Annotated in this window: 49 protein-coding genes (1 of these 49 only partly in view); 25 read left to right on the top strand and 24 right to left on the bottom strand. The window is 66.4% G+C overall.

The annotated features are described in order from the left end of the window. The 3 genes in view from LNV23_RS13205 to LNV23_RS13195 are tightly spaced (at most 12 nt apart) and all read right to left on the bottom strand, a layout consistent with a single transcriptional unit that may run on beyond the window. Nucleotides 1-477: the 5' portion of a (2Fe-2S)-binding protein gene (locus tag LNV23_RS13205; protein WP_263563396.1), read on the bottom strand. Its footprint begins 24 nt before the window's first position; 477 of the gene's 501 nt are visible here — the first part of the coding sequence; its start codon is at nucleotides 475-477; its stop codon lies off the left edge, out of view. Next, nucleotides 474-1,775: a cytochrome c gene (locus LNV23_RS13200; protein WP_263517226.1), complete on the bottom strand. Its 1,302-nt coding sequence runs from the start codon at nucleotides 1,773-1,775 to the stop codon at nucleotides 474-476. The genes LNV23_RS13205 and LNV23_RS13200 overlap by 4 nt, the downstream gene beginning before the upstream one ends. Before the next feature lie 12 nt (nucleotides 1,776-1,787). After that, nucleotides 1,788-3,371: an oleate hydratase gene (locus LNV23_RS13195; RefSeq protein WP_263563395.1), complete on the bottom strand. Its 1,584-nt coding sequence runs from the start codon at nucleotides 3,369-3,371 to the stop codon at nucleotides 1,788-1,790. A gap of 344 nt (nucleotides 3,372-3,715) precedes the next feature. Here LNV23_RS13195 and LNV23_RS13190 point away from each other — a divergent pair, with 344 nt between their 5' ends. The 6 genes from LNV23_RS13190 (at nucleotide 3,716) to LNV23_RS13165 (ending at nucleotide 8,791) form a co-directional block, all read left to right on the top strand. Continuing rightward, entirely contained in the window at nucleotides 3,716-5,098 is a 1,383-nt protein-coding gene (locus LNV23_RS13190) for an NAD-dependent succinate-semialdehyde dehydrogenase (protein WP_263563394.1), read from the top strand. A gap of 56 nt (nucleotides 5,099-5,154) precedes the next feature. Continuing rightward, a complete protein-coding gene (locus tag LNV23_RS13185; protein WP_263563393.1) occupies nucleotides 5,155-6,189 on the top strand; it encodes a zinc-dependent alcohol dehydrogenase in 1,035 nt (344 codons plus the stop codon). A gap of 335 nt (nucleotides 6,190-6,524) precedes the next feature. Continuing rightward, nucleotides 6,525-7,097 carry an SOUL family heme-binding protein gene (locus LNV23_RS13180; RefSeq protein WP_263563392.1) on the top strand — a complete coding sequence of 191 codons (573 nt, stop codon included), beginning with the start codon at nucleotides 6,525-6,527 and terminating at the stop codon, nucleotides 7,095-7,097. Between the two features lie 365 nt (nucleotides 7,098-7,462). Beyond that, nucleotides 7,463-7,813 carry a hypothetical protein gene (locus LNV23_RS13175; protein WP_263563391.1) on the top strand — a complete coding sequence of 117 codons (351 nt, stop codon included), beginning with the start codon at nucleotides 7,463-7,465 and terminating at the stop codon, nucleotides 7,811-7,813. A 6-nt stretch (nucleotides 7,814-7,819) separates the two neighbouring features. Continuing rightward, the gene (locus tag LNV23_RS13170; RefSeq protein WP_263517220.1) at nucleotides 7,820-8,020 is read left to right on the top strand and encodes a heavy-metal-associated domain-containing protein; all 201 of its coding nucleotides are present in this window, start codon (nucleotides 7,820-7,822) and stop codon (nucleotides 8,018-8,020) included. 135 nt (nucleotides 8,021-8,155) lie between these two features. Further along, the gene (locus tag LNV23_RS13165; RefSeq protein ID WP_263563390.1) at nucleotides 8,156-8,791 is read left to right on the top strand and encodes a VIT1/CCC1 transporter family protein; all 636 of its coding nucleotides are present in this window, start codon (nucleotides 8,156-8,158) and stop codon (nucleotides 8,789-8,791) included. 283 nt (nucleotides 8,792-9,074) lie between these two features. Here LNV23_RS13165 and LNV23_RS13160 read toward each other — a convergent pair whose 3' ends face one another. The 7 genes from LNV23_RS13160 to mltG all read right to left on the bottom strand — a co-directional run bounded on the left by LNV23_RS13160 (nucleotide 9,075) and on the right by mltG (nucleotide 14,210). After that, entirely contained in the window at nucleotides 9,075-9,320 is a 246-nt protein-coding gene (locus LNV23_RS13160; RefSeq protein ID WP_263517218.1) for a hypothetical protein, read from the bottom strand. A gap of 177 nt (nucleotides 9,321-9,497) precedes the next feature. After that, entirely contained in the window at nucleotides 9,498-10,151 is a 654-nt protein-coding gene (locus tag LNV23_RS13155; RefSeq protein WP_263563389.1) for an ankyrin repeat domain-containing protein, read from the bottom strand. A gap of 5 nt (nucleotides 10,152-10,156) precedes the next feature. After that, nucleotides 10,157-10,939: a TatD family hydrolase gene (locus tag LNV23_RS13150; RefSeq protein ID WP_263563388.1), complete on the bottom strand. Its 783-nt coding sequence runs from the start codon at nucleotides 10,937-10,939 to the stop codon at nucleotides 10,157-10,159. Nucleotides 10,940-11,005: 66 nt separating this feature from the next. Next, nucleotides 11,006-11,443, bottom strand: a complete 438-nt coding sequence (locus LNV23_RS13145) for a PilZ domain-containing protein (RefSeq protein ID WP_263517215.1) — start codon at nucleotides 11,441-11,443, stop codon at nucleotides 11,006-11,008. A gap of 42 nt (nucleotides 11,444-11,485) precedes the next feature. Further along, nucleotides 11,486-12,553, bottom strand: coding sequence for a DNA polymerase III subunit delta' (gene holB / locus LNV23_RS13140; protein ID WP_263563387.1), 1,068 nt, complete (start codon nucleotides 12,551-12,553; stop codon nucleotides 11,486-11,488). Next, a complete protein-coding gene (gene tmk, locus LNV23_RS13135) occupies nucleotides 12,547-13,176 on the bottom strand; it encodes a dTMP kinase (protein WP_263563386.1) in 630 nt (209 codons plus the stop codon). The genes holB and tmk overlap by 7 nt, the downstream gene beginning before the upstream one ends. Before the next feature lie 50 nt (nucleotides 13,177-13,226). Then, entirely contained in the window at nucleotides 13,227-14,210 is a 984-nt protein-coding gene (gene mltG / locus LNV23_RS13130) for an endolytic transglycosylase MltG (RefSeq protein ID WP_263563385.1), read from the bottom strand. A gap of 132 nt (nucleotides 14,211-14,342) precedes the next feature. On the opposite strand from mltG, the gene ygfZ reads away from it, so the two are divergent. Continuing rightward, a complete protein-coding gene (gene ygfZ / locus LNV23_RS13125; protein ID WP_263563384.1) occupies nucleotides 14,343-15,254 on the top strand; it encodes a CAF17-like 4Fe-4S cluster assembly/insertion protein YgfZ in 912 nt (303 codons plus the stop codon). A gap of 8 nt (nucleotides 15,255-15,262) precedes the next feature. After that, the gene (locus LNV23_RS13120) at nucleotides 15,263-15,544 is read left to right on the top strand and encodes a DUF4936 family protein (protein WP_263563383.1); all 282 of its coding nucleotides are present in this window, start codon (nucleotides 15,263-15,265) and stop codon (nucleotides 15,542-15,544) included. Here the strand turns inward: LNV23_RS13120 and LNV23_RS13115 are convergent. From LNV23_RS13115 to LNV23_RS13100, 4 genes are all read right to left on the bottom strand, one after another. After that, entirely contained in the window at nucleotides 15,531-16,388 is an 858-nt protein-coding gene (locus tag LNV23_RS13115) for a YbgC/FadM family acyl-CoA thioesterase (protein ID WP_263563382.1), read from the bottom strand. The two genes, LNV23_RS13120 and LNV23_RS13115, sit on opposite strands and share 14 nt — an antisense overlap. Before the next feature lie 56 nt (nucleotides 16,389-16,444). Beyond that, nucleotides 16,445-17,362, bottom strand: coding sequence for an alpha/beta hydrolase (locus LNV23_RS13110; RefSeq protein ID WP_263563543.1), 918 nt, complete (start codon nucleotides 17,360-17,362; stop codon nucleotides 16,445-16,447). Nucleotides 17,363-17,444: 82 nt separating this feature from the next. Continuing rightward, nucleotides 17,445-18,221: a PA4824 family protein gene (locus LNV23_RS13105; RefSeq protein WP_263563381.1), complete on the bottom strand. Its 777-nt coding sequence runs from the start codon at nucleotides 18,219-18,221 to the stop codon at nucleotides 17,445-17,447. Between the two features lie 20 nt (nucleotides 18,222-18,241). Further along, complete coding sequence (locus LNV23_RS13100) at nucleotides 18,242-19,792, bottom strand: methyl-accepting chemotaxis protein (protein ID WP_263563380.1); 1,551 nt, start codon at nucleotides 19,790-19,792, stop codon at nucleotides 18,242-18,244. Nucleotides 19,793-20,022: 230 nt separating this feature from the next. Between LNV23_RS13100 and gbd the strand changes: the two genes are divergently transcribed. Next, entirely contained in the window at nucleotides 20,023-21,171 is a 1,149-nt protein-coding gene (gene gbd, locus LNV23_RS13095; RefSeq protein WP_263563379.1) for a 4-hydroxybutyrate dehydrogenase, read from the top strand. A gap of 269 nt (nucleotides 21,172-21,440) precedes the next feature. On the opposite strand, the gene aceA is transcribed toward gbd, so the two are convergent. From aceA to LNV23_RS13080, 3 genes are all read right to left on the bottom strand, one after another. Then, complete coding sequence (gene aceA, locus LNV23_RS13090) at nucleotides 21,441-22,739, bottom strand: isocitrate lyase (protein WP_263517204.1); 1,299 nt, start codon at nucleotides 22,737-22,739, stop codon at nucleotides 21,441-21,443. Nucleotides 22,740-23,150: 411 nt separating this feature from the next. Beyond that, nucleotides 23,151-25,868: a TonB-dependent receptor plug domain-containing protein gene (locus LNV23_RS13085; protein ID WP_263563378.1), complete on the bottom strand. Its 2,718-nt coding sequence runs from the start codon at nucleotides 25,866-25,868 to the stop codon at nucleotides 23,151-23,153. A gap of 222 nt (nucleotides 25,869-26,090) precedes the next feature. Continuing rightward, a complete protein-coding gene (locus LNV23_RS13080) occupies nucleotides 26,091-26,693 on the bottom strand; it encodes a MarC family protein (RefSeq protein WP_263517201.1) in 603 nt (200 codons plus the stop codon). Between the two features lie 82 nt (nucleotides 26,694-26,775). On the opposite strand from LNV23_RS13080, the gene LNV23_RS13075 reads away from it, so the two are divergent. Then, a complete protein-coding gene (locus tag LNV23_RS13075; protein ID WP_263563377.1) occupies nucleotides 26,776-27,279 on the top strand; it encodes an Lrp/AsnC family transcriptional regulator in 504 nt (167 codons plus the stop codon). 18 nt (nucleotides 27,280-27,297) lie between these two features. On the opposite strand, the gene xerD is transcribed toward LNV23_RS13075, so the two are convergent. From xerD to LNV23_RS13060, 3 genes are all read right to left on the bottom strand, one after another. Further along, a complete protein-coding gene (gene xerD, locus LNV23_RS13070; RefSeq protein ID WP_263563376.1) occupies nucleotides 27,298-28,287 on the bottom strand; it encodes a site-specific tyrosine recombinase XerD in 990 nt (329 codons plus the stop codon). After that, nucleotides 28,241-29,230: a tripartite tricarboxylate transporter substrate binding protein BugE gene (locus tag LNV23_RS13065; protein ID WP_411910577.1), complete on the bottom strand. Its 990-nt coding sequence runs from the start codon at nucleotides 29,228-29,230 to the stop codon at nucleotides 28,241-28,243. The genes xerD and LNV23_RS13065 overlap by 47 nt, the downstream gene beginning before the upstream one ends. Nucleotides 29,231-29,304: 74 nt before the next feature. Beyond that, on the bottom strand, nucleotides 29,305-29,943 hold the full coding sequence (locus tag LNV23_RS13060) for a chalcone isomerase family protein (protein WP_263563375.1): 639 nt from the start codon (nucleotides 29,941-29,943) through the stop codon (nucleotides 29,305-29,307). A 154-nt stretch (nucleotides 29,944-30,097) separates the two neighbouring features. On the opposite strand from LNV23_RS13060, the gene LNV23_RS13055 reads away from it, so the two are divergent. After that, on the top strand, nucleotides 30,098-31,000 hold the full coding sequence (locus LNV23_RS13055) for an AEC family transporter (protein ID WP_263563374.1): 903 nt from the start codon (nucleotides 30,098-30,100) through the stop codon (nucleotides 30,998-31,000). Here the strand turns inward: LNV23_RS13055 and queG are convergent. Continuing rightward, nucleotides 30,960-32,054, bottom strand: coding sequence for a tRNA epoxyqueuosine(34) reductase QueG (gene queG / locus LNV23_RS13050; protein WP_263563541.1), 1,095 nt, complete (start codon nucleotides 32,052-32,054; stop codon nucleotides 30,960-30,962). The two genes, LNV23_RS13055 and queG, sit on opposite strands and share 41 nt — an antisense overlap. 66 nt (nucleotides 32,055-32,120) lie before the next feature. On the opposite strand from queG, the gene tsaE reads away from it, so the two are divergent. The 5 genes from tsaE to LNV23_RS13025 all read left to right on the top strand — a co-directional run bounded on the left by tsaE (nucleotide 32,121) and on the right by LNV23_RS13025 (nucleotide 37,613). Beyond that, nucleotides 32,121-32,615, top strand: a complete 495-nt coding sequence (gene tsaE, locus LNV23_RS13045; protein ID WP_263563373.1) for a tRNA (adenosine(37)-N6)-threonylcarbamoyltransferase complex ATPase subunit type 1 TsaE — start codon at nucleotides 32,121-32,123, stop codon at nucleotides 32,613-32,615. Nucleotides 32,616-32,653: 38 nt separating this feature from the next. Further along, the gene (locus LNV23_RS13040) at nucleotides 32,654-34,012 is read left to right on the top strand and encodes an N-acetylmuramoyl-L-alanine amidase (RefSeq protein WP_263563540.1); all 1,359 of its coding nucleotides are present in this window, start codon (nucleotides 32,654-32,656) and stop codon (nucleotides 34,010-34,012) included. Between the two features lie 179 nt (nucleotides 34,013-34,191). Continuing rightward, nucleotides 34,192-35,142, top strand: coding sequence for a PEP-CTERM sorting domain-containing protein (locus LNV23_RS13035; RefSeq protein WP_263563372.1), 951 nt, complete (start codon nucleotides 34,192-34,194; stop codon nucleotides 35,140-35,142). Nucleotides 35,143-35,283: 141 nt separating this feature from the next. Then, nucleotides 35,284-36,519 (top strand): glycosyltransferase, encoded by a 1,236-nt coding sequence (locus LNV23_RS13030; protein ID WP_263563371.1) that lies wholly within the window; start codon nucleotides 35,284-35,286, stop codon nucleotides 36,517-36,519. Beyond that, entirely contained in the window at nucleotides 36,516-37,613 is a 1,098-nt protein-coding gene (locus LNV23_RS13025) for a glycosyltransferase family 4 protein (RefSeq protein ID WP_263563370.1), read from the top strand. Before LNV23_RS13030 ends, LNV23_RS13025 begins: the two co-directional genes overlap by 4 nt. Before the next feature lie 13 nt (nucleotides 37,614-37,626). Here the strand turns inward: LNV23_RS13025 and LNV23_RS13020 are convergent, their stop codons facing one another. Together LNV23_RS13020 and LNV23_RS13015 are read right to left on the bottom strand one after the other, a co-directional pair. Beyond that, nucleotides 37,627-41,010, bottom strand: coding sequence for a S41 family peptidase (locus LNV23_RS13020; protein WP_263563369.1), 3,384 nt, complete (start codon nucleotides 41,008-41,010; stop codon nucleotides 37,627-37,629). Between the two features lie 45 nt (nucleotides 41,011-41,055). Next, nucleotides 41,056-41,703, bottom strand: coding sequence for a DedA family protein (locus LNV23_RS13015; protein ID WP_263563368.1), 648 nt, complete (start codon nucleotides 41,701-41,703; stop codon nucleotides 41,056-41,058). A 102-nt stretch (nucleotides 41,704-41,805) separates the two neighbouring features. Between LNV23_RS13015 and LNV23_RS13010 the strand changes: the two genes are divergently transcribed. From LNV23_RS13010 to LNV23_RS12980, 7 genes are all read left to right on the top strand, one after another. Beyond that, nucleotides 41,806-42,633, top strand: a complete 828-nt coding sequence (locus LNV23_RS13010; RefSeq protein WP_263563367.1) for an alpha/beta fold hydrolase — start codon at nucleotides 41,806-41,808, stop codon at nucleotides 42,631-42,633. A 27-nt stretch (nucleotides 42,634-42,660) separates the two neighbouring features. Beyond that, nucleotides 42,661-44,589, top strand: a complete 1,929-nt coding sequence (gene mutL / locus LNV23_RS13005) for a DNA mismatch repair endonuclease MutL (RefSeq protein WP_263563366.1) — start codon at nucleotides 42,661-42,663, stop codon at nucleotides 44,587-44,589. 61 nt (nucleotides 44,590-44,650) lie between these two features. Further along, entirely contained in the window at nucleotides 44,651-46,444 is a 1,794-nt protein-coding gene (locus tag LNV23_RS13000) for a pseudouridine synthase (RefSeq protein WP_263563365.1), read from the top strand. Beyond that, the gene (gene miaA, locus LNV23_RS12995) at nucleotides 46,444-47,421 is read left to right on the top strand and encodes a tRNA (adenosine(37)-N6)-dimethylallyltransferase MiaA (RefSeq protein ID WP_263563364.1); all 978 of its coding nucleotides are present in this window, start codon (nucleotides 46,444-46,446) and stop codon (nucleotides 47,419-47,421) included. The genes LNV23_RS13000 and miaA overlap by 1 nt, the downstream gene beginning before the upstream one ends. Beyond that, nucleotides 47,418-48,086, top strand: coding sequence for an ABC transporter ATP-binding protein (locus LNV23_RS12990; RefSeq protein WP_263563363.1), 669 nt, complete (start codon nucleotides 47,418-47,420; stop codon nucleotides 48,084-48,086). Before miaA ends, LNV23_RS12990 begins: the two co-directional genes overlap by 4 nt. Continuing rightward, the gene (locus tag LNV23_RS12985; RefSeq protein WP_263563362.1) at nucleotides 48,083-50,665 is read left to right on the top strand and encodes an ABC transporter permease; all 2,583 of its coding nucleotides are present in this window, start codon (nucleotides 48,083-48,085) and stop codon (nucleotides 50,663-50,665) included. The genes LNV23_RS12990 and LNV23_RS12985 overlap by 4 nt, the downstream gene beginning before the upstream one ends. Then, nucleotides 50,665-51,819 carry a lipocalin-like domain-containing protein gene (locus LNV23_RS12980; RefSeq protein ID WP_263563361.1) on the top strand — a complete coding sequence of 385 codons (1,155 nt, stop codon included), beginning with the start codon at nucleotides 50,665-50,667 and terminating at the stop codon, nucleotides 51,817-51,819. Before LNV23_RS12985 ends, LNV23_RS12980 begins: the two co-directional genes overlap by 1 nt. Nucleotides 51,820-51,849: 30 nt before the next feature. Here LNV23_RS12980 and LNV23_RS12975 read toward each other — a convergent pair whose 3' ends face one another. Continuing rightward, complete coding sequence (locus LNV23_RS12975; protein ID WP_263563360.1) at nucleotides 51,850-52,656, bottom strand: GGDEF domain-containing protein; 807 nt, start codon at nucleotides 52,654-52,656, stop codon at nucleotides 51,850-51,852. 280 nt (nucleotides 52,657-52,936) lie between these two features. Between LNV23_RS12975 and LNV23_RS12970 the strand changes: the two genes are divergently transcribed. Continuing rightward, nucleotides 52,937-55,126 carry an acetyl-CoA hydrolase/transferase C-terminal domain-containing protein gene (locus LNV23_RS12970; RefSeq protein ID WP_263563359.1) on the top strand — a complete coding sequence of 730 codons (2,190 nt, stop codon included), beginning with the start codon at nucleotides 52,937-52,939 and terminating at the stop codon, nucleotides 55,124-55,126. 340 nt (nucleotides 55,127-55,466) lie between these two features. Beyond that, on the top strand, nucleotides 55,467-55,814 hold the full coding sequence (locus LNV23_RS12965) for a hypothetical protein (RefSeq protein WP_263563358.1): 348 nt from the start codon (nucleotides 55,467-55,469) through the stop codon (nucleotides 55,812-55,814). The last annotated feature ends 82 nt before the right edge of the window (nucleotides 55,815-55,896 follow it).

Here is a 55,896-nt window from a genome sequence, read left to right as displayed (position 1 = left end):
AATTTCTGCCGCTGCGATCTTGATGGCCTGGCGGATGCGCACATAGGCCATGCAGCGGCAGAGGTTGCCGTTCATCACCGAATCGATGTCCTCGTCGCTGGGCTTGGGGAAGCGACGGATCAGGGCCGCCGCCTGCATGATCTGGCCCGACTGGCAGTAGCCGCATTGCGGCGCCTGCGTCTGGACCCATGCCTTTTGCAGCGGGTGCTGGCCGTCGGCCGACAAGCCTTCGATGGTGGTGATCTGCGCCCCGGCAACGGCGCTGAGCGGCGTGATGCAAGAGCGCACCGCCCGCCGACCCAGGTGCACGGTGCAGGCGCCGCACAGGCCGATGCCACAGCCGAACTTGGTGCCGGTCAGGCCCGCCACGTCGCGGATGATCCACAGCAACGGCGTGTCCGGGCTGGCCGTCACGCTGATGCTCTGGCCATTGAGCTGAAAGGTGCTGGTGGTGGAGGGGGGCGTGGCTGTGCTCATGGTGTGGCGGCGGTTGGGGGACGGCGCGCCGCAATGGCGGCGGGCAAATTCAGCCAGGCCGGCTGGTCGCTGCGCGTGCGCCGCAAGTAGGCGGCCAGCAGGGCGATGTCGGTGTCGGTCAGTGCAAGTGCAAAGCCAGGCATATAGGGGCCCGTGGTCCTGCCTTGAGCGGCGCCGCCGACGCCGTGCATCACGGTCTGTATGAAGTTGGCCGGGTCGTCGGACGTGAGGGCGCTGCTCAAACTCAGGCTGCCGCGCACCGCCGGCGCTGGGGCTGCGGCGCTGTAGTGGCAAGACGCGCAAGCGGCCAGGTAGAGGTTTGCGCCGGGTTCGCTCTCGCGGCCGGCATCGACCAGCCTGCGCGAAGCGGCCAGGGCCAAGGCGGCTGCGGCCGTGGGCGCCCGAGCTGCCGACCCGTTGATGTCGGCAAAGTAGGTCGCCAGCGCCCTCAGGTCGGCATCGGGCAACTTCGCCAGTCCATCGTGGACAACGCTGGCCATGGCGCCGGCCGCGACGCCGTGCGCTTCTGACTCACCGCTGCGCAGGTAGTCGTACAGGTCCTGCTGGATCCAGGGCAGGGGGGCTGGGTTGGAAGCATTCAGTGCCGGCGCCAGCCAGCCTTCAAAGGGCGCGCCGGCATAGGCCAATTGGCTTTGTTCGGCGCCGAAGCGGTTGCGCGGTGTGTGGCAGGCCGCACAGTGGGTGAGGCCTTCGGCAAGATAGGCGCCGCGGTTCCACACCTCGCTCTTGCCGCTGACGTTCTGATAAACGCCGCGATCGAAGAAGAGCAGCTTCCAGCCGGCCAGCAAGGCGCGCACATTGAAGGGGAACTTGATCGTGTTCTCGCGTTCCTCGGCGACCACGGCAGGGCGCGTCATGAAGAAGGCGTAGAGCGCCTTCACATCCGCGTCGCTCAGCTTGGTGAAGTGTGTGTAGGGGAAGGCTGGCAGCAGGTGCGAGCCCTCGCGGTCCACGCCCTCGCGCATCGCCCGGGCGAAGGCGGCCTCCGACCAGCCGCCGATGCCGGTCTGCGGGTCCGGTGTGATATTGCTGCTGTAGGCCAGGCCGAAGCCGGTTTCCAGACCCAGGCCGCCGGCGAAGGCGGCTCCACCCGGAGCCGTGTGGCAGGCTGCGCAATTGCCGGCGGCGGCGAGTTGCGCGCCGAATGCCACCTGCGTCGGTGTGAAGCTGGTGGCCGCAGGCGGCGCGACCGGCGCCATGCTTGGCCGCCAGCTGATGCCGACGCAGCCCACGAGGAGCAGCACCATCACCGAGCCCATCAAGATACGTTGGATCACGCGCTGCTCCGTTTACTTCAGCGCCTTGACCAGCGCTTCGAACTGCGCGTGCAAGGACTTGTCATGCGCGCTCACCGCGGGAATCGGCTTCGTGATGCCGAGCAGCTGGTAGACCGCCATCTGCGCCGCGCGCACCGAGAACTCCACGGTGAAGACGGTGTCCAGGGGGATCTCGACAAACTGGCTGATGAAGGCGAAATTCGCTGTGTCCTCCGGCACGGGCAAGGGGCGGTCGCCTGCTGCGCGTGGCATGAACATGCTGGTGATGTAGGGCATGCGACAGGGAATGCAGTTGGCACTGGCCACTGTCTCGGGGTCGAAGCGCAGGTGGCCGCAGAGCTCCTGCAGCAGTTCCGCGCCAGTGCAGTCGGCCATGGCCTTGGCCACAAAGTTACCGATGCGATCGGGAAAGAGCCCGTAGCCCCAGAACACCTGCACGTCCGCTGGTTGATTGGCGAAATGCGGCTGGTGCGCCAGCACGATGGACATCAGCCAGTTCGAGTCCTTGAAGGTCACCAGGCCGCCGGTGCCGGCCTCGTTGCCCGTGAAGCGCTGCATTTGGTCAAAGAAGGCCGGGTCCTTCAGCGTGACGGTGAAGGAGGCCCAGTCCGACTGGGCGACGCAGCTGTTGAAAGCCTCGGGTCGGCCCAGGGCGGGCCGGCCCTTGGCAAGCTTTTCCCACAAGGTCCAGCTGCTCTTATGGGACTTCTTCAATTTCGCCGGCGCTGTGCTCATGGAGCCCAGGCTGGAGGCATCGGTCATCGAGCCGTTCTGCAGGAACACGAGCTCGTCTTTGACCGAGAGCATGGTCATCACCTGATCACGGCCGACGTTTTTGTCTTCACAGCTGAGGCTGAAGATTTCGAGGCGGCCAGACTCCTCCCGGGCGTCGATGTCGGTCACCGTGCAGTCATTGACCAGATGAACGCCTTGCGCCTCCAGCCAGCGCAGCAGGGGCACGACCAGCGAGTCGTACTGGTTCAGCACCGTGCGCTTGACGCCAGCCAGCGTTTCGATGCGTGAGAACTCCAGCATGAAGCGGTGCAGATAGCGCCTGAATTCGACGGCACTGTGCCAGGGTTGGAAGGCAAAGGTGGTGACCCACATGAACCAGAACTCGGTCTGGAAGAAGGCGGGTGACAGATGGTCGGTGATGCAGCTCGCGCCCAAGGTCGATTCATCGGCATTGGCCAGCTTGAGCAGCTCCAGCCGGTCGTGCATCGAGAACCCCATCGAGGCCACGGGCACCTTGGCCCGCCTGCCGTCCACCAGCCGCGCCATCGCCTTGGAGACGTGAGCCTCATTGAACTCCATGGTCTCGTCAAAAACGCTGAGGCCGGGGCGGGTGATGGACGGAATGGACTTGAAGAGCTCCCAAGTGCACTCGTAGTTGTCGGTGGTCAGCATCCGACCCCCGCGCATCGAATAGCCGCGCTCGGCGTCGCCCGTACCGTCGAGGCTGCCGCCCATGAGCCGGCCGGCCTCCAGGATGCGGATGTTGGCGCCCGGCATGCCGCCGTCGCGGATCAGGAATGCCGCACCGGCCAAGGAGCCGATGCCCCCGCCGATGAAGTAGGCCTTGCGTGTTGAATTCATGGCGTCGGAGTCCTTGTGTGAGCCTGGAACGTCAGTTGCGGTCCTTGGCTCACTTGGGCTGCGGCGCCCTTGGCTGTCTCGACTGCAGTGTCCACCCTAGGGATGCCGGCCACTAGCGTCAGTGCGCTAGCTCACACAAGAGCCTCGCAAGCGGCTTGTACAAGCGGCACTCTAGGCAGGGTGCGCCGTCGAACAGACCCGAAGCCGGGCGGCGCGCAGGCTGCTCACTCCACCGCACCCAAGTCGGACGCATGGATGGCGATCTTCTACTCGAGCGGCGCCACGAGCGACACCGACGCTTCCGCCATGGCGGCCTGACCCACTTGTACCCAAGGATCCATCACATGGCCTACCAAAGCATCAATCCCACGAACGGAAAGCTGCTGCAGAGCTTCGAGCACATGAGCCCTGCGCAGCTTGAACAGGCCCTGACGCAAGCGCAGAGCGGCTTCGAGACCTGGAAGCAAAAGAGCTACGCCGAACGCGCCGCCATCCTGAAGCAGGCCGCGAGCCTGCTGCATGCCCATGTCGATGACTTCGCCACGCTGGCGACGCTAGAGATGGGCAAGCGCATCGATGAGGCGCGCGCCGAGGTCAAGTTCAGTGCTGACATCCTGGCCTACTACGCCGAGCATGCCCACGTGCTCCTGTCGCCCCAGAAGCTGCACCCCAAGCATGGGCAGGCCCACGTCGAAAGCTCTCCGCTCGGCGTGTTGTTCTGTGTTGAGCCCTGGAACTTTCCGTATTACCAGCTCGCTCGCGTGGCCGGCCCGCAGCTCATGGCCGGCAATGTGCTGGTGGTGAAGCATGCAGGCAGCGTGCCGCAATGTGCCATCGCCTTCGAGAAGCTGCTGCTCGACGCGGGCGCCCCCGTCGGGGTCTACACCAATCTGCGGATCTCCTACGAGCAGTCCGACCTCGTGATTGACGACCCGCGCATCAAGGGCGTGGCGCTCACCGGCAGCGCGGCGGCCGGGCGCAAGGTGGCGGCCCGCGCCGGCCAGAACCTGAAAAAGTCGACGATGGAGTTGGGCGGCAGCGATGCCTTCATCGTGCTGGATGACGCCGACCTCGACAAGACGCTTCGCTGGGCCGTCTGGGGCCGCATGTACAACGCCGGTCAGACCTGCTGCGCGGCCAAGCGCTTCATCGTGATGGAGTCGGTTGCCGACGAGTTTCTTGAGAAGTTCAAGCGCGCACTGCAAGCCCTGAGTCCGGGCGATCCTCTGGACGAGCACACCACGCAGGGCCCGCTGTCCAGCGAGGCGGCATTGCTGACTCTGCTGGCTCAGGTGGACGCCGCGGTGCGGGGCGGCGCCAAGCTCCAGCTGGGAGGCGGGCGTGTGGCCCGGCCCGGCTTCTTCATGCAGCCCACGATCCTCACCGACATCGCCCCCAACAACCCGGCCTTCCGCGACGAGTTCTTCGGCCCGGTGGTCTCGTTCTTCCGGGTGCAGACCGAGGAGCAAGCCATCGCCCTGGCCAACGACTCGGACTTCGGTCTGGGCGGCTCGGTATGGACCCAAGACGAGGCGCGCGGCAAACGCGTCGCCAGCCGTGTCGACACCGGGATGATGTTCGTCAACAACATCGATTGGGCCGATGCCGAACTGCCTTTCGGCGGTATCAAGAGTTCCGGCTACGGCCGTGAACTGGGCAGCTTGGGCATCCATGAGTTCGTCAACAAAAAGCTGGTGCGCTCCGGCGACGCCCCAGCGCCGGCTTGAGCTCCGATCTCGGCCTCCGATCGCTGCCCGACCACCGTAAAGCCAAGGACACAGCCATGACACACAAGATGCAAGCCGCGCAGGTCGAACAGTTCGGCCAGCCGCTGGTCTTCAAGGAGCTCGAGGTGCCCACGCCCGGCCCCGGGCAGATTCTGGTCAAGACAGAGGCCTGCGGCGTTTGCCACACCGACCTGCATGCGCGCAACGGCGATTGGCCGTTGAAGCCGCCGCTGCCCTTCACACCGGGACACGAAGGCATCGGCATCGTCACCGCGCTCGGCGCCGGTGTGCGGGCGGTGAAGGAGGGCGACCGCGTCGGGGTGCCCTGGCTCTACTCGGCTTGCGGGCACTGCGAGTTTTGCCTGGCCGCCCAGGAGCCGGTCTGCGCCGATGCGCAGTTTGGCGGCTACACGCGCAACGGCGGCTTTGCCGAATACATCCTCGCCGACCCGAACTATGTCGCCCACATCCCGGCCGGTCTGTCTGCGGTCGAGGCCGCGCCGCTGATCTGCGCCGGCATCACCTCGTACAAAGGCTTGAAGGAAACCCAGGCAAGGCCCGGGCAGTGGGTGGTGATCTCAGGCATCGGCGGGCTGGGCCATCTGGGGGTGCAATACGCCAAGGCCATGGGCCTGCATGTGTGCGCGGTGGACATCGACGATGCCAAGCTGGCGCATGCCACGCGCCTGGGTGCCGATGCGGTCGTGAACGCCAAGCAGGCGGACGCCGTGGCCGCGGTCGTCCAGGCCACGGGTGGCGGGGCGCACGGCGTGCTGATCACCGCACCCTCGCTGCCCGCCTTCGAGCAAGGTGTGCGGATGACGCGCAAACATGGCTGCTGCGTGCTGGTCGGCATCCCGCCTGGCGAGTTCCCGACGCCGCTGTTCGAGGTGGTGGCCCACTGCATCACGATCCGAGGCTCCTTTGTCGGCAACCGGCGCGATATGGCTGAGGCCTTGGCCTTCGCCGCCGATGGCAAGGTCAAGGCCGACATCGAGTTGCAGCCGCTGTCAGCGATCAACCAGGTCTTCGAGCGCCTGACCAAGGGCGAAGTGCCTTCGCGCGTAGTGATCGATTTTTCACCACGTTGAAGCCCTGGTGCAGCAGGCCGATTTCGACCGTGATCTCGTGTTTCCTGTAAAAGCCAGGCCAGCCTTGGCGAATGCCAGCCAGGTTCGCAATCTCTGCGCCCGCTTCGGCCCTGTACTGGCCCCATTCAAAGGCAGGCACAGAAGCACAGAAAGGTCTTGCAATGAGTGGATCTCTTTGGCCCCTCAGATTTCTCAATGTCGCCAAGGCTCTTGCGTCTCCCCAGCTAGGGCTTCGCGAGCCTGCGCTGCTGTTGCTGCTCCGAGTGCCGTCCCGTCGCGCGCGCTCGAGGTTCGCCGCCGTCCTGTTTTCAACCCTGTGTTTGACCACCATCGCCATGCCCAGCCACGCCACCGAAGAGCCTGAGTACCAAGTCCTGCGCGAAGTCGCGGGCATCGAGCTGCGCCAGTACGCCGCCTATGCAGTGGCCGAGGTCGTGGTGCCCGGCCCGGCGGACGAGGCCGGTAGCCAGGCCTTCCCCATCCTGGCCGGCTATATCTTTGGCAAGAACAAGGGTGAGCGGAAATTCGCCATGACCGCGCCCGTGACTCAGGCTGCTGTTCCGATGAAGCTTGAGATGACGGCGCCGGTCACTCAGAGCGCCGCACCGGGCGGCTTCCTGGTGCAGTTTGTTCTGCCCAAAGGCGTGACGGCCGCCAATGCGCCGGAACCGCTGGATGCGCGTGTCCAGCTTCGCGAGGTGCTGCCCGAGCAGGTCGCCGTGATTCGCTACTCGGGTTTCTGGTCGGCCTCGAATGACGGCGAGCATCTTGCGAAGCTGGAGGCGGCGCTGCGCGCGGCCGACCTGGCATGGCAGGGCGCGCCGGTGTACTCACGCTACAACGCGCCTTTCACGCCCTGGTTCATGCGTCGCAATGAGATTTGGTTGCGCTTGCTCGCGCCGCAATGAGTGAAGGACTTGCCGCCCACCGGTGCTTGGGTTGTATGAGCGATGGCGCTTGTGCCGGTTTTGTGCATTCGGTGCGGCAACGAACGGTGCGGGGGCGATCCTGGGCCCAGACTGCATCATGAATCCCGCTCACGCATCACCAAGCTCCAGCCTCTCGACGCAGCGCGGCGCGGTGGAAACCCCATCACCCAGGTTCGGTGTTCTGAGGCGCGTGTTGGGTCAGTTTGTGCCGCAGCTGGGGCGGGCGCCGACTGTTCCTTCCTCAGGTCCAGCGTCGGACGAGACCGCGATGCATTCGCCATGCCTTTGAGCCACTGTCTGCCCATTCCGATTCAACTGCAAGCTTGCCTCAATGGAGTCCTCGCATGACCTACCAGGGTGAACGTTCCCGACCGATGGCCAGTGAGAACGGCCGCTACTTTGAAGTGTCCAAGCTCCGAATGGGCGCCGATGGGCAGGTCAGCGAGGTGCTCTGGTGCGAGGTGAGCATGGGCTCGGACCTTGCACTCGGCACCCGCGTCGTGGCCGCTGCTTCCGAGGTCGTGGACGCCATGCATGACGGCGCGCAAGTCGCCGCGGTGTTCAGTTCCCAGGAACGCTGCCCTGCGCGCAGCTTCACGATCGTCGAACAGGCCGATGGCCGGGAGTGTCTCGCCTTCGACGGTGCGCCCTCAGCGGGTCGGAACCTGGCTGACATTGACATCCTGGAGGGCTGAGTTGCCATGATTGCTTTTCAGGTCAGTGATATGACATGTGGTCGTTGTGCCGGTGCGGTGACGAAGGCGCTCAAGGAGGTCGACCACGGCGCGCTGGTCCGCGTGGATCTGGCCACCTTCACGGTCGAGATCGAACCCAGCAGCGCGACGGCCCGCCAGCTCAGCGACGCGATCAAGCGAGCAGGGTACTCGCCGGTCGCAGCATGACCGGCGCAATTGCTAGACACAAGAATCGACGGGCCAAGCTATGAACACGCTGAAGCGGGCGCTGTGAAATCCAGACCCGGGAAAGGCCATGCCGAGCGGCATCGCGGTGATCGCATCGCTTGGTTGCGCGCAGCGGTGCTTGGCGCCAACGATGGCATTGTGTCGACGGCCAGCTTGGTGCTGGGCGTGGCCAGCGCAGGGGCGGAGCACAGGACCATTCTGCTGACCAGTGTCTCGGGCCTGATCGCCGGCGCCATGTCGATGGCGGCGGGCGAGTTCGTGTCCGTGCATTCGCAGGAAGACACGGAAAAGGCTGACCTTGCCCGGGAGCGTGAGGAGCTAGAGCAGGACCCGGTGGGTGAGCATCATGAACTGGCGGGCATCTATATGGCCCGGGGCCTGGACCCGGCGCTGGCCGAGCAGGTGGCGGCCCAGTTGATGGCCCACGATGCGCTGGATGCCCACACCCGTGACGAATTGGGGCTCTCAAGCACGACCGCTGCACGCCCGATGCAAGCGGCCTGGGCCTCGGCGGCCAGCTTCTCGGTGGGCGCGGTCTTGCCGATTGCTGTCGTCGCCGTGGCCTCACCGGCGCAGCTGATTCCCTGGGTGTCTCTGGCTTCCTTGGCCTTCTTGGCCGGGCTCGGGGCCGCTTCGGCGCGGCTCGGCGGCGCGCCCCTGTGGAGCGGTAGCTGGCGTGTCGCGTTCTGGGGCGCGCTTGCGATGGCGATCACCGCAGGCGCGGGCATCCTGTTTGGCGCGGTGGCCTGAGGCAGCTGCCATCGAGGCTTACTTCACTTCGTGTACGGCTGATTGCATTTGGGCCGCCAGTCTGATCAGCTTTAGATTCAGCCGCAGAAACTCGAAATGTGATTTTACATAATACACATTGTCGATATTATGGCCATGGATCAGCTCTGAATGGGTTAGCTTTCGCTGCTCATGGCGAACCTGGCAGAACCATTGAAAAAGCCGCTTGACCCCTTTGCAGGATCAAGCGGCAAAGAATATGGCGATGCTTCGGCTAGAGCTGGCCGAAGTCTGGACGCAGCGCTCAGTTTCCTGCGCTGGCGACGAGGTCGATGCCGTCATCACCTTCGTCGGCGGCATCTTCAATCAGCCGGTCGAAGTCGGCCGCGGCGACGGCGCTCTTGGCGATCAAGGGCTTGTCCAGCGGGCGGTAGACGCGGCTGTGCAGGCGGTTCAGGCGCTCGGAATGCTCCATCGCGCGCACCACCTGCTCGGGATCGATCAGCATGGCGAAGGGGCTGATGAGGCTGTGGGTTTGTGCGTTGAACATGATGTCGGTCTCCTGTGGGTCGGTCGCTGTCGAGTCGCTGTATGCGTCTCAAGATGTAAGCGACTTTAGGAGCCCGGGCTTGTGTTCGACAGTCGGCTGGCAGCCAAAGGCCTTGTCAGTGAACTTCCTAGGTGCTTGCTGCACGCGCTGGCGAAAAAGCAAGCCATTGGCCCGGCTTTACGGCAGTTTGCCGGCGCGACTTTGCTTTCCTTGACGCAGGCGCTGAACCAGTTTGTTGCGCCCGGCCGCCTGGGCAAACTCGAGCGCGCTGAGCCCCTGTTCGTTGCGCAGCGCTGGGTCGGCGCCGGCGTCCAGCAAGGCCTCAGCCAAATCCATGGCACCGTAACGCGAGGCCAGCATCAACGGCGTGCTGCCATTGGGCGAACGCGCCTCCAGCTCGGCGCCCTGGCTGAGCAGCCACAGGGCGACGCCGTTGTCCGGGCCGCTGCAAGCGTAGTGCAAAGGTGTCCAGCCCTCTTTGTGGATCTGGGCGCCGCGGCGCACCAGCTTTTGCACCCAGTCCAGGCGGCCACGAATCGCGGCCAGCATCAGCGGCGTTTCGCCCGCAGCGTTGGCGGCGTTGACATCGCTGCCCGGGTGGCTGAGCAGGCTGTCCAGCGCCCGCCCGGAGTCTTCGCGCAAGGCCACTTCCAGGGCCTTGCGGCCCCGGGCATCGGCCGCATTGGGGTCGACGCCGCGCACCAGCAAGCGCATGACTTCACGGCCGTTGTCCAATTCGGCAGCCAGCACGAGGTCATCGGCAGGGCCAGCCTGCGCGGGGCCGGCCGCCAGTGCTAGACCCAAACAGAGCCAGGCGGCGTACCGACCCATGCGGCTCAGGCGGGCAGAGCGAACAGCCGCCGCGTGTTGGCCGTCGTCTGTGCAGCCAGTTCGGGAATGGACATATTCTTGGCCGCCGCCAAAGCCGCCGCCACATGGGGCACATAGGCGGGGCTGTTGGTTCGGCCCCGGTAAGGCACCGGCGCCAGATAAGGGCTGTCGGTCTCGATCAGCAGGCGCTCAACCGGCAGGGCTTTGGCCATATCACGCAGATCCTGCGCATTCTTGAAACTCAGGATGCCGGAAAAGGAGATGTAGTAACCGCGCTCGACCGCGGCCTGCGCCACCGCCAGGCTTTCGGTGAAGCAATGGAAAACGCCGCCGGCTTGTTCACCGCCCTCCTCGTCCAGCACCCGCAAGGTGTCGGCGGCGCTACTGCGGGTGTGAATCACCAGGGGCTTGGCCACCGCACGTGCGGCCCGGATGTGGGTGCGAAAGCGCTCGCGCTGCCACTCCATATCGTGCTCGATACTGCGGCCATTGAGGCGGAAATAGTCCAGGCCGGTTTCACCGATGGCCACCACCTTGGGCGCCTGTGCGCCTTGCACCAGCTCGTCGACGCTGGGCTCATACACGTCTTCATTGTCCGGGTGCACGCCCACGGTGGCAAAGAGCTGCTCATGTTCGGCTGCCAGCGCAGCCACCCGGGGGAATTCCTCCATGGTGGTGCAGATGCAGATGGCCTGTTCCACCTGCGCCACCATCATTTCTCCGAGGATTTCAGGCAAGCGGGCGTGCAGCTCAGGGAAGCTCAGGTGGCAGTGCGAATCGATGAACATGGGGCGGGAAACAAGGTGGGCGTGAAAGCTTAAACAAGGCGCCCCAGTGCAGGACGCCTGCCCGCTTCACATGGTTTGGGTCGGCTTGGCAGACGAGATCTGGGTGCCGAGGATTTCTTCGATGCGCAGCTTGATCAAACGGCTTTTCTCATCGGCGGGAAAGCGCACGCCGACGCCTTGGGTGCGCCCGCCCGAGGCATTGACCGGCGTCAGCCAAGCGATCTTGCCGGCCACGGGATAACGCTGGTTGTCATCGGGCAGGGCCAGCAACAGGTAGACATCCTCGCCCAGGCGGTACTCGCGCGTGGTCGGCACGAACAGACCGCCGTCGAGGAACTGCGGCATGTAGGCGGCGTAGAGCGCGCCCTTCTCGCGAAACACCAGCTGAATCACGCTGGGGCGCGGGCCCGCGGCGGCAGCAGCGGCGGCGCCATTGGCGGGCGCGGCAGCGCCGAGCGAGGTGGTCAGGCCGAGCGAGGCGGGTTTGGCGGCGGAGTTGTCCATGGCCGCCAGTGTAGCGAAGCCCGTGCCGGCCCGAAGCGTCGATCAGGCCCGGCGTGCTGCCGTTGATCGGCTGGCCGCCTGCAAGGCCTGTTGCCCTTGTGCAAACAGAGATTCCATCAGCAAGCCCGCATTGAGCGGATGCTCGGCATGGCGGGCCGCGCGGCGCAGCACGGCCTCCCACTCGTGCAGCGGACCGGCCAGCTTGGGGCTGGGCAAGGCCTCGGCCGGGAAATAGCTGGGCGCTGCGCCATGCACGCGGCGCAGCAAGTCATGGCAAAGCCGCTGCAAGGCATCGATGGCGCGCGGCTGTGACCAGTCGGCCAAAGCCGCCGCTTCGCCACGCGCCAAGCGCTGCGGCAGCTGAGTCCAGGCCTGGGCGCGCAGTCCAGCCTCGAACCAGTCGCGCGCTTCCTGTGGCCGGCCGCCGGCGGCAGCCAGCAGCACCTCGGGGGATTCCACGCCCTGCTCTTTCAGCCATTGCAGACAGGGCGCGGCGGGCGGCAAAGCCAGGGGCAAGGGCTGGCAACGGCTGCGTATGGTGGGCAGCAGGCCTTCCGGCGCGCTGCTGGCCAGCACGAAGCGCAGGCTGCCGCCGGGCTCTTCCAGGGTCTTGAGCAAGGCATTGGCTGCCACGGTGTTGAGCGCCTCGGCCGGGTAGACCACGACGACCTTGGCGCGCCCGCGCGAGCTGGTGCCTTGGGCAAAGGACAGCATCTGGCGCACGGCCTCGATCTTGATCTCGCGGCTGGGCTTGGTCTTGCTGGCCTTGGGCTCGCCGTCACGGCCGGTTTCGGCCTCGGCGCCCCAGCCCAGCTGCTCGCGCAAGGCATCGGGCAGCAGCAGCATGAAGTCGGGATGGGTGTGCGAATGCAGCAGCTTGCAGCTGGCGCAGTGGCCGCAGGCAAAGCCGCCCTCCAGCGGCGCCTCACACAGCCAGGCCTGGGCCAACAGCAAGGCCAGATCGAGCTGACCGACCCCGGCCGGGCCCTGCACCAGCAAGGCATGCGAGCGCGCCGTGGCCAGGGCCTGGCGCAAGGGCTCGGCCAGCCAGGGCAGCGGGCGCTGGGCGCCGCCTTCCTTCAGCGTTTCGTTCAGCGCTTCGTTCACCATCCCCGCGCCTCCAGCACCGCGTGGATCTGGGCGGCCACCTCGGCCACCGAGAGGCTGGCGTCGATGCGGGCAAAGCGCTGCGGCGCGCTGGCGGCTCTTGTGGCATAGCCGGTGCGCACGCGGGTGAAGAAATCCAGGTCTTGTTGCTCGAAACGGTCGGCCTCGCGCGCGGCAGCGCGGCGCTGGGCGGCGATGGCCGGGTCCAGATCGAACCAGAAGGTCAAGTCAGGCTGGCGACCGCCCTGCACCCACTGCTCCAGCGTCTCCAGCACGGTCAGGTCCATGCCACGCCCGCCGCCCTGGTAGGCAAAGCTGGCGTCGGTGAAACGGTCGCAGAGGACAGTCTTGCCGGCGGCCAGGGCCGGCTCGATGACGCGCTGCAGATGGTCGCGCCGGCCGGCGAAGACCAGCAAGGCCTCGGTCAGGCTGTCCATGCCGCGGTGCAGGATCAGCTCGCGCAGGCTCTCGGCCAACTCGGTGCCGCCGGGCTCGCGGGTGTGGACCAGCTCGGCGCCGCGCTGGCGCAGGCGCTCGCCCAGGGCCTCGATATGGGTGGACTTGCCCGCCCCATCGATGCCTTCAAAACTGATGAAACGGGCGCTGGAGGAATGGGCTGGGTTCACGGAACGGGGCAATTCTTGGCTTCGATTTCGACGACTGAGGCTCGCGCGCTTCAGCGGCCACGTTGGTATTTGTTGACCGCGCGATTATGCGCGGCCAGGTCTTCACTGAACTCGCTGCTGCCATCACCGCGGGCCACGAAGTAGAGCACCCGGCTTGGTGCCGGATGCAAGGTCGCCTGCAAGGAGGCGACGCCGGGCATGGAGATCGCACTTGGCGGCAGGCCGCCGCGGGTGTAGGTGTTGAACGGCGTGTCGGTCTGCAGGTCGCGCTTGCGCAGATTGCCGTCGAACTTCTCGCCCAGGCCGTAGATGACCGTCGGGTCGGTCTGCAGCGGCATGCCGATCCGCAGTCGGTTGATGAAGACGGCGGCCACCAGCTGGCGGTCGGCCGGCGCGCCGGTTTCCTTCTCGACGATGGAGGCCAGGATCAAGGCCTCGTCGGCGGATTTGAGCGGCAAGCCTTCGCTGCGGCCGGCCCAGGCGCTGTCCAGACGTTTCTGCATGGCGGCATGCGCGCGTCTGAGCACGGTCAGGTCACTGACCCCGCGGCTGTAGGCGTAGGTGTCGGGGAAAAACCGGCCCTCGGCCGCTTGGCCTGGCGCGCCCAGGGCGGCCATCAGCTCGGCCTCGCTCCAGCCCGCGGTCTGCTGCTTGAGCGCGGGGGCGCGGGCCAGGGCCGCGCGCAGCTGGCGCAGATTCCAGCCCTCGATCAATCGCAGCTGCTCCAGCACTTCATCGCCGCGCACCATCTTGGCCAGCAAGTCGCGCGGCGTGGCGCCCTGGTGGATCTCATAGCTGCCAGCGCGGATCTGGCGCGCCTGGCCGGACCAGCGGAACCATTGGTAGAGCAGGCGCGGATCTTCGGCCACACCGGCTTGGGCCCAGGCTTGCGCGACCTCGCGCGGCGAGCTGCCGGCCTCGATGGACAGCTCCACGGTCGGGCTGCGCAGCTGCATGGGGGCTTGCAGCCACCACCAGGCCGCGCCGGCTGCCACGCCTGCGGCAAGCAGGGCCAGCAGGAACAGGCCGAGCATCCATGCCAGCAGGCCGGAGCCTCGCCCTGCCCGCTTGCTCGTCTTGGCTCTTGTTCTTGTTTTGCTTCTCGTCCTTGCCATCAAAACCCTTGCGCGGCCGATTTGTTTCGGGCGCTGATGATAATCGGGGCCATGACGACGAACCTCGAACTCCCTTCTTCCGCTGCCCTGCGCCTGCCCCACTGGGGCGTCATCCGTGCCCAGGGCGAAGACGCCGCCAAGTTTTTGCACAGCCAGCTGACCCAGGACTTCGCCCTGCTGGGCCCGAATGAAGCGCGTCTGGCAGGTTTTTGCTCCGCCAAGGGGCGCTTGCTGGCCAACCTGGTGGGCTGGAAGGACGGCGAGCAGGACGTGTTGCTGGCCCTGCCCGCCGATGTCCTGCCTGCCGTGCTCAAGCGCCTGTCCATGTTCGTGATGCGGGCCAAGTGCAAGCTCAGTGATGCCAGTGCCGACTGGGCCTTGTGGGGGCAGATCGCTACGGCGCAGGACGGCGCGCGCTGGGCGCTGCAGCGCGAAGAGGCTGGCGTTCGCATCCGTCTGCCCGATGCGGCCGGCCACAGCCGGTGGCTGTGGGTTCAGGCGGCAAGCGCGGCCGCACCCAGCCTGCCCGCTTTGAGCCTGCAGGACTGGGCCTGGCTGGAGGCTGCGGCCGGTCTGGCCTGGGTGCAGACGGCCACACAAGAACAGTTTGTGCCGCAGATGCTGAACCTGGAATTGCTCGGCGGCGTGAATTTTCAGAAGGGCTGCTACCCCGGCCAGGAGGTGGTGGCGCGCAGCCAGTACCGTGGCACGCTCAAGCGCCGCACCTATTTGTACGAGCTGCAGGGTCAGGCCTTGCCCGGCCAGGAGATCTTTCACAGCGAAGACCCGGGCCAACCGGCGGGTCTGGTGGCCCTGGCGGCCACGCGCGACGACGGCCGCAGCCTGATCCTGGCCGAGACCAAGATTGCGGCGCTGGACGCCGGCAGCCTGCATCTCGGGTCGCCGGACGGTGCGCTGCTGCAGCCGCGCGCCCTGCCCTATGAGCTGAAGGCCCTGGAATGATGAGCACGATGCAGCCTGAAATCTTCGTCTACTACCGCATTCGGGCGGCGGACAGTGCAGCGGCGCTTGCCGCCTTTCGCGAGCTGCAGGAGCAACTGGCCTCGGAAGGTGTGCCCGTCAGCGCCCTGCGCGTGCTCCAGCGCCAGGACAGCGACAGCAGCCTGCCAACTTGGATGGAGATCTATGGCCCTGGGCTGAGTGAGCCGGTCGGCCTGGAAGTGCGGGTGGCGGCAGCGATGGCGCCCTTTGTCCAGGGCCTGCGCCACCGCGAGTGCTTCACAGCGCTCTGACCATCTCCACATGGCCGATGCCGGCCTCTTCAAACACGGCGCCGCGCTGAACGAAGCCGGCGCGCGTGTAGAAGCCAGCGGCGGACAGCTGCGCATGGAGCACCGCCTCGCGCTCGCCGCGCTGGCGGCCGGCCTGCATCAGGGCTTCCAGCACCTCACGGCCGATGCGGCTGCCGCGCATGCTGCGCAAGACCGCCATGCGGCCGATCTTGGCCACACCCGGCACATGTTCGAGCAAGCGCCCGGTGGCCAAGGCCAGGCCGAAGCGGTTGAAGGCGACGGCGTGCACGCAGCTCTCATCGGCGCTGTCCCATTCCATCTCGGCCGGGATCTTTTGTTCGTCCACGAACACCGCCTGGCGGATGGCACCGGCCTGCGCGCCGAGCTCGGCCCAGCTGCCCACCCGAACCTCGACCACCGATTCACCCGCCTCGAAGCTCTCGATCAGGCTGCGCAGCGCGGCGGGCACCTCGCGCGGTGACTGGTCCTGGCGGTCGGCGAAGACATAGATCAGCTCGCCATGGACCAGCAATTCGGCGCCGCGAAACACCGCGCAGATCACTTGCAGCGAGCTGTGGCCGATGCGCTCACAACGCACGCCGACCTGCAACAGCTCGTCATAACGCGCTGAACCCAGGTACTCGAGCGTGGCCTTGCGCACGAACAGATCGCCGCCCATCTGCGCCATGGTTTCGACGTAAGGCAAGGCCAGGGCGCGCCAGTAGCCGCCTACGGCGACGTCGAAATAGCTCTGGTAATGGGCGTTGAAGACCACCTGCTGGGCATCAATCTCGCTCCAACGCACGCGCAGGGGCTCAAAAAAGCGGAAGTCTTGCAGTTTCATGGTGGGGGTGCGGAGCGCAGCGGTGCTGTAGGGCTTTGGGGCTGTGGTGCGTTGATTCAGGGCTGCAGTGCTTGGCGCAGGGCCAGGGCGCAGGCGTCAAGGGCGGTCAAGGCCTCGGGGATGGTACGCCCCATCTTGATGAAATCGTGGGTGACGCCGCGATACAGCTCCAGCTGCACCTGCCCGCCGTTGGCGCGCAACAGATCGGCATAGGCGATGCCCTCGTCCACCAGCGGGTCGCATTCGGCCAGCAAGACGCAGGCCGGCGCGAGATCGCTGTGATCGGGCGCCTCCAGCGGCGCGAAGCGCCAGTCGCGCCGGTGCCCATGCTCGATGTAGTGGTCGAAGAACCAGGCGATCGAGGCGGCGTCGAGCAGAAAGCCGTTGGCGAAGAGCTTGTGCGAGGCGGTGTCGGCATGGGCCGTGGTGCCCGGCGTGATCAGCAGCTGCAGGGCCAGCGGCAGGCTGATGTCGCGCGCATGCAGGGCACAGACCGCCGCCAGCGTGCCGCCGGCGCTGTCGCCGCCTACGGCCAGACGGCTCCCGTCCAGACCCAGGCTGGCGGCGTTCTCGGCCAACCAGCGCATCACGGCCCAGCAGTCGTCCACGGCCGCTGGAAATCGGTGCTCGGGTGCCAGCCGGTAGTTCAGGGACAGCACGGCCACGCCGCTGCGCAAGGCCAGTTGGCGGCACAGGCTGTCATGGGTGTCGATGCTGCCGATGGTGAAGCCGCCGCCGTGCAGATAGAGCAGGACAGGCAGCCTGGCCTCATGGGCAGTCTGCGGTGCATACAAGCGCGCGGCCAGCGGGCCCTCGGCACCGGGCACTTGCAGGTTCTCCACCCGAGCCACCGGCGCGCGCGGCAGGTCCAGAATCTCGGCGCCCATGAGGTAGGCGATGCGCGCCTGCTTGGGGCTCAGGCTGTGGAAGGCCGGGCGCTTGACGCGGTGGATTCTCTCCAGCACACCGGCCATGCGCGGTGTCAACAAGGTGGTGCGGCTCAACAAGGGCTCCCGGGGTTAACCCGGTATTTTCGCAGCCCTGGCGATGTTGGTCTCAAAACTCCAGGCCATACCAGCCAAAACCGGCCGTCCACAAGGTCTGCGAACTGCCATTCTGGCGACTTGCCGTGATGCTCAGGCCCAGCTTGTCGGGGCTCAACCACCAGAGGCCGCCGACGGTGCGCACCGTGGCGCCCAGCAAGGCGGGGCGGTCGTTGGTCTGAATCTCTGCGAACAAAAGCCCGCGCGGATCAGGCATCCAAACGCCCGCAAGATTGAGGACTGTGCCCCCCTGCCCGCTCAAGCGTTCCTTGTGGTGACCGAGGTTGAGATGAAAGGCCGCTTCTTCGCTGAGCGTCAAGGTGGCCAGGCCCAGCAGGCCGCTGGCGCTGCGCCGCCAGCCGCTGCTCACCGGTCGATCAAAGCTCAGGCCGGCCTTCAGACCGAAGTTCAGCTGGCCGATGGCGGTGGGCAGCTGCCAACTCGCGGGCGCCCATTTGAGTGCGATGCTGGCTTCGCCGCGGATTTCATCGCGCGGTTGGGGTCGGCTGTAGTCGCCACCCAATTCCAGGCCCTCGGTCAGGCCGCAGGCTGGGGCCAGCACCCAGGCCCGGCTGCTGCCGGCTTTCTCGCCCCAGCCTTCCAGCTGGCAGCTGCCGGCCGGGGCAGTGGCCGCGTCATCGCTGGACAGGGGGCGGCCGGCCAAAGCTGAAGGAGCAGCGATGGCCAGCAACAAGATCAGCAGAAGGCCACGGCTCGCCGCAGCATGGAGGGCATAAGGCGACATATGACTGCCGGCGGCTGGGCTTGTATGGAAAAGATGAGGCTGCATGCGTGCGGCTCCTTGCTGGCTCAGACCTGGAATCGTTCCACATGGGATTTCAGCTCGGCACCCATGCTGCGTAGATTGTCCGAAGAGGCAGTGGTCTCTTCCACCATGGCAGCATTCTGCTGGGTCATCTCGTCGAGCTGGCGGATCGCTTGTGAGACCTCTCCCAAGCTGGTCGCCTGGTCCTGGGTGGCGCGTGAGATGTCGCTGATCATGTGCTGAACTTGCTGGACCGAACCGCGCAAGTCCTCCATGGTTTGGCGTGCCTTGTCCACCAAGCCAGCGCCGTCGTTCACCGCCTCGGTGGAACGCGTAATCAAAGCACCGATCTGCTTGGATGCTTCGGCACTGCGCTGGGCCAGGCTGCGCACCTCGCTGGCGACCACGGCGAAGCCACGCCCTTGTTCGCCAGCGCGGGCCGCTTCCACCGCCGCATTGAGGGCCAGGATGTTGGTCTGAAAAGCGATGCCATCGATCACCGCGCTGATCTCGCCAATCTGGCGCGAGGAGGCTTGAATCTGTTCCATGGTGCTCACCACCTTGCCCACGGCGGTGCCACCGGCATCGGCGGCCTGGCTGGTCGCTGTGGACAGCTGGTGCGCCTCATGCGCTGAGGTCGAGGTGCGCTGCACACTGCTGTTGAGCTCCTGAGCGGTGGCGGCCACCTGCTCCAGATTGGCCGCTTGCTGCTCGGTGCGGGTGCTCAGATCATGACTGGCATGGGCGATTTCCTCGCTCGCATGCGCCATCGAGATCACATTCGTGCCGACGGCTCGCACCAAGCCGGCCAGCGATTGCTGCATGGTGGCCATGGCATGGACCACGCTGCCATGAAAGATGACGCCCCGATGTTGCAGGGCACGCAGATCGCCGGAGGCGATGCGCTGTGCGATCTCGGCCAGATCGGTGGGGTCGGCACCCAGGCGTTGGATCACAAAGCGTCGCAAGGTGTAGCCCAGGCCCGAGGCCGACAGCACTGCCAGCACGAAGCCGGCCATGGCCGTCATACGGGCCTGATCATAGGCCTGGGCAGCGCTGCGCCCATCGGCGGTTGCAGACTTTTCCATCGCACTGGACAGGGTGTCGATCTGGGCCAGGATCTCGTCTTCCAGGCGGTCGTAGCGGCTGTACAGCAGCGTCACGAACTCCTCCTTTTTTCCGGCCCTGATCAAGGCGCTCAGTTCGTCCACCAGAACGCGCGATGCCAGATTTTTCTCAAGGATGGATTTGATCTGGGCGATTTCGTCTGCGCTCGCATGTCCAGGAATGAACTCCGCCTCCAATGCCTTCATGGCTGCAGTCCCTTGCTCGCGCAGCTTTGCCAAGGTGGCCAGTTCGTCATCGCGTTTGTCGTCAGCCTGCAGGCCCAGATTGCGCAGGGCGATGCCGCGACCGTTGATCGAGTCGTTGAGCGCGGAGAGCGCCGTCAACTGCGGCAGATTGTTCTCGACGATCTCATCATTGACATCGTCCATGCGGCTCATCATCCACATCACACTGGCCAGGATGAGCAGGAACAAGGTCAGCAGGGTCACATTGGACGCAACGATGCGTTGCGCGAGGTTCAGCTTCATACCTTCAGACTCCTTAGACAACAAACGGAGGAACTCAGGAGCGCTGGGCGCCCCCGTGGGAGCTGGCAGCTCTTGGTGTTCGGAGAAAGACCCTTCGACTTTATGGGTTGCGCGAGCGAAGAGCGCACAAACTTTTTGCCGGACTGTTGGCAAAAGGTGAAGCCTGCTGGCAGCTAGGCGGTCGACACTTGCCCGCAGCGAACCCCGCTGAGTCGAGAGCAAGGCTGGCCATGCCCCTGATCCAGTACCTGACGCAGATCCACCTTGAGTACGGTGCGGTGGCCTTGTTGCCGCAGGAATGCCAGCGCTGCGGCATCTTGCGGCCCCTGGTCATCAGCGATGCCGGCGTGCGCGCCGCCGGTGGTTTGGCACTGGCCCTGGCGGCCTGGGGCGCGCACCCACCGCCGGTGTTTGCAAAGACCCCGCCCAACCCCGATGAGGCGGCCGTGCTGCGCGCGGTGGAGGTCTATCGGGCGCATTTCTGCGACGGTCTGATCGCTGTCGGTGGTGGGGCCTGCATGGACCTGGCCAAAGGTGTGGCGATCGCCGCCACCCATCCCGGTCCGCTCAAGGCCTTCGCCACCCTCGAAGGTGGCAGCCTGTCCATCAGCAAGGCGACGGCCCCGGTGATTGCCGTGCCGACGACCGCAGGCACGGGCAGCGAGGTGGCGCGGGGTGCCATCTTGGTAGTCGCAGACGGGCGCAAACTGGGCTTTCACAGTGCTGAGTTGATGCCGCGAGCCGCACTGTGTGACCCCGAGCTCACCTTGAGCCTGCCGCCGGACCTGACGGCCGCCACTGGCATGGACGCGATCGCCCACTGCATGGAAACCTTCATGTCAGCCGCCGTCAACCCGCCCGCTGATGGCATCGCTCTCGACGGCCTGCGGCGCGGCTGGAGCCACCTGGAGCGCGCCTGCCGCAACGGTCTGGATCGCGAAGCGCGCTGGCACATGATGAGCTGCAGCCTGCAGGGCGGCTTGGCTTTGCAGAAGGGGCTCGGTTGCGTGCATTCGCTGAGCCACGCCCTGGCGAACCTGGATGCGAGCCTGCACCACGGCACACTCAATGCCGTGCTGCTGCCCGCCGTGCTGCGCTTCAATGCCAGCGCGCCCAGCATGCAGGCGGAATGGCGCTTGCTTCGCATGGCCGAGGCCATGGGACTGGGGCATTGCGACCCCGCGGGCCACACCCTGGCCGAGGCCGTACAGAGCCTCAATCAAAGATTGGGCTTACCGGCCGGATTGGCCGAGTTGGGTGTAGACCCGTCGATGTTTGAACGCGCGGTGACGGGAGCGATGGCCGACCACTGCCACCGCAGCAACCCTCGCTTGGCCACCCGTGAAGACTATCTGGCGATGCTGGCTTCTTCTCTCTGAATACTCAGGCAAGCACCTACGTCCGGCCGTTGGTGGCCCGCTTGCGGCACGAAGCGGAAATTCAATTGCAACCACAGAGGCACGGAGGCACAGAGCAAAAACCAATTCGGCTTTGTATTTCTTTGTGCCTCTGTGCCTCCGTGGTTGCCTTTTGTATTCGGCTGCTTTGTGCCGCTAGCAGTCAGCCATATTCCCGGCCGATTGAGCACAAAAAGGCCCGGCCTCCTCGTGGGAGACCGGGCCTGCAAGACAGGGCGAAATCGGGGGGATCAGCCGTGCTTTGCTTCGAAGAACTGTTCGTCTTCGGTAGAACCCTTGAGCGCAGCGGTCGAGGCCTCGCGCTCGATGGTGGTGGTGACGGCATCGAAATAGCCGGTGCCGACTTCGCGCTGATGCTTGACGGCGGTGAAGCCACGCTCGGCAGCCGCGAACTCGGCTTCCTGCAACTCCACGAAAGCGCTCATATTGTTGCGAGCGTAGCCGTAGGCCAGGTTGAACATGCTGTAGTTCAGGCTGTGGAAACCGGCCAGTGTGATGAACTGGAACTTGTAACCCATGGCACCGAGTTCACGCTGGAATTTGGCAATCGTGGCGTCGTCCAGGTTCTTCTTCCAGTTGAAGGAAGGCGAGCAGTTGTAGGCAAGCAGTTTGCCCGGGAACTTGGCATGGATGGCGTCGGCGAACTGCTTGGCGAAAGCCAGGTCGGGCTTGCCGGTTTCGCACCAGATCATGTCGGCGTAGGGCGCATAAGCCAGGCCGCGGCTGATGGCTTGCTCGATGCCGTTGTTGGTACGGAAGAAGCCTTCGACGGTGCGCTCGCCAGTGCAGAAGGGCTTGTCGTTGTCGTCGATGTCGCTGGTCACCAGGTCACCGGCTTCGGCGTCGGTGCGTGCCAGCAGCACGGTCGGCGTGCCCATCACGTCGGCAGCCAGGCGGGCCGCGACCAGCTTGGACACGGCCTCGCGGGTCGGCACCAGCACCTTGCCGCCCATATGGCCGCACTTCTTGGCGGCGGCCAGCTGGTCTTCGAAGTGGACACCGGCGGCGCCGGCTTCGATCATGGCCTTCATCAGCTCGAAGGCGTTCAGCACGCCGCCGAAGCCGGCTTCGGCATCGGCCACGATGGGGGCGAAGTAATCGATGTCGTTCTTGCCTTCGCTCCACTGGATCTGGTCGGCACGGGCAAAGGTGGCGTTGATCTTCTTGACCACCTTGGGCACCGAGTCCACCGAGTACAGCGACTGGTCGGGGTACATCTCGCCATTGCTGTTGGCGTCGCCGGCGACTTGCCAGCCAGACAGGTAGATGGCCTTGAGGCCGGCCTTGACCTGCTGCATGGCCTGGTTGCCGGTCAGGGCGCCCAGGGAGTTGACGAAGGGCTCGGTGTTGACCAGGCCCCAGAGCTTCTCGGCACCGCGCTTGGCCAGGGTGTGCTCGATGGCCAGGGAGCCGCGCAGGCGCACCACATCGGCAGCGCTGTAGCCGCGGGTGATGCCCTTCCAACGTGGGTTCTCGGCCCAGTCCTTCTCAAGGGCGGCGATCTGCTGTTCACGGGTGGCGTTGCTCATGGTGTGCTCCTGCAAGTGAGTGAAGGCGAAAACAGAGGAAATGAATCAGTTCAGGTCCGGCGGCCGGGTGGCCAAACAAAGAAGCTTTGTTGGACTCAAGATTAGCCCCATGCCTCACTCTGCGGAACACTTATGTCTTATATAAGACTTAATTTTTAGTTCAATAAAATCAATAACTTAACTTGCAAATTTCTGATTGTGAAAAGTGTTTCGCCATGATGAGAAATTTTGCGGCGGCGCAACATGAAGAAAGTTCACGATGTGAAAACAACTTTTCGCATCGTGCAAAGCGCCTTGGAGCCGCCGTGAACGAAAAAGGCCGCAAGCTCGCCTCTCTCGGAAGGCTTGCGGCCGGCTAGGCGGGAAGCGCAGGCTATGGGCCCTCTGCCCAGCCCAGCGTGCAGCCCAGGCTTACTTGCCCAGCACGTGGTTGAACTCGACCCAGAACTGGCGGCCATGCGGGAGGTAGTAGCCCACCGGGTAGTAGGGCCAGCCGCCGCTGTCATCCTTGCGCACGCTGTTGGCCAGGTTGTTGACGATCAGGGTCACGCTGCTGCTCTTGTTCAGCTCATAGCTGCTGCTGGCGTTGAACGACCACTTCGGCGAGATCCAACCCTTGCTGTCACCGCTGACGATCTTGCCGTTGCGCAGGCCGGCCAGGGTGGTGTTGAATGCACCGTAACGCCAGCTCACGCTGGTGATCAGCTTGTTGGGCCAGTCGCTGAAATTGCGGGTGCCGACCTGGTTGCTCGCCTCATCGCCGTCGAACTGCGCGTACTTGTAGCTCTGCACCTGGGTGTACTTGGCCGAGAAGACAAAGTTGCCGGCCGTGGCCGTCTTCAGGCTGTAGCGGCTGCTGATGTCGAAGCCGTAGGTGCTTTGCACCGCCGCGTTGATCGGGTTGACCACGATCTCCTTGATCTCCCCCGGCCGCAGCACCGCGTCAGCCGGGTTGCGGCGCACCCGGGCAATCGCGTCCACGCAGGTCGGGCTGCTGATGTTCTGCAAACCAGTGCGGCAATCGGCCTCGTCGCGCAGGATTTTGTCGGAGCTGAGGTCGGTGACCAGATCGCTGATCGAGATCTTCCACAGGTCCAGCGAGGCATCGAACTCGCTGCTAGGCGACCAGACCAGGCCCAGGCCCCAGGACTTGCCCTTCTCGCTCTTCAGGTCCTTGGAACCGTTTTTGACATAGTTCGGCTGAATGCCCGCGAACTCGCATTTGTCCAGCGCCTGGCCCGCCAGTGCGCAGCGGTAATAGTCGTTGGCCGAGGCGTAATAGCCGCGACTCTCGGCCGTGAAGATGTAGCTCATGTCCGGGGCGCGGAAGCTGGTCGCATGCTGGGCGCGCACCAGCAGTTCCTTGCTGGGACGGAACTCCAGGCCGGCGTTGTAGGTGAAGGCGCTGGTGTCGCGACCGGCAAACTTGTAGCTGTCGTAGCGGCCCGCCAGCGTGCCCGTGATTTCGCGGGTCAGGGGGGCGTTCAGCTCGGTGCCCAGCGCCCAGCGCGTGCGATCGCCGCTGACATTGGCCACCTCGCTGGTGGCGTAGAACAGGCCTTGGCCCAGGCGCGGATCGGCCTTGTTCTCAAAGCCCTGGCTGCCCACCTCGGCCAGCACCGCGGCGCGCAGCGGGCCCGCCGGCAGTTGCAGCACCTCGCCATTGGCGGTGGCGCTGAGGTTTCGTGTCCAGGCGCGGTCGTCGGCCTGGTTGCTGGACGAGATGCTGGCGTACTCGGCCGGCGTCAGGGCCTTGAACAGGCGCGCGCTGTCGGGCTTGTAAATCAGCACGCCATCGGCATTCACGCCTTGCTGGGCACCGAGAAAGAAGGTGTCCACCGTGGCCAGCAGGCGCGGCCGGTTCAGCTTGCTCTTGTAGCCCGAGCTGTTCAAGCCCAGGTCATAGCTCCAGCTCGTGCCTTGCAGATCGCCACGCACACCCAGCACCAGATTGTGGGCACGGTCTTTCCATTCGCGGTTGAAGGCTTCGGCGCCGCCGATTTCCTCCGGTGCGAAGCGGCGGCTCCAGGTTTCCAGCTTGCCGGTGTTGGCATTGACGAAGTAACCATTGCTGGCGCTCAGCGAGGTCCAGCTCGGGCCGCGTGTGTTGTTCTCGGTGCTGGTGAAACCGAGCAGGGCCTCGGCGTAGAGCTCGGTGTGTGCGTTCAAGCCATAGCTCAGCAGGCCGGCGAAGTTCTGGCTCCGGTTGCCCGTCTGGGTGGTCCAGAAGCTCGGCGAACCGCGGCCGCTGCCGCAGTAGCTGCCCGATTTGGCGGTCGTGAAGGACTTGACCGAGCCGTCGAACAGCCCCGCCGCGCTTTCGCAAGCGCCCGCGTCCGGCGTGATGTACTTGTTGTTCTTGGCATCCTTGCGGCCAAAGATCACGGTCGGCGCGGAGCCGGTCAATGTGGTGTCGGCCATGAACTCACGCTGGCGGCTCCAGATCGGCTGGCGCTTGCTGAGCTCCACGGCATAGACCAGACTCAGCGTGCCCGATTCCAGGCCGCCGGTCAGCTGGGCGCGGGCATTCTCGCCGCCGCCGCGCTGGGTGCCGCCCAGCTTGAAGTTGAACTGCGTGCCGTCGGCATGCTTCTTCAGAATGATGTTGATCACCCCGGCGATCGCGTCCGAGCCATAGATGGCCGAGGCGCCGCCGTTCAGCACTTCGATGCGGTCGATCAGCGCGGCTGGGATGTTGGCCGTGTTGACGAAGTTGACCGAACCCTCGTAGGCCGTCGGGTAGTCCGCCACGCGGCGGCCGTTGACCAGGGTCAGCGTGTGGTTGGGGCCCAAGCCGCGCAGGCTGATGGCATTGGCTGCCGGAGTGAAGGTGTTGCCGAAGTCTTCACCCTGGGTGAAGCCGGTGTTCTCGGTCAGGGAGGCGAGCGCATCGGCGACGTTCTTGAAACCTAGGCGGGTGATGTCCTCGGACTTGAGCACCGTGACGGCGGCCGGGCCCTCGGCCTGGGCACGCGAGATGCGCGAGCCGGTCACTTGCACCTGGGGCAAGGAGTCGGTGCTGGCGACTGGAGTTTGGGCCAGAGCGGCGGCATGAGGCAGGCCATAGGCCAGAAACAGGGCCAAGGCCAGAGGCGCTGGCCTGCTGCGGAACAGGTTCGGAGACTTCATGATGGAGCAATTTCCCTCGGTTGCTGACGTCCGCCAGTCCGGCCGCAACTGAGTGCCGCGGCGGCTGGCATGTCGGGTGTCAGTCAGCGTGACTCACGCCGACCGCACCGTTTTTGGAGTCGCAACTCTAGGGTTTGCTCCTAAGGGTTTGAACGAAGAAAAGCGTCTGTGCTTGGCAGAAAACAGCGCAAGCCCGGCGCTCCGTCCCCCTCTCAGCTCTGCTTACAAGCCGCCGATGAAGTAACGTTTCAGGCCGGCCAGACACATCTCCACTGCGATGGCAGTGAGCACGAGGCCCATCAGCTTCTCGATTGCCGAGATCACCGAATCGCCGAGCAGGCGGCGGATGCGGTCGGCCATCAGCAGGGTCAGGCCCGAGACCCACATGGCCGCACACAGGGCGCCGATCCAGTCCCAGATGCGCTCGGGCTGGCGCGAAGCCAGCAGCAGCACCGTGGCCATGGCCGAGGGGCCGGCCAGCAAGGGGACGGCCAGCGGAAAGATGAAGGGCTCCTTGCCCGGTTCCAGGCCGTAGGCCGATTCGCCGGCGCTGCCGAAAATCATCTTGATGGCGATGATCAGCAGGATCACGCCGCCGGCCACCTCAAGCGAGCGCTCGGACAGGTGCATCACCCGCAAAAAGCTGTCCCCGAAAAACATGAAGGCCAATAGCACGATGGCGGCCAGCCCCACCTCGCGGGTGGCAACGCGAGCGCGCCGCTCCTTGGGAACCTCGCGCATGATGCCGATGAAGATGGGCAAACTGCCGAGCGGGTCCAGCACCAGCAAGAGCAGGATGAAGGCGGAGAGAAAACTATGATCCATGACCGCAATTGTCGCGCGCTCGTCGAACTGCGGGACCAAACTTGAGCTGCGAAAGCCCGCCAATCCTCCACATGAGCCCGCCATGACCGACGCCGCCACCAAGCCGGGTGCCAAACTCGACGCGAAACTCGACGCTATCGACCGCCGTCTGATCGAGGCCCTGCAGCGCGACGGCCGGGCCTCCAATGTGGAGCTGGCGGCCCAGGTTCATCTGTCGCCGCCGCAGTGCTTCCGGCGCGTCAAAGCCCTGGAGGAACGCGGCGTGCTGCGCGGCTACCGCGCCCTGGTGGCGCCGCAGAGTCTGGGCCTGGGCGTCACCGCCTTCGTCAGCCTCAATATCGACGGCGAGGCTTTTGACCGCGTTCGCGAGATCGAGGGCCTGATTCGCGACTTCCCCGAGATCCTGGAATGCCACACCGTCTCGGGCGACTGCGACTACCTGCTCAAGGTCGTGGCCAGTGACCTCAAGTCGCTGTCGCAGTTTCTGACCGACCGCCTGATGCAGATCCGCGGCGTTGCCGACATCCGCTCCATGATCTGCCTGGAAGAGATCAAACCGCCCTCGCCTTTGCCGGTGGCACGTTGAGGCGTTTGGTTTCCCCGCTCAGGCGCGTGGATGGTGCTGGGCGTGGATCAGCTTCAGGCGCTCGCGCGCCACATGGGTGTAGATCTGGGTGGTCGACAGGTCGGCGTGGCCCAGCAGCAGCTGCACCACGCGCAGATCGGCGCCATGGTTGAGCAAATGGGTGGCGAAGGCATGGCGCAACGTGTGCGGTGACATGGGGCTCAGGATGCCGGCTTGCAGCGCGTACTTCTTGACCAGAGTCCAGAACATCTGCCGTGTCATGCCCTCGCCGCGCACGGTCACGAACAAGGCGTCACAGGCCTGACCCTTGAGCAACTGCGGCCGGGCCTCCTGCAAATAGCGCAGAAGCCAGCTGTGCGCCTCTTCGCCAAAGGGCACGAGGCGCTCCTTGCTGCCTTTGCCGGTGATGCGCAGCACGGCCTCCTTGAAGCCCACATGCACGCTTTTGAGCGTCACCAGCTCGGTCACGCGCAGGCCGCTGGCGTACATCAGCTCCAACATGGCGCGGTCGCGCAGGCCCAGTTCGCTGCCAACATCGGGCGCTTGCAGCAAGGACTCGACCTGGGCCTGGCTGAGCAGCTTGGGCACGCGCAGCGGTGCCTTGGCATTGGCCAGCTTGAGGGTCGGGTCTTGCCTGAGGCGCTGCTCGCGCAAGGCCCAGCGGAAATAGCGCTTGAAGACGCTCAGGCGACGGTTGGCGCTGCTGGTCTTGCTACCGGCATGGCGGGCCATGGCGTAGCTTTGCAGATCGGCCTCGCTGCAGGCGTCGAGCGGACGCTGCACCTGGCTGGCCAGCCACTGGGCCAGCAGGTTCAGGTCGCGGCGGTAGGCCTGCAGCGAATTGCCGGCCAGGCCGTCTTCCAGCCAGAGTGTTTCGACGAAGGCATCGATCGCCTGCTGGCTGGCCAGCTCGGCCGCGCGCTGCCCTGGCGAGCTCGTCGCGGCCTCGCCGCCTCCTGCTTCAGTCGAGCTTGAGCTTTTGCTGCTCGACGACCTTTTTGTAGACATCAAATTCGGCACTGATCTGGGCGGCAAACTGTTCCGGGGTGTTGGCGATGATCAGGGAGCCGGTGTCCTCGATGCGCTTCTTGACGTCCGGCAGCTCCAGCGTCTTCTTGACCGCATCATGCACCTTGGCGACGATGTCCTTGGGCAGGTTCTTGGGGCCGTGCACGCCGTAGTAGGCCATGCGATTGACCGGTTCCAGCCCGACTTCCTTGAAGGTCGGCACATTGGGCAGCACGGCCAAGCGCTGCGGCGCCGCCACGACGATGGGGATCAGGCGGCCGTCCTTGATGAAGGGCAGCGCCGAAGGCAGGTTGTCGAAAATCATCGGCACCTGGCCGGCCACGGTGTCGTTCAAGGCCGGGCCGGCACCGCGGTAGGGAATGTGCAGCACGAAGACGCCGGCCAGGTTTTTGTACAGCTCCATCTGCAGGTGGCCGATGCCGCCGGTGCCCGAGCTGGCAAAGCTGTGCTTGCCGGGGTTCTTCTTGAGCTCGGCCACAAAACCTTTGTAATCGCGCGCCGGAAAGCTCGGGTGCACGGCGATCACATTGGGCGTGGCCGCCATATTGATGATGGGCGTGAAGTCGCTGATCGGGTTGTACGGAATCTTGGGGTTGATGGCCGGGTTGGCCGCCGTGGTCGATACCGTTGCCACGCCCAGGGTGTAGCCATCGGGCGTGGCCTTGGAGATTTCGTTGGCCCCCACCGAGCCGCCGCCGCCGGCCTTGTTCTCGACCAGCATGTTCTGACCCAGGGCCTGATTGACCTTCTCGGCCATGACGCGGGCAATGATGTCGGTGGTGCCTCCCGGGGCGAAAGGCACGATCAGGCGCACCGGCTTCGCGCTCGGATAAGGCGTCTGCGCTGCCACTGGCCCCAGGGCCAGACAGGCGGCTGCGGCGGCACTCAAACGGATGGCGCTGCGACGATTGATCTGCTTCATTCCGGTCTCCAGGAGGTGATTTTTCACCATCCTAGCCCGAGCGAGGGAACCTCAAGCACGCATTTCTACGTAGCTCAGCTGGTGGCCTCGCCCAGCAAGCCCGCCTTGAGCCGCTTGTCCACCGGCTTGTCGCCGAGAAACACCTTCAGGAAGGCGGTGTAGAGGTCGTTGCCGGGCACGGCCTGACCCCATTGCTTGCCGTTGACGTAGAGCACCGTGCCTTGTTCGGGCAGGTAGTCGATATTGATCAGGTCGTTCTTGCGCACCTTGCCGACCGACTGCAGGTTCTGCGTGAACAGGGGCAGGCGCGTGCTCAGTGCTTCTTTCTCGGCCTCGCTGCAATTGCGGCCTACACCTTTGTTGACGGCCTTGACGAACTCCTCGGCGCCAACCTCGAGCAGCATGCGGATCTGCACCCGCTTCGGGCCGCTGGCGGCGTAGACAGCGTCCGGCGTGGTGGACTTGCGGCTCAAGTACAGCCCGGCCACATAGCCGCGCAAGATGGACACCGCCCGCTTGCCCACGCCGTTCAGCAGCAAGGCGCTGCCGGCCAGCTGGATCTTGTCCTCGAATTCCTGGTCTTCGTATTTGAAAGCCAGCACCGGGCCGGACATCCAGGCGGTGGCGGCTACAGCGCTGGCTCGTAACAGCCACTGGCGCCGCGAGGACGCCGGGGTGGAAAGGGCTGAGCGCGTGGTGAAGGCTGCAGGCATAGGGCGTCGCGGAAGTCTGAACATAGGTCTAACGATACCCGCATCAAGCGCTTCGGGCGGCGCAGGCAGTGGCGCGCTGAGCGGTAGCGCCGAACGCCCCCGGCCGTTCGGCTGCGCGCAGCAGGGTGGCCGGCCCCCTGGCACACTGCGGGCCATGCCCGATGTCTTGCTGCTGCTGCTGCCCGATTTCCTGCTCATCCTTTGCGGCTTCCTGCTGTGCCGCTACAGCGGCCTGGACCGCCCGGTCTGGGAGGCCGCCGAGCGCCTGGTCTACTACCTGCTGTTCCCGGTGCTGCTGTTCAATTCCATCCTGCGCACACCTTTGCAGCCGGGTGCCACCGCCGACCTGGCCCTCGGCGGCGTGCTCAGCTGCGTGATCGGCGTGCTGCTGGCCTACAGCCTGCGCGCCCTGCCCGGCGTCGATGCCCGTTTCCATGCCTCGGGCGCGCAGACTGCCTTTCGCTTCAATTCCTTCATCGCCCTGGCCCTGGCCGAACGCCTGCACGGCGCACAAGGGGTGGCCTGGGTGGCGCTGCTGATCGCGCTGTGTGTGCCAATCTGCAATATCGCCGCCGTTTGGCCCTTGGCCCGACACGGGGGACACGGTTATTTGCGCGAACTCGCACGCAATCCCTTGATCCTGGCCACCTTGGCCGGCCTGACGGGTAATTTGCTGGGTCTCAAACTGCCCGAGCCCGCCGCCCTGACCCTGCACCGCATCGGCCTGGCCGCCCTGCCCCTGGGCCTGATGGCGGTCGGTGCGGGTCTGCGTTTCGGCGCACTGCGTGAGGCGCCGGGCCTGGCAGCCGCTTTGCTGGGCATTCGCCATCTGGCCTTGCCTCTGGTCGGGCTCGGCCTGGCTCTGGCCTTGCAGCTGCCGGCGCCGCAGCGCGCCACGCTGCTCTTGTTCACCGCCCTGCCCACCGCCTCCAGCGCCTATGTGCTGGCCGTGCGCATGGGCGGCAATGGGCCTTTTGTGGCCGGCCTGGTGACCTTGTCCACCCTGCTGGGCATGCTCAGTCTGCCGCTGTGGCTGGTGGTGCTGCGCTGGGTGTAGGCAGGGCAGGCGCTTGCGCCAGCGCCCAGTCGAGATGCTCCGCCAGCAGCTCGCTGGCCGCCGGCCGCAGGGTCTGCAGCACGGCGCGCAGCTCGGGCCATTCCCTGTGGCGCAGAGCATTGCCCGAGACCACGGCCAGATTGCGTTGCCAGCGCGCATGGCCGATGCGGCGCATGGCCGATCCTTCGGTCTGACGCAGGAACTGGGTTTCGTCCCAGCTCCAGAACGCGAGCAGATCGCCGCGCGCCATGGCCGGCCGGGCGTCGAAATCGGCCAGGCGGGACTTTTGGGCGAACTTGTTCCAGGGGCAGATCAGTTGGCAATCGTCACAGCCATAGAGGCGGTTGCCAATCATGGGCCGCAGTTCGAGCGGGATGGCGCCCTCATGCTCGATGGTCAGGTAGGAAATGCAGCGCCGCGCATCGACGCGGTAGGGTGCAACGATGGCGCCGGTCGGGCAGGCGTCCAGGCAAGCCGTGCACTGGCCGCAATGCGCCGTGACCGGTTCGCTGAGCGGCAGCGGCAGGTCGATGTAGATCTCGCCGAGAAAGAACATCGAGCCCACGTCCCGGTGCAGGGTCAAGGTGTGTTTGCCACGCCAGCCGATGCCGGAGCGCGCCGCCAGCTCCACCTCGAGCACCGGCGCGGAGTCGGTGAAGACGCGGTAACCCAAAGGCCCGACGGCGTCGCTCAGTCGCGTGGCCAGCTGTTGCAGGCGAGCGCGCAGCACCTTGTGATAGTCGCGTCCACGGGCATACAGCGAGACCTGGGCGCGCTGCGGATCGCTCAAACGCTGCCATTCCACGGCTTGCCAGTCGGGAGCACTGTCTTGCGGCAGGTAATCCATGCGCAGACTCAGCACGCGCAGCGTGCCCGGCACCAGCTCGGCCGGCCGGGCCCGTTTGAGGCCGTGGCTTTGCATATAGTGCATGGAGCCGTGAAAGCCGGCCTGCAACCAGGCCAGCAAGCCCGCTTCGGCACTGTGCAGGTCGATATCGGCCACGCCGATCTGTGAGAATCCCAGCTCATGAGCCCAGCGCTGCAGATCGGCCATCACGGTCGCTGCGTCAAAGTCCGCTGACTTGTCATCCTTGTTCGATTGTTGTGGAGCCTGCGTCATTTGCGCATTCTAGAAACTCGCTCTTTGCGCTGGCCCGATGAGGCCGCCACCCAGGCTTTCGCGGAGCGCCTGGCGCTCTGCCCGACCCTGCTTGACGCCAGCCTGGAGCTGCATGGCAGCCTCGGCGCCGGCAAGACCAGCTTGGTGCGCCATCTGCTGCGCGCCTTGGGCGTCGCCGGGCGCATCAAGAGCCCTAGCTACGCGGTTCTGGAGTCCTATGACCTGGCCGACTGGGGTTCGGCCGGCCTCGTCAGCCATTTCGATTTCTACCGTTTCAGCGACCCGCGCGAGTGGGAGGACGCCGGCTTTCGCGACATCTTCAGCGCGCCCGGGCTCAAGCTCAGCGAATGGCCGGAGAAGGCCGAGGGCATGCTGCCGACGGCCGATCTGCAAGTCTGGATCGAGGCACAGGACGACGACAGCCGCCAGGTCGAGCTGCGCGCCGGCACAGCCCGGGGTCAGGTCTTGCTGCAGCAGCTGGAGCAGGCTTCGTGAAGCCCGGCTTCGCCGAACGGCGCCAGGCGCTGCGCGCCATGGGCAGCCTGGTCCTGATCTTGCGCGCCCTGCCCGCGGGTGCGGCTGCGGCCGCCCATGCCGGCAGCAATATCGTCGCCGTGCGGGTCTGGCCGGCCGAGGCCTACACCCGGGTGACGCTGGAGTCTGACCGGTCACTGGCCGCGACGCATTTTCTCGTGGAGGCCCCCGATCGCCTGGTCATCGATGTCGACGGCCTGGAGCTGAGCCCCAATCTGCGCGGCCTGCTGGGCAAGGTCAAGGCCGATGACCCCTTCATCGCCGGCGTGCGCGTCGGCCAGAACACGCCGCGCGTGGTGCGCATCGTGCTGGACCTCAAGCAGCCGGTGGCGCCGCAGATCTTCACCTTGGCGCCGGTGGCGGCCTACCAGCATCGCTTGGTGTTTGATCTCTACCCCAAGGTGGCGGTCGATCCTCTGCTGGCCCTGATCAAGGACAAGGTCCAGGCCGAGCAAGAGGCGGCGCAGTCGGTGCAGGATGCGCTCGGTGATCTGATTGCCAAGCTCGACAAGCCCAGTCTGAATGCCCAGACCTCGGCCAAACCTGGCGCCAGCTCGGCGTCCGCGCCGCAGGCGCAGAACACACCCGCGCCGGCGCCGACGCTTCCGGTGGCGGCGCCGTCCGAGCCCTCGCAGGCCAAACTCGATCGCTTGATCGTGATTGCCCTGGACCCAGGGCATGGCGGCGAAGATCCCGGTGCCATCGGCCCCAGCGGCCTGCGCGAGAAAGATGTGGTGCTGGCGATTGCCCAGCAGCTGCGCGACCGGCTCAACCGCAACCCCAATATGCGGGTGCTGTTGACGCGCGAAGGCGACTACTTCGTGCCCTTGCAGCAGCGGGTGCAGAAGGCCCGCCGGGTGCAGGCCGACCTGTTCGTGTCCATCCATGCCGACGCCTTCTTCACGCCCAAGGCGCGCGGTGCCTCGGTGTTCGCGCTCAGCGACGGTGCGGCCAGCAGCCAGGCCGCCAAATGGATGGCCAGCCGCGAAAACGCCGCCGATCTGGTCGGCGGGGTCAATGCCGCGGTCAAAGATGCCAGCGTGCTCAAGGCCATGTTGGACATGAGCACCACGGCCCAAATCAAGGACAGCCTCAAGCTCGGCAGCGAGGTGCTGGGCCAGATCGGCCGCGTCGGCACTTTGCACAAGCGTCGGGTCGAGCAGGCCGGTTTTGCCGTGCTCAAGGCGCCCGATGTGCCCTCCATCCTGGTGGAGACGGCCTTCATCTCCAACCCCGAGGAAGAAGCGCAACTGCGCGACACCGACTACCAGTCCAAGCTGGTCGAGGCCTTGGCCACCGGCATCGCCCGTTACTTCGCCAAGAACCCGCCGCTGGCGCGGCATCGCGCTCTCAGCTGAAGTCCTGCTGGCGGCCGGTTTTGGATTCTAGGGTAAACATCAGTGTCGGAAAACTTGGCGTTCACCGGCATGTTGGACTCCCGGGCCTGATGTCTGTTGAGCTTGCTGCGCATGGCGTGGATCTTGCATGTTTGGATTTGTGAACTAAGTCACATTCTGAAAACAACGGAGATCTCCCGATGAAACACAGCAACTTCCAACTCAAGCATGTCAGCGCCGGCGTGCTGGCCTTGTTGTCCGGCTTCGCCATGGCGGCACCGGTGGTGGTCGGCAATATGACCGACGGCCAGATCCGCCTGACTGCCGATTACGCCCTCCCCAGCAGTGGCAGCAGCGTGGACGGCATGGTCACCAACCCGCCCAGCACCACGGCCACCGGCGCCGACTTCTATCTCAACGACTACACGGCCGACGGTTCGGTGTTCTTCCACACCTATGGCGATGCAGGTGCAACCAGCTATTTCGGTGCCCGGGTGACCGGCAACGGCAGCTTCTCGGCCTCGACCAGCACCCGTTACAGCCGCACTTTCACCAACACCACCGGTGTGGCCCAGCTCTTCAACTTCGCCTTCCATGTGGACAGCGGCGAACTGGGCATCGGCGGCACCGGTCTGGGCTTTGCGGATCTGCTGCTGCAGGTGAGCAAGAACGGCGTGGCCGTGGCCCGCGATCACACGACGCGCACCCAGGCCGTCGATGGCACCAGCACCTGCGCCAGCGATGACCTGGGCAGCCTCGCCAGCTATATGAGCTGCGGCAGCGAGTACGCCAACAACGCGGTGTTCAATGTCAGCATGGGCATGATCGGCGTGGGCGAGAGCTTCACCCTGGACTACGACATCGTCGCCACGGTTTCCGGTGAGCTGCAGAGCGGCGGTGGCGGTTACGGCGATTGCCCGACGCTTGCGGCCAAGGGCGACTTTGTGCCGGCATTCGAGGGTTGCAACAATGGCGGTTCGGGTTCGGCCACGGCGCGCTCCGGTGACCCATTTGGTTGGGGCAATCCGAGCAACTTCAACATCAGCCCGACGGCATCCGTCCCGGAGCCGGATACCTTGGCTCTGCTGGGCCTGAGCCTGGCCGGAGTGGCAGCCACGACGCGCCGTCGCAAGGGCGCGAGCCAGGCCTGATCGGTCTGTACGACCTGACGGGAGTGCAGCCTGCGCGGCACTCGCGGATCGGGTGATTCATTGGCGGCGCCTGCGGGCGCCGCTTCTCTTGCTGAACTTTGAAACTGTGCCCGCGGCTCCGCTGCCGGGTGCCACCGTCATATGGCCACGATTGTTTTTGCCTGGGAGCTCGGAGGTGACTACGGTCATCTGTCACGCCTGTTGCCCGTGGCCCTGGCCCTGCGCGAACGGGGTCACCGGCCGGTCTTCGTGCTCCGTGATCTGCTCGGCGCTGAGGCCCTGCTGAGCCCGCATGATGTGCCGGCCCTGCAAGCGCCGCTGTGGTTGGGACGCCTGACCCAGCTGCCCAGTCCGATCAGCTACCCCGAGTTGCTGATGCCTTTCGGCTTTCTCAATCCGCGCGCCCTCACCGGTATCTGTCGGGCCTGGCGCCATCTTCTGGCCCTGATCCAACCCGATCTGCTGGTGCTCGATCACGCACCGACCGCCCTGCTCGCCACCCGGGGGCTGGGCCTGCCGCGTCTGAATTTCGGCGACGGTTTTTGCCTGCCGCCCCCCTGTCAGCCGCTGCCGCCCTTTGCTTGGTGGCAGCCGCAGCCTAACGCTCGTCTGCAAGATTCCGAGGCCCATGCCTTGGCCACCGCCAACCACGTGCTTGCCGCCTTGCATGCACCGGCACTCACGGCCTTTGCCGACCTGCTGCACTGTGATGCGCAGGCCTTGTGCAGCTTTGCAGAACTGGATCACTACCCACAGCGTTCCGCGGCGCCGGCGCCCGCACCGCATTACTTGGGGCCGATCTTCCAGCTCGGACAGGGGCAAGAGCCGCGCTGGCCCGATGGCCCCGGCCCGCGCATCTTTGCCTACCTGAAACCGGGCTACGCGCCTTTGGAGCAAGTGCTTCGAGCCTTGCAAGAATTGCCGGCTTCGGTGCTGGCGCATGTGCCTGGCGCCTCGCGCAAGACCTTGGCGCAATTCAGCGGCGGGCGCATGCAGCTCAGCGCTGAGCCCTTGGCCATGGATGCGCTCAGTCGCAGCTGCGATCTGGCACTCAGCCACGGCGGCGCAGGCACCACGGCCGCCATGCTGCTGGCCGGCAAGCCTCTGCTGCTTCTGCCCATGCAGACCGAGCAATGGATGGCGGCGCGGCGGCTCCAGTCGCTGGGGGTTTCTGAAGCGCTGTTGGTGGATCAGACCGAGCATCTGCCGCGCCTCCTGCGCCAGATGCTCGACTCGGCGCGCTACCGGACGGCGGCCCAGGCCTTTGCCCATGAACATCGCGACTACCGGCAGCAGGACAGCGTGGCTGCGGTGGTGCAGCAATGCGAGGCCCTGCTTGCTTGCGAGCCGCCCTTGCAGCCGGAGCCCTGCCGATGAAGCCGCGTGTTCTGCTGCTCACACGAATCCCGTTCTGGCGCATGGGCGCCGGTGAGCGCACCCGCGTGCTGGCCCTGGTTTGGGTGCTGGGCGCTCATTGCCAGCTGAGCCTGCTCTACCTGGGCGCGCTTCACGCCGACGAATTGAGTCTGCTGCGCCGTCTGCGCGTGCAGGCAGCGGTCTATGGCATCCAGGGGCCGGTCAATGAGGCCAGTGAACGTGAGGCCTTGGTCAGCCTGTGTGCCGCTCAAGACTTTGACGCCTGCATCTTCCAGCGCCTGGCCCTGCATGGCTTGCGCGAGTTCCTGCCGGCCGGTGTGGCCGCTGTGCTGGATACCCATGATCTGGAAAGCCGCGCGGCCGAGTCACGCCGCAGTCAGTCGGTGGCCGTGCACACCACCCTCAGTTTCGAGCAGGAAATGGCTCTGCTTTCGCGATACGAGCGGGTGCTCCTGATCCAGGCCGAGGACCACGGTCTGGTGCAGGCGCGCTTGGGCGAAATCGCACTGCTTGCCCCGCATCCAGTGCAGTTCGCTGCCCTGCCGCTGCAGGCCGAGCGCCGGCACCTCGGCTTGGTGGGCAGTGACTGGGCCGCCAATCTCCATGGTCTGGACTGGTTTGCCGACCGGGTCTGGCCTTTGCTCGAAGGCCAGGTCGAAGGCTTGCAAATGCATCTCTACGGCTGGCTCAGCGAGCGCTGGCGCCCCGAATTCAAAGCCTTCCAGCGCCATGGTTTTGTTGCCGATTTCAAGCAGGCCTGGGCCGGCATGGATGTGGCCATCAACCCGGTCCGCTGGGGGGCCGGGCTCAAGATCAAGAGCGTGGAAGCCATGGGCCACGGCCTGCCCCTGGTCACCACGGCCGAAGGAGCGCGCGGCATCTTGGACGGGGCCGGCACCGCCTTTCTTCTGGCCGATGAGCCGCAGGCCTTTGCCGAGGCCTGCCGAACTCTGCTGTTGCAGCCGCAGCAGCGCGCCGCGCTGGGTGAAGCGGCCCGGCGCTACACAAGTACCCATTTCTCAGCGCAGGCCTGCTTCGGTCCGTTGCTGCGCTGGCTCTACGAGCGGGCACAGCAGTCGAAGCCCAAGCCCTAAGCCTTCAGAGCAATCACCGCCCCAGCTGCGTCGGCATGGCCGGCGCTTTCTGGCGGTCCGGCGCCTGGTAGGTCTTCAGTCGGCCCAGCACATCGGCAATGGCCGCGTCGAGCTGGCTGTCGCGGCCTTCGTTGACTTGCAGCGGGTCCAGGTCCACGTCCTGGTCCGGGGCCACGCCTTCGTTCTCGATGCGCCATTCGCCGTCCGGTGTGAAGAAGCGGAAGTAAGGCACGACCAGATTGGCGCCGTCGATCAGGCGCGGGTTGTTGGAGATGCCGATCAGGCCGCCCCAGGTGCGCTTGCCGATCAGCGGGCCCAGGCCCAGGCGCTTGAAGGCATAGGGCATGAAGTCGCCGCCGGAGCCGGCGTCCTGGTCGATCAGCATGGCGTTGGGGCCATAGATGGCGCCACCGGGCGTGTCATGCGTGAGACCGTCGCGGTCCTTCCAGCTGCCCAGCCAAGGCCGGCTCAGCACATCGGTCACATAGTTAGCGGCCTGGCCACCGCCGTTGCGGCGGTCGTCGAGGATCAGGCCCTGTTTGTCGATCTGGGCAAAGAACATGCGGTTGAAGTGCTGGAAGCCATCGCCACCGGTGTCGGGCATATAGACGTAGGCGATCTTGCCGCCGGACTGCCGGTCGACGTAAGCGCGGTTGCGTTCGATCCAGTCCCAGCGGCGCAGGCCGGCTTCGTCGGCGATCGGCACAACAGTGATCACGCGGCTGGCAGCGGCCTTGTCCGAGGCCGAGGCGCTGCTGCTACTGCTACTGCTGACCGTCAGCTGCACCTGCTTGCCGACGCTGTTCTCCAGCAGGGCATGCACATTGCTTTTCGCATCGAGTGCCCGGCCGTCAACGGCCAGCAGCCAGTCGCCGTCCTTGACGCCCAGGCCCGGCGCAGCCAAGGGTGCTTTCAGAAAGGGGTTCCAACGGTCACCGCGGTAGATCTTGGCCAGTCGCACGCGGCCGTCCGGCTCCGTGCGCAAGTCGGCGCCGAGCAGGCCCACGGTTACGGCTTTCTCCTGGTGCACATCGCCGCCGCCGACGCGGTTGTGGCCGACTTGCATCTCGCCGATCATTTCGACGAGCAAATCGTTGAGGTCCTCGCGCCTCTGCACATGGTCCAGCAAAGGCAGATAGCGGCGGTAGACCTCGTCCCAGTCCAGGCCATGCAGCTTGGGGTCGTAGAAGTAGGCGCGCTCCATCCACCAGACCTCGTCGAAGATCTGCCGCCATTCGGCGCGCGCATCGACGCGCGCGCTCAGCCCGCTCACATCGATGGGCTTAGCCTCCAGCTTTTCGCCGGCATCGGCGATCTCGAGCTTGCCCTTGGCTCCGACCAACAGCAACTTCTTGCCATCGCCGCTGAGGCTGATGGCCTGCACGCCGGCGCGCAATTGCTTGCTCTCGCGTTCCTTGAAATCAAAGCGGAACAGCTCCGCCTCATTGCCGGCCTCGGCGTTCTCGGGGGGCTCACCGCTGGCACCGCGCTGGCGGCGCTGCAAGTAAAACAAGGCACCATCGGCGGCCACGGCCAGGGAGTCGTAATTGCGCTCGGCCACCGGCAGGCCGACGATGCGCTGGTCCAGGCCCTCGAGGTCGATGCGGACCGGCTTGCTGTCCTTCTTGGCCTCATCCTTTTTTGGGTCGTCTTTCTTCGGCCCGTCCTTCTTGGCGGCGTCCTTGCTCGCCTCGTCCTTCTTGGGCAGCTCTTCGTCGCCGCTGCGCGGGAGCAGCGGCGATTTGCCATCGGCCGCCAGCACGGCGACAAACAGGCCGGCACGCAGCGGCCGATCCTGGGTGCTCATGTCCAAGCCGACCTGGCTGGGGCCGGAATTGACCGAGGCGGTGAAGTAGAGGTAGTCCTGAGCGGCGAACTGCGGGTTGTCGGCATGGCTGAGGCCGTCGCTCAAGGCGACATCCCGGCCACCTTGCAGCTCATGCAGACGGATCTGGGAGAAATGATTGGCCGCCCGCACGGTGTAGGCCAGCCAGCGGCTGTCGCTGGAATAGCTGACCTTGAAATTGGCCCGGCGCGGGCTGCTGCCGATGCGCTGGCTGCTGCCGGTCTGGCCGCTGGCGTCCAGTTTCAGCGCATAGAGATTGAGGTGGTTGTCCTGGTAGGCCAGGCTCCGGCCGTCCGGTGCCCAGGCCAGCAAGGTGTAGTAGGTCGAAGCAACTTGGGGCTTCTCGCCGGGCAGACCGAGCGCGATGGCACGCGGCTGGTCCAGACCCGTGGCTGCGCGAAGCATCAGCTGGTGGGTGAAGCCCGGCGCTTCCGAAAGGTAGGCCACGCGCTGGCCGTCCGGGCTCCAGAGTGCGTCCTTCTCTCGCACACCGGCGCTCTGGGTCAGGTTGCGGATCGAGCCGTCCTTGACCGGCACGGTGTAGACGTCCCCGCGGGCACTGACCAGCACACGCTTGCCGGTGTTGGACAGCTGGGCCGAGCTGATCTGGCGGCTGGCGTCGCGCCACTGCTCTCGGGCCTGCGGCGCCTGCGCCTGCAGCTGAATGGCGAGCGTCTGGCTCTGGCTGCTGGGCAGGTCCAGGCTCTTGAGCTGGCCGCCCACCTCGTAGACCAGCTGACCATCCCGGGCGGCCACGCTGCGCACATCCCAGACCCGCTCTTGGGTCAGCTGGCGCAAGGCCTTTGTCTTGGGGTGGAAGGCGAAGAGATTGGCGGCATGGCCATCGCGGTCGGAAATGAACACGATTTCCTCACCCAACCAGACCGGATTGCTGTCGCTGGCGTTCTCGTGCGGAACCTGCTGCCAGGTCTTCTTTACCGGATCGATGATCCAGATCGGCGGCGTGGTGCCGCCGCGATGCAAGCGCCAGCCGGCCGTGTTGCCATGGGCGCCGCGGTAGGGGCGGTAGGCCAGGCGCTGGCCGTCGGGCGACCAGCTGCCTTCGTAGGCCACGGCCTCCATGATTTTGCGCTCAGGCCCGCCCTGCAGCGGCACTTCGTAGAGCTGATTGCTGCGGTTGTTGGCCACCTCACGGGCCGAGGCAAACAGCACGCGCTGGCCGTCCGCGCTCCAGCCATTGACCACATCGGCGCCCGGGTGCCAGCTCAGGCGACGGGGCTGTCCGCCGCTGGACGGCATGACATAGACATCGGTGTTGCCGTCGTAGCTGGCCGAATAGGCAAGCCAGCGGCCGTCGGGCGAAAAACTGGGCGCGAACTCGGCGGCCGCATGCTGGGTGAGCTGGCGCGGGTTGCGGCCCTGACGGTCACTGACCCAGATATCACCGGCCCAGACAAAGGCCAGCTGATCGGCCGACATGCTGGGTTGATGCAGCAGGCGGCTGGGTTCGGCCGCCCGTGCCGGGCTGGCCAGGCTGGCCATGAGCAGCGAAGTCGCCAGGGTGATGGCGGGTGACACGCGAGAGTTCATGGCAGCAGGCTTTCAAGAGAGAAAAGGAGATGGCGTGGGGGGCGTTCAGCCCTGTGCTTTGGTCCTGCGTGCCTTCAGGCCGCCGGCAATGGCGATCACGCCGGGGATCAGAATCATGGCCCAGATGATCTTGGAGAAATTCGCCTGCACCCAGGCCAGGTTGCCAAAGGCGTAGCCAAGCAAGGTGATGCTCAGCACCCAGAGCAGAGCGCCGCCGACGTTGTAGGCGGTGAACTTGGCCCGACTCATGGCCGCCACGCCGGCCACAAAAGGCGCGAAGGTGCGCACAAACGGCATGAAACGGGCCACCACGATGGTGATGCCGCCGTGGCGCTCGTAGAACTCATGGGCCGCGTCAAACGCGCGCCGGTTGAAAAAGCGCGACTGTTCCCACTGGAAGACCTTGGGGCCGAAATAGCGCCCGATCATGTAATTGCACTGGTCGCCCAGAATGGCCGCGACCAGCATCACCAGCAGCACCATGGGCAGATTGATCAGGCCCGCTCCGCACAGCGCACCGACGACAAAGAGCAAGGAGTCGCCGGGCAGAAAGGGCATGACCACCACTCCGGTCTCGACAAAGAGAATCAGGAACAGCAGGGCATAGACCCAGGCGCCGTAAGTCGCCACAAAAGCGGCGATGTGCTTGTCCACATGGACGATGAAGTCGATCAAGAAGCTGAGGAATTCCATGGCGGCGGATTATGCGGGCGCTTGATGACCGCTGCGGAGGGCCCGGGACCGCGCGCCGGGTCAGAATCAGCGCTTCACCGCCTCGCTGCCAACTTGCACCCCATGAATTCTCTGACCTGGATCCCCGTAAACGGCGCCCAACTGCCCTGCCTGCTCTTGCGCCATGCCAGTTCCGGCCTGCCGCCGCTGGTGTTTTTGCATGCTGGCGTCTGCGACCACCGGCTCTGGCTGCAGCAGCTGCAGGCCTTTGCGGTCGAGCGCACCGTGCTGGCCTATGACCGCCGCGGCTATGGCCAGGCTCGGATCGAAGCGGCTGGCGAGTATTCCCACTTGGCCGATCTCTGGGACGTGCTGGACGCGGCCGGCCTGAGCCGGGCGGTGCTGGTGGGCTGCTCCCTGGGCGGACGCCTGGCCCTTGAGGCTGCTCTGGACCGGCCCGAGCGTGTCGCCGGGCTCTTTCTGGTGGCGCCGTCGGTGACCGGAGGACCGGCCCCTGTGCTCAATGAACGCGAGCTGGCCATGGACGCTGCTGCCGACGCCGCCATGGATGCCGGGGATCTGGCCGCCGCCAACCGGGCCCTGGCCGCCTTGTGGCTCGACGGCCCCAGCAGCACCGAGGGTCGCGTCGGCGGCGCCGCCCGTGCCCTGTTTCTGGACATGGACGAACGCATGCTGCGCGCCACGCCGCCCGGCACGGCGCTCGAAGCCCCGACCATCTGGCCGCGCCTGGAGCACATCAGCGTGCCCAGCGAATTGCTCTGGGGTGACTTGGACCTCGGCTACTTTTTCCCGCGCTGCGAGGCCATGGTGACACGCATCGCCGGCGCCCGCCGCACCGTCCTGCCGGGCGTGGCCCACCTGCCCTCGCTGGAGGCGCCCGAGGCTTTCAACACGGCTTTGGCCGCCTTCCTGGCCACCTTGCCGTCTTGAGGGCCTGCCCCTTCTTACAATAGGCGCATGGATGTATCCGCCCCCGAGCCTTTCTTGTCTGCTGCACCGGCCCTGCCCTCGGCTCCGCGCCGCGCCATCCGCGAACTCCCCGATGAACTGATCAGCCAGATCGCTGCCGGCGAGGTGGTGGAGCGCCCGGCCTCGGTCGTGCGTGAGTTGGTGGACAACGCGCTCGACGCTGGCGCTGCGCAGATCCAGGTCAAGCTGATGGCCGGCGGCGTGCGCGCCATCGTGGTCGAAGACGACGGCCTGGGTATCCCGGTCGAAGAGCTGCCGCTGGCGCTCAAGCGCCATGCCACCAGCAAGATCCGCTCGCTGGACGAGCTGGAGTCGGTGGCCACCATGGGTTTCCGCGGCGAGGCTCTGGCCGCAATTTCCTCGGTGGCCGAGATGGCGGTGGCCAGCCGTTTCGAAGGCGCGGCCCATGCCCACCGCCTGGACGCCCGCTCGGGCGAGCTGGTGCCGGCCGCCCGCTCGCGCGGCACCAGTGTGGAGGTGCGCGAGCTCTTCTTCAGCACGCCGGCGCGGCGAAAATTCTTGAAGACCGACGCCACCGAGCTCGCGCACTGCGTGGAGTCGGTGCGCCGCCATGCCCTGGCCCGACCCGATGTCGGCTTCACCGTCTGGCATGAGGGCAAGCTGGTCGAGCAATGGCGTGCCGGCAGCTCGGAAGCGCGCCTGGCCGATGTGCTGGGTACGGAATTCATGGCCGAGAGCCGCGCGGTCTATGCCGAGAGCGGCCCGCTGCGCATCTACGGACGTGCCGGCCTGCCCGAGGCCGCGCGCAGCCGCGCTGACATGCAGTACGTCTATGTCAACGGCCGCTATGTGCGCGACAAGCTGATCGCACACGGCATCCGCTCGGCCTATGAAGATGTGCTGCACGGCCACCGCCAGCCCTGCTATGTGCTGTTCATCGAGATTGCGCCCGACCGGGTCGATGTCAATGTGCACCCGACCAAGATCGAGGTTCGCTTCCGCGACGGCCGCGAGATGCACCAAAAGGTGCGCTATGCGGTGCAAGACGCGCTGGCGACCTCGCGTTCGGCCGAGCCCGCCGTGAGCGAGGCGCTGGCGGCTCAGTCGGCCGCCGCCGAAGTGCCCGGCCATCGCCCGGTACCCGGTTCGCCGCCGGTTTGGTTCAATGCCACGGCCGCCGCTGCCGCGCGGGCCGAGGAAGCCCAGGCGCCGCTCTACAGCGGCACACCCAGCTGGCGCAGCAACAGCCAGGCCTCGCTGGGCCTGGCCGAAGTGGCGGCGCTGTACGGCCAGAGCGTGCCGGCCCAGGCAAGACCTGGCCCCCAGCCTTCCCCGCAGGCGCCCGCTCCGCTGTCTCCTTTGCCTGACCACGACTGGCCGCTCGGCCGCGCCATCGCCCAAATCCAGGGCGTCTATGTGCTGGCTGAGAACGCTCAGGGTCTGGTCATCGTCGACATGCATGCCGCCCATGAGCGCGTGGTCTACGAGCGCCTGAAGGCCAGCCTCGGAGCAGCGGCGATCGAATCGCAACCGCTCTTGATCCCGGTCACCTTTGCCGCCACGGCGCAGGAAATTGCCACCGCCGAAGCGCATGCCGAGGCCTTGAACCGCCTGGGTCTCGATGTGGCGCCGCTGTCGGCCAAGATGCTGGCGGTGCGGGCACGCCCGGCGGCCCTGGCCGGTGGCGATGTGGTGGAGCTGGCGCGCGGCGTGCTGGCCGAGCTGGCCCAGTTCGACGCCAGCCATGCGATCGAGCGCGCCCAGCACGAGATCCTGGCCACCATGGCCTGCCACGGCGCCGTGCGCGCCAACCGCCAGCTCAGCCTGGACGAAATGAATGCCTTGTTGCGTGATATGGAGCGCACCGAGCGCGCCGATCAGTGCAATCATGGCCGCCCGACCTGGCGCCAGCTCAGCATGCGCGAGCTCGACGCCCTTTTCCTGCGTGGGCGCTGAGGCCTTTTGGCAGCGCAGCCCACGATCGCTCTTTTCTCTTTGACGGAAACCCGGAGGCACCATGGCCACTTTGAAACTCAACAAGAAGACTGCAGGCCCGCCCGGTTCCAGCAACAAACGCAACGCCGATGGCGAACGGCGCGCGCCGATCCGCGGCAAGGGCGTGTCGCGCCCGCGCCAGAGCCTGGAGGCTGCCAAGACCGAGCGCGAGCAACGCCAGGCCCAGTTCGAGCAGCGCCGTGGCGAGCAAGACCGGCCCGGCCGCCCGCCCGAGCGAGCCAGTTTTGATCGCCCGCGTGGCGACCGCCCGGCGCCCCAGGGCGGCGGCTACCAAGGCGGCCCCGGCCGCGGCGGCCCGGGCCAACAGCGCCCGCCCGCACGCGACGGCTGGCGCAATGAAGGCCCACGGTTCGAGAGCCGGCACGAGGGTCGCAATGAAGGCCGCGGTGATGGTCGTGGTGAGGGTCGCAATGAGGGCCAGCGCTTCGACCCGCGCGGCGGCCCGCAAGGCCGGCCGGACTATCGCGATCAACGCGACCCGCGCGATTCACGTGATTCACGTCCGCAAGGCAGCGGCGGTGGCGGCGGCTATGGCCGCGACGAGCAGCGCCCGCGCTTTGACGATCGTCGCCCCGCCTATGGGCAAGGCCAGGGCCAACAGCGGCCCCAGTCGGGCGGCTACAACCCAGCTCAGCAACAACGCCATCCGAGCGAGCGCGGCGGCCCCGGCCCGCGTGAAGACCGTTGGCAAGGCCAGCGGCCCAGCTATGCGCAGGAGCCGCGCCGTGATGGTGACTTTGGCGGTGGCCGCGAAGCCAACCGCGAGGGCTACCGTGAACCGCGCCAGGACCAGCGCCGCGCCAGTGGCCCGCGCCCTGGTTTCGGCCAGGGGTCCCGGCCTGATGGCCAACAGAACAGCCAGCAGTACGGCCAGCAGTACGGCCAGCAGAACAGCCGGCCGAACGCCGCCCAGCACCGCGCCGGCGAGCAACTGCCCGCCCATCTGCGCGAAGCGGCCGCCAAGCTGCGTCGCCAGCTCGACGAAGGCGATGACGGCGACGACCGCGACGATGTCTTCATCGACGCCAACAGCGAAGGCCTGCGCCTGTCCAAGCATATGGGCGTGCTGGGCCTGGCCTCGCGCCGCGAAGCCGATGAATGGATTGCCGCAGGTTGGGTGCGCGTCGACGGCAAGCTGGCCGTGCTCGGCCAACGTGTCGCGCCCGACGTCAAGATCGAGATCGACCCGCTGGCCCACAAAGAGCAGGCCAAGCGCGTCACCATCCTCTTGCACAAGCCCATCGGTTATGTCTCCGGCCAGGCCGAAGACGGCTACGAGCCGGCCTCCGTGCTGGTCAAGACCGACACCCATTGGACCGAGGACAGCTCGGGCATCAAGTACCACATCGGCCACACCCGCGGCCTGGCCCCGGCCGGCCGCCTGGACATCGACTCCACCGGCTTGCTGGTGCTGACGCAAGACGGCCGCATCGCCAAGCTGCTGATCGGTGAGGATTCGTCCATCGAGAAGGAATACCTGGTGCGGGTCGAGTACCAGGGCCGCGACGGCGTCAAGAGCGAAGACGGCCGCTTGCCGGCCGAAGACCTGGCCCTGCTCAACCACGGCCTGGAGCTCGACGGCGTCAAGCTCAAGCCGGCCAAGGTCAGCTGGCAGAACGAAGACCAGCTGCGCTTTGTGCTGCGCGAGGGCCGCAAGCGCCAGATCCGCCGCATGTGCGAGCAGGTCGGCCTCAAGGTGGTGGGCCTGAAGCGCGTGCGCATCGGCCGCATCAATCTGGGCAATCTGCCGGTCGGCCAGTGGCGCTTCCTGACGCCTTGGGAGCGTTTCGACTGATGACGGCCCCGGCTTTTTCTCGCTTTCACCGGCCCATCTGCATCGCCGGGCCGACCGGTTCGGGCAAGACGGCGGCGGCCCTGGCCGCGGCCGAGTTCCTGCCGATCGAGATCATCAGCGTCGATTCGGCCCTGGTCTACCGTGGCATGGACATCGGCACGGCCAAACCGACGCGGGCCGAGCTCGCGTCCGTGCCCCACCATCTGATCGATGTCTTCGAACCGACCGAGGCCTATTCGGCCGCGCAGTTCGTGGCTTCGGCGCGGCGCTTGAGCGATGAGATCCTGGCGCGCGGCCATCTGCCCTTGCTGGTCGGCGGCACCATGCTGTATTTCAAAGCCTTGTTCGACGGCCTCAGTGAGATGCCGCAGGCCGATGAAAGCTTGCGCCGCGAGATTGATGAGCGCGCCGCCCGACTCGGTTGGCCGGCCCTGCACGCGGAGCTGGCAAGACTTGACCCCGCCACGGCAGCGCGCCTAGCTCCGCTCGATTCCCAGCGCATTCAGCGCGCGCTCGAGGTCTGCCAGCTGGCTGGCCGGCCGATGAGCGAGCTGCACCAGCAGCGCAGCGAGGGGGTCGATTGGCCCTTGATCTCGCTGGAGCCGAGCGACCGCGCCTGGCTGCACCGCCGCCTGGACCAGCGCTTCGAGCAAATGCTGCAGGACGGCCTGGTCGAGGAAGTGAAAGCCCTGCGCGCGCGCGGCGACCTGAGCCTGGACCTGCCGTCCATGCGCTGCGTCGGCTACCGCCAAACTTGGGAAGCACTGGACAGCGGCGATTTCAGCAGCCTGGCCGAACGCGGCAGCGCCGCCACGCGACAGCTGGCCAAACGCCAGATCACCTGGCTGCGCAGCATGCCGCAGCGCCAGATCGTGGCCTGCGACCACCCCCAAGCACAGATCCAGGTGCTGGCTCTGCTGCAAAAAATCCTGCAGGCCGATGCCGCGGAGCCCGTGCCCGCGGAGCCCGTGACATGACCGAGCTGCCGCTGCTGCTGGCCCGGGGCATTGCCAAGAGCTATGGCGCCACGCCGGTGTTCGCCGGCATCGACCTGCTCTTGCGGCGCGGCGAGCTGGTCGCGCTGCTGGGCGAATCGGGCTCGGGCAAAAGCACTTTGCTGAACTGCCTGGCCGGCCTGGACGAGGTGGACGCCGGCAGCATCCAGCTGCTGGGCCAGAACCTGGGCAGCCTGAGCGAAGGCGAGCGCGCCCGCCTGCGCCGAGCTCAGCTCGGCTTTGTGTTCCAGGCCTTCCATGTCCTGCCCTATCTGAACGTGCGCGACAACGTCGCCCTGCCGCTTTTGCTGCTGCAGCGGCCCGATGCCGAGCGGGTGCAGGAGATGCTGGAGGCGGTGAGCCTGAGCCATCTGGCCGAGCGCCTGCCGCGCCAGCTCTCGGGCGGCCAGCTGCAGCGGGTGGCGATTGCCCGGGCGCTGGTGCACAAGCCGGCCCTGGTGCTGGCCGACGAGCCGACCGGCAATCTGGACAGCCGCAGTGCCAGCGCCGTGCTCGACCTCCTGCTGGATCAGGTCCATGCCCAGGGCGCAGCCTGCTTGCTGGTCACGCACTCCGAGCGTGCCGCCGAGCGGGCCGACCGCTGCCTGCGCTTGGAAGACCTGATGATGAGCGCCCCTTCACCTTGAGCCCGCGCGCCCTGCTCGCCTGGCTGCGCTTCCTGTCCTGGCCGGCACTGCGTCACCAGGCCGGGCGCCAGGCCTTGGCCCTGCTGGCCATTGCGCTGGGTGTGGCCCTGTCTTACGGCGTGCATCTGTTGAACGGCGCGGCCCTGGCCGAGTTCGGCAGCGCTGCGGCCAGCCTCAATGGCCAGCCCGACCTGGTTTTGCGCACGCCTGGCGGCACCGTGCAGGAAGACGCTTATGCCCAGATCGCCGGCCTGCCCGAGGTGGCGCAGGCCTCGCCGGTGCTGGGCGGCCAGGCGCAAGCCCTGGATGCCAAGGGCCAGCCCTTCAACGTCACCGTGATCGGCCTGGACATGCTGCAGGCGGGGCCCATCAACCCCGATCTGCTGCCGCGCCTGGCCTCGCCGCTGGATGGGCTGGACCCGGGCCGCATCTTCCCCAATGCCGCGCTGCTGCGCCGCCTTGGGCCGGCCGGGGCCGAGGGTCAGGTCTTGCGCCTGCGCGCCGCCAGCCCCGACAGCGGCCAGGTGCAGAACCTGGAGCTTCGCATCGGCCCGAGCAGCCCGGACGGCGGTCCGCCGCGGGCGGTGGTGGACATCGCCGCCGCCCAGGTCTTGTTCGGCCGTCTGGGCCAGCTCGAGCGGGTGGATCTGCGCCTGGCCCCCGGTGTCTCGCCGAGCGAGTGGCTGGCCCGCCAGCGTCTGCCAGCGGGCTTGAGCGCCACGCCTCCGGCCGACGAGAGCGCGCGCCTGGGCCGCCTGACGCAGGCCTACCGCGTCAACCTCGGCGTGCTCTCGCTGATGGCCTTGTTCACCGGCAGCTTTCTCGTGTTTGCAGTGATTTCTCTGTCCGTGGCCCAACGCCTGCCGCAATGGGCGCTGCTCGGGGTGCTGGGCATGAGTGCGCGTGAGCGCTCGGCCCTGGTCTTGCTGGAGGGGCTGATGCTGGGCTTGCTCGGCAGTGCCCTGGGTCTGCTGCTCGGCTGGCAGTTGGCGGGCCTGGGCCTGCGGGTGCTGGGCAGCGATCTGGGCCTGGCCGCCATCAGCGGCGTGCGACCGGCCCTGCAGTTCAGTGCCGCGCAGCTGCCGGCCGCCCTGCTCTTCGGCGGCCTGGGCCTGGCGGTCAGCCTGCTCAGTGCCTGGCTGCCGGCCCGCAGTGTGCAGCGCATGCCGGTGGCCCAGGTGCTCAAGGGTTTGGGCCAGCGTTTGAGCGAGGGGCCGCCCGTCTGGCTGGGCCCGGCCCTGCTGGTGCTGGGCCTGGGTCTGGCCTTGCTGCCGCCGATCTCTTGGCCCGCGGCCCTGGCCGGGGTTCCGGTCGCCGCCTATGCCGCCATGCTGGCGGTGCTGGCCGGCGGCATGGCCTGCGTGCCCGCCTTGCTGCGCCTGAGCCTGGGGCTGCTGGCCTGGAGCCGGCCAGGGGCGAGCTTGTTGCTGCTGCGTGAGCGCGCCCGCGACCAGGCCGGCGAGGCCAGCCGGGCCCTGGCCGGCGTGCTGGTGGCACTGAGCTTGTCGGTGGCCATGCTGGTGATGGTGGGCAGCTTTCGCGATTCGCTGAACCAGTGGCTGAGCCAGATGCTGCCGGCCGATCTCTACCTGCGCTCGGCCCTGCGCGGCAGTGCCGGCCAGCAGGCACCCCTGCCGCCGGCCCTGGTGGACGCGATACGGGGCAGCGCTCAGCTCCGCGATATCAGGCTGCAACGCAGCCAGCAGGTCTGGCTCGACGGCATGCCGGTCGGGGCCGATCCGCTGGACCTGCAAGCGCGTGAGCTCGATGAGCAGAGCCTGCCCCTGGCCGGCGCCCTCGCGCCCGCGCCGGCGGGCCAAACACGTTTAACCCCCATCTACATCAACGAAGCCCTGCGCGATGCTCAGGGCCTGCGGCCGGGCCAGACCGTGCAGCTGCGCCTGCAGCCGGGCGGGCCACCGCTGCCCGTGTTTGTGCGCGGCGTCTGGCGCGACTATGCGCGCCAGAGCGGCGCGGTGCTGATGCCGCTGGCCGCCTACCGGGCCTGGAGTGGCGACCTGCGCGTCACCGAGCTTTACCTCTGGCTGCCCCCGGGTGCCGACCCCAAAGCCAGCAGCGAGGCCTTGCGTGCCCTGGCCGCCGAACCGCAGGATCTTGAGATCGCCGCGGTCAGCGAGTTGCGCGCCATCTCTTTGCACATTTTCGACCGCAGCTTTGCCGTCACCGTCTGGCTGCAGGCCGTGGCCTTGGCGATCGGTCTGTTCGGCATCGCCGCGGCCGCTTCGGCCCAGGCCCTGGCGCGGCGGCGCGAGTTCGGCCTGCTGCTGCATCTGGGCTTCACGCGCGCCGATGTGCTGCGATTGCTGGGCCTGGAAGCCCTGCTGCTGTGCGGCGTTGGCGCCATTGCCGGCCTGGCCTTGGGCCTGGGCCTGAGTGCGGTGCTGATCTGGGTGGTCAACCCGCAGAGCTTTCACTGGAGCATGGACATGAGCCTGCCCGGCTGGCGCCTCGCTGCCCTGCTGGCCGCCGTGTTCGTGGCCGGCGTGCTGGCCTCGCTCTTGGCGGGCTACCGGGCCGTGGCCCAGCAGGCGGTGCAAGCGGTCAAGGAGGATTGGTGATGCAGGGCGAGCCAGGCGACTGGGTGCCGGGCCGGCGCGCCTGGCTGATGCAAGCGGCAGCTTTGGGCCTGCTGCCGGGGGCGAGCCTGGCGCTCGATTCGACCGGCGCCGTGCGCCCTGCCCGGCTGAGTTTTCCGCGTGACTTTGGCGCTCACCCCGAACAAGCCATTGAATGGTGGTATCTGACCGGCATCCTGTCGCGGCCGGGCCGCTCGGAGCCGGAGTTCGGCTACCAGCTGACCTTCTTTCGCCGGCGCGGCCCGGCGGCACCCGAGCACCCGAGCCGGCTGGCCGCGCGCCAGCTTTTGCTGGCCCATGGCGCGCTCAGCGATCTGCGCCCGAGCGGACGCCTGCGCCACGATCAGCGTCTGGGCCGCGCTGTCGCCGGCCTGAATGAGGCCAGCGAGCAGGACTGTGCCGTCCGCATGGCCGACTGGCGCCTGGCCAGGGTGCCGGGCTCCGGCCCGGACCGCTACCGGGCCGCTCTGAGCAGCCGCAGCGGCGGTTTCGCGCTGCAACTGGAGCTGCAGGCCAGCCAAGCCCTGCTTTTGCAGGGCGACGGTGGCTTTTCTCGCAAAGGGCCGCAGCCCGAGCAGTTCAGCCATTACTACAGCCAGGTGCAGCTGCTCAGCCAGGCGCAGCTGCAGCTGGACGGGCAGGTCTTGAGCCTGCAGGGGCGCTCCTGGCTGGACCATGAGTGGAGCGAGCATCTGCTGGGCAAGCCTTCGGACGCTGGGGCAGCTGGCGCGGCAGCGACTGAGAGCGCCATCGGCTGGGACTGGGCCGGCATCAACCTCGGCGACGGCGGTGCGCTGACCGTGTTCCGCCTGCGCCGCGCCGACGGCAGCACGCTCTGGAGTGGCGGCAGCTGGCGCCGGGCCGATGGCAGCACGCTGACCTTCGCGCCTGAGGATGTTCAGATGCAGGCGCTGCGCCACTGGGACAGCCCGCGTGGCGGCGCTCCTTACCCGCTGGAATGGCGGCTGCGCACACCGCAAGGCGAGCAGCGCCTGCGCGCCCTGCTGGACGACCAGGAAATCACCGGTGGCCTGCGCTACTGGGAAGGCGCGGCCGAGCTGCTCGACGCCCAGGGCCGGCGCAGCGGCCTCGGCTATCTGGAACTGACCGGCTATGCGGGAGCGCTGCGGATTTGAGCTCGGCCCGTACGGCCGGTACTGAGCGCTTCAGGCCTGCAAGGCGCTGAACGTTCCCGGCAGCAGGCCCGGGCCGGCGCGCACGCAGTTGCGGCCCTCGGCCTTGGCCAGGTGCAAGGCCTCATCGGCCTCATTGAGCAAGTCGTCGAGGCCGACGTGGCCACTCTTGAGCACGGCCACGCCGATGCTGACGCTGACCGGCACCGGGTGGGCATTCCATGCGAAATCCATGGCCAGCACGCGCTCGCGTATGCGTTCTGCGACATCGAGCGCGCCGAGTGGGTCGGTGTGCGGCAGGAAGAGCATGAACTCCTCGCCGCCGTAACGGCACAAGACATCGGCCTGGCGCAGGGTCTCTCCGCTGACCTCGGCCACCTGGCGCAGCAGCATGTCGCCACAGGCGTGGCCAAAGGCTTCGTTGATGCGCTTGAAATGGTCGATGTCGATCAGCACCAGGGCGCAGGGCGTCTGGTAGCGCCGGGCCAGCGACCATTCCCGCTCGACCAGGCTGAGGAACTGGCGGCGGTTGCACAAGCCGGTCAGGCTGTCCCGGGTGGCATAGCGGGCGGTGAAGCGCAGGGCCCGGTCGAGATGGGCCAACAGAGCCAGCACGCAGGCACTGAACACGGCCGCCAGGGACAGGCCGCAGAGCGCCGCGACCAGGGCCGCCGTGGGCCGGTCACCGCGCCCCAGCAGGGACACGACCAATTGCGACAGCGCCACGCAGACCAGGGTGATGAAGGCGCAGAACAGCCAGTGCGCCGGGCGCGGTCCGAGGCGCCGCAGGGCGCTGCGCAGGGGCGGCAACCAGGCCGGCAAGTCCAGGGGCTCGTGCATAAAAGGCGAATGAGGAACGGGTACGTCGACAGCAGGTCTCGGTGCAGCCGGGCATTTCAGCACAGGCCAAGGTGTGGGCGCACAGCGCCCCCCGCAGGCCCGGGGGAGGACTATCCCGCTTTTTGAGGGGCAAACGCCGCTTTTGTGGCGGACTTGCTGAATGTCAAGATCACCCTTGGCAGTGGGGGCGAAACTGTGGCACGGGCGATGGTGGGCTTTCACGGCCACCCAAGACCTGCCCCAAAAGACGAGCCATCAAGAGGCCGGACAGGAGACACGATTGAACAAGAAGAGCCAAGGTCCGGAAACGGACGAGGCCGCGGCGGCGGCAATTGCAGTGGCGCAGCCTGTGCTGCTGACGGATGTGGAGGCGGCGGTGGACGAGATCCTGCGCCGCCTGCCCGGTGAGATCCGGCTCGCCCTGCCCCTGGGCGTGGGCAAGCCCAACCCGCTGCTGAACGCGCTCTACCGGCGTGTGGCGGCGCAGCCTGAGCGCCGTTTGCACATCTACACCGCGCTGTCGCTGGAGCGGCCCAAGGGCCGCACCGAGCTGGAGCAGCATTTCCTGGCGCCTCTGGTCGAGCGGGTGTTCGCCGACTACCCTGACCTGGCCTATGTGGCGCCACTGCGCGCCGGCCAGTTGCCGCCCAATATCTCGGTGCAGGAGTTTTTCTTCAAGACCGCCGACTACCTCGGCAACGAGGCGGCACAGCAAGGCTTCATCTGCACCAACTACAGCTTTGCCGTGCGGGACATGTGCAGCCAGGGCATCAATCTGCTGATGCAGGCGGTGGCCACGCGCCGGAACCCGGAGACCGGTGAGCGCGAGTATTCCCTGTCCTGCAACCCCGACCTCAGCTTCGATCTGCTCGAGCACCAGGCCGGAATCGGGCAGCCGGTGCTCAGCGTGGCCATGGTCAACGAGGCCCTGCCCTTCATGCCCGGGCCGGCCGTGGCCGACGCCGGCTTGTTCAGCCTGCTGCTCAGCGGGCCGGGCTGCAGCCACAGCGTGTTCGCACCGCCCAATGCCGCCATTTCCTGGGCCGACTACGCCATCGGCCTGCATGCCTCCAGCCTGGTCAAGGACGGCGGCACGCTGCAGATCGGCATCGGCTCGCTCGGTGACGCCATTGCCCAGGCCCTGATCGTGCGCGAGACCCGCAATGCCGACTACCGGGCCATCTTGGCTGGGCTGTCCGGCTGCAGTCCGTCTGACCCGCAGGCAGGGCGCGAGCTGGGCCGCTTCGAGCAGGGCCTGTACGGCTGCTCTGAGATGTTCGTCAACGGCTTCATGCGCTTGATCGATGCCGGGCTGATCCGCCGCTTGGTGTTCGACGATCTGGATTTGCAAGCGCTGGCCCTGGCGGGCCAGCTGGGCCCGCAGCCCGAAGCGAGCGTGATCCGTGCACTGCAGGAGCGCGGCCGCATCGCTTCGCCGCTTCGCCTTTGCGACCTGGAGTTTCTTCAGGCCCAGGGTCTGCTGAAGCCCGAGGTCGAGCTGCAGGCCGATGGACGGCTGGCCTATGCAGGCCAGCATTGGCCGAATTGCAGCGAGGCCATGGCGCCCGAGTTGATCGGCCCGGCCTGGCGACGGGCCACGCTGATGCACGGCGGCTTCTTCCTCGGCCCGCGCGATTTCTACCAACGCTTGCGCGAGTTGCCCGAAGGCCTGCGCCAGCGCATCGCCATGACGCGCATCCACTTCATCAACGAGCTCTACGGCGACGCCCTGGGCTCAGAAGCTCTCAAACGCGCGCAGCGCCGCGATGCCCGCTTCATCAACACGACGATGAAGATGACGCTGCTGGGCGCCGCCTCGTCCGATGGCTACGACTCGGGCCAGATGGTTTCGGGCGTGGGCGGTCAGTACAACTTCGTCGCCATGGCCCATGCACTGAAGGGGGCCCGCTCCATCCTGCTGCTGCGCGCCACACATGACAACGCCCAGGGCCTGAGCAGCTCCATCGTCTGGCACTACGCCAACTGCACCATCCCGCGCCATCTGCGCGACATCGTCGTCACCGAGTACGGCGTGGCCGACTTGCGCGGCTGCAGCGATGCCGAGGTGATTGCCCGCCTGCTGCAGGTCTGCGACTCGCGCTTCCAGCAGGGCTTGATGGACGAGGCCAAGGCCCATGGCAAGCTGCCGGCCGACTACCAGCTGCCAGCCTCGGCCCGGCGCAATCTGCCCGAGGCCTTGCGCGAGCAGCTGCGCCCCTGGCGCAACTGCGGCGTGCTGCCCGATTTTCCCTTCGGCACCGACCTCAGCGACGAGGAAATGCAGATCGTGCGCGCGCTCAAAAAGCTCAAGCACGCCAGCCACCACCCGGTCGAGCTGGTCAAGCTCATCGTCAAGAGCCTGGGACCGAAAACCCCGGTGCCCGAGGCCTGGCTGGAGCGCCTGGGCCTCAATGAGGCGCACAGCTTCAAGCAGCTGTTTCTGCGGCGGCTGTTCTCGAGCAATCTTTGAGACTGGGGTGTCGCGGCGCTGGGCATCCGAAACGACAGCCGTGGGCCGAGGCCACCGAAAAGTGGCCACCCATTTCAGTCGTGAGACGTCAAAGCCGCCATGATTTGATGGCAATATGCGGGCCGGCCAATCACTTGCCGATGCCATGCGTACCGGGCATGTTTTTGTAACAAGCGCGGCTTTTGGTGTCTTAATTAATGAACCAGGAGAGGCAGTCGTTTGGACAAAAAACCTAACCCCGACAAGCACTTGCCTGGCTTTGCTCGCAGTCGGTTATTACGACACTTGCCGTGATATACGGCGTTAGCTATCGATATACAACACGTTAGGCGCCATTTCAATGGATGACGACTTCCTCATTGATCTTGTGGTTCCTAGCGGACTGTCTTCGCTCGCGCCACTGCTTATCCAAGCTCCGTTCTCAGTTGCGATTGAGCGGCAGGGTGAGGCAGATATGCTGATTCAAACCGCAGTGTCACAAGTAGCGGGCTTCTGGTTGAGCAGCACATCGGGCAGTGTTCAGCACTACGAATGCTCCGTCTGCCGCTCGCACCCAGGCCCGCCGGAGGAAGTACTGTTTGCGCTTTCTCGCCTGTTCATCCAAGCTGGTCTATCTCATCGCATTGCCCGCATCATCATCGACTTGAATGAAGAGCAAGAACTTATCTCCTATGCCGGTGGCGCCTAACCCCTCATTCAACGGGACGCCTTACGGCGCCCGTTAATTCGAACGTTGAGGCTGTAAAAAAACTCCCCACCGGGTCCTCCCT

Source organism: Kinneretia sp. DJ1R-11 (assembly GCF_025717595.1).
Taxonomy (GTDB): domain Bacteria; phylum Pseudomonadota; class Gammaproteobacteria; order Burkholderiales; family Burkholderiaceae_C; genus Paucibacter_A.
Note: the sequence above shows the minus strand (reverse complement) of the source record. Positions and strands in the feature narration are given on the sequence as shown.

Bases quoted from the DNA above. Each gene is read 5' to 3' on its own strand.
- LNV23_RS13195 (WP_263563395.1), bottom strand. From the start codon at position 3,371: ATGAATTCAACACGCAAGGCCTACTTCATCGGCGGGGGCATCGGCTCC.
- LNV23_RS13190 (WP_263563394.1), top strand. From the start codon at position 3,716: ATGGCCTACCAAAGCATCAATCCCACGAACGGAAAGCTGCTGCAGAGC.
- LNV23_RS13185 (WP_263563393.1), top strand. From the start codon at position 5,155: ATGACACACAAGATGCAAGCCGCGCAGGTCGAACAGTTCGGCCAGCCG.
- LNV23_RS13180 (WP_263563392.1), top strand. From the start codon at position 6,525: ATGCCCAGCCACGCCACCGAAGAGCCTGAGTACCAAGTCCTGCGCGAA.
- LNV23_RS13175 (WP_263563391.1), top strand. From the start codon at position 7,463: ATGACCTACCAGGGTGAACGTTCCCGACCGATGGCCAGTGAGAACGGC.
- LNV23_RS13170 (WP_263517220.1), top strand. From the start codon at position 7,820: ATGATTGCTTTTCAGGTCAGTGATATGACATGTGGTCGTTGTGCCGGT.
- LNV23_RS13160 (WP_263517218.1), bottom strand. From the start codon at position 9,320: ATGTTCAACGCACAAACCCACAGCCTCATCAGCCCCTTCGCCATGCTG.
- LNV23_RS13155 (WP_263563389.1), bottom strand. From the start codon at position 10,151: ATGGGTCGGTACGCCGCCTGGCTCTGTTTGGGTCTAGCACTGGCGGCC.
- LNV23_RS13150 (WP_263563388.1), bottom strand. From the start codon at position 10,939: ATGTTCATCGATTCGCACTGCCACCTGAGCTTCCCTGAGCTGCACGCC.
- LNV23_RS13145 (WP_263517215.1), bottom strand. From the start codon at position 11,443: ATGGACAACTCCGCCGCCAAACCCGCCTCGCTCGGCCTGACCACCTCG.
- holB (WP_263563387.1), bottom strand. From the start codon at position 12,553: ATGGTGAACGAAGCGCTGAACGAAACGCTGAAGGAAGGCGGCGCCCAG.
- mltG (WP_263563385.1), bottom strand. From the start codon at position 14,210: ATGCTCGGCCTGTTCCTGCTGGCCCTGCTTGCCGCAGGCGTGGCAGCC.
- ygfZ (WP_263563384.1), top strand. From the start codon at position 14,343: ATGACGACGAACCTCGAACTCCCTTCTTCCGCTGCCCTGCGCCTGCCC.
- LNV23_RS13120 (WP_263563383.1), top strand. From the start codon at position 15,263: ATGCAGCCTGAAATCTTCGTCTACTACCGCATTCGGGCGGCGGACAGT.
- LNV23_RS13115 (WP_263563382.1), bottom strand. From the start codon at position 16,388: ATGAAACTGCAAGACTTCCGCTTTTTTGAGCCCCTGCGCGTGCGTTGG.
- LNV23_RS13110 (WP_263563543.1), bottom strand. From the start codon at position 17,362: ATGGCCGGTGTGCTGGAGAGAATCCACCGCGTCAAGCGCCCGGCCTTC.
- LNV23_RS13105 (WP_263563381.1), bottom strand. From the start codon at position 18,221: ATGCAGCCTCATCTTTTCCATACAAGCCCAGCCGCCGGCAGTCATATG.
- LNV23_RS13100 (WP_263563380.1), bottom strand. From the start codon at position 19,792: ATGAAGCTGAACCTCGCGCAACGCATCGTTGCGTCCAATGTGACCCTG.
- gbd (WP_263563379.1), top strand. From the start codon at position 20,023: ATGCCCCTGATCCAGTACCTGACGCAGATCCACCTTGAGTACGGTGCG.
- aceA (WP_263517204.1), bottom strand. From the start codon at position 22,739: ATGAGCAACGCCACCCGTGAACAGCAGATCGCCGCCCTTGAGAAGGAC.
- LNV23_RS13085 (WP_263563378.1), bottom strand. From the start codon at position 25,868: ATGAAGTCTCCGAACCTGTTCCGCAGCAGGCCAGCGCCTCTGGCCTTG.
- LNV23_RS13080 (WP_263517201.1), bottom strand. From the start codon at position 26,693: ATGGATCATAGTTTTCTCTCCGCCTTCATCCTGCTCTTGCTGGTGCTG.
- LNV23_RS13075 (WP_263563377.1), top strand. From the start codon at position 26,776: ATGACCGACGCCGCCACCAAGCCGGGTGCCAAACTCGACGCGAAACTC.
- xerD (WP_263563376.1), bottom strand. From the start codon at position 28,287: ATGTCTACAAAAAGGTCGTCGAGCAGCAAAAGCTCAAGCTCGACTGAA.
- LNV23_RS13065 (WP_411910577.1), bottom strand. From the start codon at position 29,230: ATGAAGCAGATCAATCGTCGCAGCGCCATCCGTTTGAGTGCCGCCGCA.
- LNV23_RS13060 (WP_263563375.1), bottom strand. From the start codon at position 29,943: ATGCCTGCAGCCTTCACCACGCGCTCAGCCCTTTCCACCCCGGCGTCC.
- LNV23_RS13055 (WP_263563374.1), top strand. From the start codon at position 30,098: ATGCCCGATGTCTTGCTGCTGCTGCTGCCCGATTTCCTGCTCATCCTT.
- queG (WP_263563541.1), bottom strand. From the start codon at position 32,054: ATGGCCGATCTGCAGCGCTGGGCTCATGAGCTGGGATTCTCACAGATC.
- LNV23_RS13040 (WP_263563540.1), top strand. From the start codon at position 32,654: ATGGGCAGCCTGGTCCTGATCTTGCGCGCCCTGCCCGCGGGTGCGGCT.
- LNV23_RS13035 (WP_263563372.1), top strand. From the start codon at position 34,192: ATGAAACACAGCAACTTCCAACTCAAGCATGTCAGCGCCGGCGTGCTG.
- LNV23_RS13030 (WP_263563371.1), top strand. From the start codon at position 35,284: ATGGCCACGATTGTTTTTGCCTGGGAGCTCGGAGGTGACTACGGTCAT.
- LNV23_RS13025 (WP_263563370.1), top strand. From the start codon at position 36,516: ATGAAGCCGCGTGTTCTGCTGCTCACACGAATCCCGTTCTGGCGCATG.
- LNV23_RS13020 (WP_263563369.1), bottom strand. From the start codon at position 41,010: ATGAACTCTCGCGTGTCACCCGCCATCACCCTGGCGACTTCGCTGCTC.
- LNV23_RS13015 (WP_263563368.1), bottom strand. From the start codon at position 41,703: ATGGAATTCCTCAGCTTCTTGATCGACTTCATCGTCCATGTGGACAAG.
- LNV23_RS13010 (WP_263563367.1), top strand. From the start codon at position 41,806: ATGAATTCTCTGACCTGGATCCCCGTAAACGGCGCCCAACTGCCCTGC.
- mutL (WP_263563366.1), top strand. From the start codon at position 42,661: ATGGATGTATCCGCCCCCGAGCCTTTCTTGTCTGCTGCACCGGCCCTG.
- LNV23_RS13000 (WP_263563365.1), top strand. From the start codon at position 44,651: ATGGCCACTTTGAAACTCAACAAGAAGACTGCAGGCCCGCCCGGTTCC.
- miaA (WP_263563364.1), top strand. From the start codon at position 46,444: ATGACGGCCCCGGCTTTTTCTCGCTTTCACCGGCCCATCTGCATCGCC.
- LNV23_RS12990 (WP_263563363.1), top strand. From the start codon at position 47,418: ATGACCGAGCTGCCGCTGCTGCTGGCCCGGGGCATTGCCAAGAGCTAT.
- LNV23_RS12980 (WP_263563361.1), top strand. From the start codon at position 50,665: ATGCAGGGCGAGCCAGGCGACTGGGTGCCGGGCCGGCGCGCCTGGCTG.
- LNV23_RS12975 (WP_263563360.1), bottom strand. From the start codon at position 52,656: ATGCACGAGCCCCTGGACTTGCCGGCCTGGTTGCCGCCCCTGCGCAGC.
- LNV23_RS12965 (WP_263563358.1), top strand. From the start codon at position 55,467: ATGGATGACGACTTCCTCATTGATCTTGTGGTTCCTAGCGGACTGTCT.